Below are 55,444 nucleotides of genomic sequence, written 5' to 3' on the forward strand. Positions count from 1 at the left end.
CGGCTCGGTCACCATCGGCAATCCGCTGGAAAGCGGCACGCTTGTCGGCCCGCTGATCGACAAGGCGGCCTTCGACAAGATGCAGGCGGCCCTTTCCGAAGCCAAGTCGGAGGGCGGCAAGGTCACCGGTGGCGAGCGCGTCGAGAACGGCGCCGGCGAAGCCTTCTACGTTCGCCCGGCTCTGGTTGAGATGCCGTCGCAGACGGGTCCCGTTGTCGACGAGACCTTCGCGCCGATCCTCTACGTCATGAAGTACAGCGATTTCGACGATGTACTTGAGCTGCACAATGCCGTGCCGCAGGGCCTCTCCTCGTCGATCTTCACCAACGACATGCGCGAAGCGGAAACCTTCGTCTCCGCCCGCGGTTCGGATTGCGGCATCGCCAACGTCAATCTCGGCCCATCCGGTGCCGAAATCGGCGGTGCTTTCGGTGGAGAGAAGGAAACCGGCGGCGGCCGTGAATCCGGTTCGGATGCGTGGAGGGCCTATATGCGCCGCGCGACCAACACCATCAATTACGGCAAGACGCTGCCGCTCGCACAGGGCGTCAAGTTCGACGTCGAATAAGGGCGCTTGCATTGCAGCATCGGGGGCGATGACGTAACACCGTCGTCGCCCTTTTCTTTGTTCCAAGGTCCTTCCCATGCATCTGACGCTCGCCGCCGCCGAAACGCTCGTTCTCGACGCGTTGAAACGCAACGGCGTCGAGGAGGGGAATGCGCTCTCGGTATCTCGTGCGCTCGTCGCCGCAGAAGCTGCCGGGCAGAGCGGGCACGGGCTTCGCCGCGCCGTGGCCTATGCCCTTCAGGCGAAATCCGGGAAGGTCGATGGCGTCGCCAAGCCGATCCTCTATCAGCCCTATCCTTCCGTGATCCAGATCGATGCCTGCCATGGATATGCCTATCCGGCGCTTGATCTCGCCGTTCCTGCCCTGACCGAAATGGCCCGGTCGCAGGGTATCGCCATGGCAGCGATCCGCCGCTCGCACCATGCCGGCGTTCTGGCGCTGACGGTCGAGCGTTTCGCCGAGGCTGGCCTCGTTGCGATCATGGTTGCCAATGCCACCGCGGCAATGGCGGCCTGGGGCGGGCGCAAGCCGCTGTTCGGCACCAACCCGATTGCCTTTGCTGCGCCCGTAACGGGACAGGACCCTGTGGTTATCGACCTCGCACTTTCGCGCGTGGCGCGCGGCAAGATCATGGCGGCGCGGCAGAAGGGCGTGCCGATCCCTGCCGACTGGGCCTTCGACCGCGATGGCCAGCCGACGACGGATGCGGTTGCGGCACTCGATGGCACGATGGTGCCTTCGGGCGAGGCTAAGGGTGCTGCCCTTGCGATGATGGTCGAGATCCTGGCTGCGCCGCTGACGGGCGCCAACTTCTCCTATGAATCGACTTCGCTGTTCGACGATAAGGGTGCTGCTCCCGGCCTCGGGCAGATGATCATCGTCATCAATCCGGAAGCGGGCGGCGGCGCGTTTGCGGCGGCCCGGCTGACCGAGCTTGCCAATGAAATTTCCTCGGATCCAGGGGTGCGGTTGCCCGGCAGGCGCGGGCTGACGGCGCGGCGCGCCGCGATCGAAAACGGCATCGATGTCGAGGATGATGTCGTCGATGCGATCCTCGCGGTATAGAATCGTTCTAAACTTGATAAATAATTTCAAGTATTTGTGATCATCCCACGGTGAAGCAAACTTGAAAATTGAAGTCAGGAAAAATATAGGGGGCGCGCATCACCCCACCCCCAGGGGAGATATTGCCATGGAGGGCATCATGAAGAATTCCATTACGCGCCGTTCCGCGCTCGCGCTGGCTGCGTCTCTTCTCGCTGCAACATCGCTCGCATCAGGCGCCAGCGCGCAGGACGAAGGCATCGTCGTCTATAACGCCCAGCACGAAAGCCTCGGCCGCGAATGGATCGATGCCTTCACCAAGGAGACCGGCATCAAGGTCACCATTCGTCAGGGCAGCGACATGCAGTTCGCCAACCAGATCATCCAGGAAGGCGACGCCTCCCCGGCAGACGTATTCCTGACGGAAAATTCCCCGGCCATGACGCTGGTCGACGGCGCAGGCCTTTTCGCACCCGTCGATAAGGAAACGCTCGATCAGGTTCCGGCCGAATACCGCCCGTCCGACGGCATGTGGACCGGCATTGCTGCCCGTTCGACCGTCTTTGCCTATGACAAGCGCAAGCTGACCGAAGACAAGCTGCCGAAGTCGATGCTCGATCTCGCCGATCCGGCCTGGAAGGGCCGTTGGGGCGCTGCTCCTGCCGGTGCCGACTTCCAGGCCATCGTCAGCGCGCTGCTGCAGCTGAAGGGCGAGGAAGCGACTGCCGCATGGCTCAAGGGCCTCAAGGACAATGCGACGCCCTACAAGGGCAACAGCGTTGCAATGAAGGCGGTCAATGCCGGCGAAGTCGAAGGCGCGATCATTTACCACTACTACTGGTTCGGCGATCAGGCGAAGACGGCTGAAAACAGCGCCAATGTCGGCCTGCACTATTTCAAGAACCAGGATCCGGGCGCATTCGTCTCGATCTCCGGCGGCGGCGTTCTGAAGTCGACGCAGCACATGAAGGAAGCCCAGGCGTTCCTGAAGTTCATCGCCGGCAAGGCGGGTCAGGCAATCCTGAAGAACGGCACGTCCTATGAATATGCCGTCAGCGGCGATTCCAACGACAAGCTCGTTCCGCTCAAGGATCTGAACGCGCCGAAGGTCGAAGCCTCGGAGCTGAACAGCAAGAAGGTCGTCGAAATGATGACCGCTGCAGGCCTGATCTAAGCCCATCTGCCGCAGGCGGGCGGAGTCAAAACTATTGCTTTTGGCTCAAGAAAACCTTACGGCATGACCAATCATGGCAACCGCTTCCTGACGAGGCGGTTGCCTTCCTTTTTCAGCGTCACAAAGGCGTCGGCCTTGCTGCAAGACAACAGATCGCTCGTGACCGGCCTAGCCGGCAATGAAGCGCCGGTCAGCACAATCGGTTCCCTGCGCGGGCGCATGCCGCACGCTTCCGTCGTCGTCTTCGCAACCATCGTCGCGCTCTTCAGCCTCGTGCCGCTCGGCTTCATCGCCTGGATCACCTACGATGTCGGCTGGGAAACCGTGAAGGCGCTCGTCTTCCGCCCGCGCGTCGGCGAGCTGATGATCAACACGGTGTTCCTGGAAGCGCTGACGGTTCCGCTGTCGATCGCGCTTGCGGTGACGCTCGCGTGGCTGACGGAGCGGACCGACATTCCTTTTGCGCGGCTCTGGTCGTGGCTTGCGGTCGCGCCGCTCGCCGTTCCCGCTTTCGTTCACAGCTATGCCTGGATCAGCCTCGTGCCCGGTATGCGCGGGCTGCAGAGCGGCGTCTTCGTCTCTGTGCTTGCTTATTATCCCTTTCTCTACCTGCCGGTTGCCGCGGCACTTCGCCGTCTCGATCCGGCGATCGAGGATGCTGCGGCCTCGCTCGGGCTCGGCCCCTGGCGGGTGTTCTTCCGCACGATCCTGCCGCAGCTCAGGCTGGCGATCTGCGGCGGTTCGCTGCTGATTGCGCTGCATCTGCTGTCGGAATACGGGCTCTATGTGATGATCCGCTTCGACACGTTTGCGACGGCGATTGTCGACCAGTTCCAGTCCGCCTATAACAGCCCGGCCGCCAATATGCTCGGCGGCGTGCTCGTCGCCTGCTGCCTGTTCCTGCTCGGGCTCGAAATCCTCGTTCGCGGCAATGAGCGCTATGCCCGCGTCGGCTCCGGTTCGGCGCGCCCGGCAGACCGGCGCAGGCTCGGATGGTTCACCATTCCGGCGGTGCTGTTGCCGATCGCAGTCGCGGTGCTGACGCTTGGCGTTCCCCTCGTGACGCTGGGACGCTGGCTCTATCTCGGCGGCGCCGAGATCTGGCGGCTGGATACGGTTGGCAATGCGTTCATTCAGACCATCATTCTTGCCGTCGCAGGCGGTGTGCTGACGACGATTGCCGCGGTGCCGATGGCCTGGCTCTCGGTGCGTGCGCCGGGCCGCTTCCAGCGCTTCCTCGAAGCCTGCCATTACTATGTCGGCTCGCTGCCTGGCGTCGTCGTGGCGCTAGCGTTGGTGACGATCACCGTGCGGTTGGTGCTGCCGCTCTACCAGACCTTCGCGACGCTGACCGTCGCCTATGTGCTGCTGTTCCTGCCGCGTGCCATGGTCGGCCTGCGCGCCAGCATTGCGCAGGCGCCGGTCGAGCTCGAACGTGCCGCCATGGGCCTTGGCCGCACGCCGTCGCAGGCCGTGCGCCAGATCACCATGCGGCTTGCAGCACCCGGTTTTGCCGCCAGCGTGGCGCTTGTGGCGCTCGGGATCACCAACGAGCTGACGGCAACGCTGATGCTTTCGCCGAATGGCGTCGAGACGCTGTCGACGAAATTCTGGTCGCTGACGAGCGAGATCGATTACGTCTCGGCGGCGCCCTACGCGGTGATGATGATCATCCTGTCGCTGCCGCTGACGCTGCTTCTCTATTCCCAATCGAAACGGACTGCCGGACAATGACGCTGCTCACGATCCAATCCGCAAGCAAGCGCTATGGTCCGGTCACCGCGCTGGATAACGTTTCGCTGGATGTTCCTGCCGGCAGCCGCACCGCAGTCGTCGGCCCGTCGGGTTCCGGCAAGACGACGCTGCTGCGGCTGATCGCTGGTTTCGAGCGGCCGGATCAGGGCAGGGTGGTGCTGAACGGCGAGACACTCGCCGATGGGCCGGCAATCGTTCCCGCCCACAAGCGCGGCATCGGCATCGTCTCGCAGGATGGAGCGCTGTTTCCGCATCTGAGCGTCGCCGAGAATATCGGCTTCGGCTTCGAGCGCGGGGCAATGGACCGCGAGAAGCGGATCGTCGAGCTTCTCGATATGGTCGAGCTCGATCGCAACATGCTGACGCGCCGTCCGCATCAGCTCTCCGGCGGTCAGCAGCAGCGCGTGGCGCTTGCCCGGGCGCTTGGCCGCAAGCCGCGGCTGATGCTGCTCGACGAGCCGTTCTCGGCGCTCGACACGGGTCTTCGCGAAAACATGCGCAAGGCCGTATCGCGCGTTCTGCAGGCGGCCGGTATTACCACGATCCTCGTGACCCACGATCAGGGCGAGGCATTGTCTTTCGCCGATCAGGTCGCAGTGTTGCGGGATGGGAAGCTGGTGCAATCAGGCTCGCCGCAGAAGCTCTATCTGCAGCCGAAGGACCGTGAGACTGCGCTGTTCCTTGGCGATGCCGTGATGCTGCCTGCGGTCATCCGCAACGGTTTTGCGGATTGTGCGCTTGGCCGGGTTGCCGTCGATGGCGATCATCAGGGCAAGGCCGAGATCATGCTGCGGCCCGAACAGATCCGCGTCGTTCCTGACGACAGCAAGCCGGCCTATCACGGCCGGGTGGTCGAAGTGGAATTCGGGGGCGCGACCTGCACCGTTGCCGTCTCGCTGGAAGGTGTGCAGCTGCCGCCGATCCTGATCAAGACGTCGAGCGTCGCGCTGCCGGAAACCGGCGACCGTGTCCGTCTGGACATCGCCGGCCGCGCACATGTTTTCTCGGCGCGCTAAGCCGTCTTGCGATCGGCTTCTTCGCCCTGCTCCAGCCAGCCGCCGGTGAAGCCGGCGCGCTCGAGGCCAAGGCGAATGACCGGTGATTGCCGCATCAGGCTCCAGATGAAATCCGAACGGTCGTTCTCGATCGTCATCACCAGCAGACCCTGATCGATGCCAACGCAGCGGTCATCCACCCAGCCTTCCGGACGTCGGGTCTTCACCGTCGGATTGAAGCCGCCGGGGAAGCGTCCCTCGTAGGTGAGGTCAGGATAGGTTTCGAGCAACGCCTTCGTGCCGTCGAGTGCTGCCTGCCGGTCATAGGGGAGCGATGCCAGGGCTGCCCAGGGCGCGATCGTTCCATCATCGGGGCCGAGCGGGGCGCCGCGAGCTGCATAGCCCAGCACCTTCGGATGACGTCCGCCGCGCATATGGCGGCTCGGCGGCGGGCCGTCGGAGGCGGAAAGGCCCCAGACATCCTTGTTATAGCCGACGAAATGGCCGGGATTGCGCACGGCATAGTCGCGCTGGACGGCGATCGAGATTTGCGTATTGCGGAAATAGTCCCAATCGCGGGCCGCCATCGGGCGGTCCTGGATGCCACGGAAATCGATCCAGGCATGCGAGAAGAAATGGATGAAGAGCGGGCCGGCATAGAGATAGGCCTGTTCCCCAAAGAGCATCCAGGAATAGCTCGAGGTAAAGGCGTCATAGCTCGACTGCGGGATCGGGTGCGTCGGCGAGGCGAGCGCCAGCGTATAGAGCAGCACCGCCTCGTCGTAACCCTGCCAGCGCCAGTGCAGGAAGCCGCTGGCGGGCTTCCAGCCCATGCAGATGGTCTCGCCCTTGTTGAGAGCCCAGTGCCAGTCGATACGCTCGTAAATGACCTTAACGAGGTCGCGGATTTCCTGCTCGTCGCCATCGGCGCGATCGAAATAGGCCGAAGCCGTCAGCATGCCGGCGACAAGCAGCGTCGTATCGATGGTCGAGAGCTCGCTGTTCCAGGCGCGGTGGCCGGTGTCCATGTGCAGGAAGTGATAATAGAAGCCGCGATAGCCGCTTGCGTGGCGCTCCCGGCCCTGATGGCTTCCGGCAAAGAAGCGAAGCGTCGTCAGCGTGCGTTCGATGGCGCCCGTCCGAGTCATCCAGCCGCGCTCGACGCCGACGGTATAGGATGACAGCGCAAAGCCGACGGCGGCGATGCTGCAGGGTACGCCCTCGATCGAGGTGTCGGCAACAAGCCCGTTATCGGGATTGGTATGTTTCAGGAAGTAGTTAAAGGCGGATTCTTGCAGCCTGTCGATCAGCGCAGCATCCGTGTCGTCGAGTCGTTGCAGCATACTCAAACCATTTGTTTTCGCCCCTGCTTCAACATGGCGATGCGTTGCGTGCAAATCAAACCTTTTTGAAAAGCGCGCAAATTCGATGGATGCTGCGGCCGGAAAGGCGGAAACGACAAAGCACACGCCGGAGCGTGCTGTCTGTATTCTAGATCTCTAAGGAGAAACTGGAGCGGGCGAAGGGGTTCGAACCCTCGACCCCAACCTTGGCAAGGTTGTGCTCTACCACTGAGCTACACCCGCTCATAATCCCGTCGGCCTGTGGTAGTTGTGAGGACCGTGGGCGCCACCTTGCGGCGACGGGCGCTATATCGCCCAAACGATTTTCAAATGCAACAGGGAAATGACGGAAAGCCGAAGAAAAATTCCAAGCTGTTGAAATGATTTCCGAAAACGCCGCAAATCTGCGCGAAAGCGTCGATCATGCGCATTGCCAAAGCCGGCCCCTGGACTTAATCAAAGCGCCTGCCCGCAATTTTCATCAGATGGGTGCCGCGATGACCGATACCAAACCGAAGACCCGCGACGAACTTTTCGCCTTTCTGGACAGCCTCGGCATCAAACATTCCACCAAGGATCATGCACCCGTCTTTACGGTCGCCGAATCGGTGGCGCTGCGTGATGAAATTCCGGGCGGGCACACGAAGAACCTTTTCGTGAAGGACAAGAAGGACCAGTTTTTCCTGCTGACTGTCGAGGAGCATGCTTCCGTCGATCTCAAGACGGTGCACACGCTGATCGGTGCGGCGAGCAAGGTCTCCTTTGGCAAGCCCGAGAAGCTGATGGAATATCTCGGTGTCATTCCCGGCTCGGTCACGGCCTTCGGCGCGATCAACGATACCGGCCACAACGTGACCTTCGTTCTCGATGCGGATCTGATGAAGGACGAGATCATCAACTGCCATCCGCTGTCGAACGACGCGACGACCTCCATATCAAGTGCCGATCTCGTCCGTTTCATGGAAGCGACGGGCCACAAGCCGCTTGTCTTGAAAGTCACGGCCTGACATACGATTTTAACGCTAGAAAAAAGGCCGGGCACGACCGGCGTGGCGGGAGATACCTATGAGCGGCAACGACAACCCCTACAGCACGTCCTACGGCACGATGTCGGCAACGGCGACCTATGGCGGCGCGCAGCAGCCTGCGGCGGCTCCGGCAGCAGCCGGTAGCTATATCAAGGACACGACGACGGCGAATTTCACCAAGGATGTCATCGAGGATTCGCGCAACCAGCCGGTTCTCGTCGATTTCTGGGCGCCCTGGTGCGGTCCGTGCAAGCAGCTGACGCCGGTGCTCGAAAAGGTCGTCAACGAGGCCCAGGGCCGCGTCAAGCTCGTCAAGATGAACATCGACGATCATCCGTCGATCGCCGGCCAGCTCGGCATCCAGTCTATCCCGGCCGTCATCGCTTTTGTCGGCGGCCGTCCGGCTGACGGCTTCATGGGCGCGGTTCCGGAAAGCCAGGTTCGCCAGTTCATCGATCGGCTCGCCGGTCCGGCAGGCGCCGATCAGGCAGCCGAGATTGAAGCCATTCTCGAAGAGGCCGCCGGGCTTCTGGCGTCGGGCGACGTCAATGGCGCCGCGCAGCTCTATGGCGCCGTCATGCAGGCCGATCCGGAAAATGCCAAGGCACTCGCCGGCATGGTCGAATGCATGATCGCCGCCAATCAGCACGAGCGTGCCCGCGAAGCGCTGACCGATCTGCCGGAAGAGCTTTCGAAGGATGCCGCCATCCAGGCCGTTCTCAAGAAGCTCGACCAGATCGAAGAGGCCCGCAAGCTTGGCGATCCCTTTGCGCTGGAACAGCAGCTTTCGGGCAATCCTGACGACCACGAAGCGCGAATGAAGCTTGCCAAGATCCGCAATGTCGAGGGACGCCGCGACGAAGCTGCGGAACATCTCCTGACCATCATGCGCAAGGACCGCACCTTCGACGACGACGGCGCTCGCCGCCAGTTGCTGCAGTTCTTTGAGGTCTGGGGCTTCAAGGATCCGGCCACCGTTTCCGCCCGGCGCAAGCTTTCGGCGATGCTGTTCTCGTAACTTGATGCGGGTGCCCTTGCGTTTTTGAGCGGGGGCACCACATTCAGTTGAATGGCAGGGGCTCCGATTTTTCCTGCTTGAAGAATGCGGGACGAAATTTCATGCAAGTCGGGAATGCGAGATATTTGAAACCCGGTGATCTGCCGGACACGATCGCTGTTTTCCCCCTGACCGGCGCTCTCCTCCTGCCGACCGGGCAGCTTCCCTTAAACATTTTCGAGCCGCGTTATCTGGCGATGTTCGATGCCGCCATGGCCGGAAACCGGCTGATCGGCATGGTGCAGCCGGCACTTGGCGATAGCGACGAAAAGATGCCGGATTGCAATCTGGCGCCTGTCGGCTGCCTCGGCCGCATCACCTCTTTCGCCGAAACCGGCGATGGCCGCTATATCGTATCGCTGACCGGCATCTGCCGGTTCAGGCTGATCGGCGAGAAGGTGAGCCACGACCCGTTCCGCACCTTTCGTATCGCTCCGTTCATTTCCGATCTCTCGGCACGTGACGAGGAGGATGCAGTCGATCGCGCCGCCCTGCTCTCTGCCTTCCGTGCTTATCTCGATGCCAACAAGCTGGAAGCGGATTGGGAGAGCGTCGAGCGGGCAAGCAACCTGACGCTCGTCAATTCGCTCGCCATGATGTCGCCCTTCGGCCCTGCGGAAAAGCAGGCTCTGCTGGAAGCGCCCGATCTCAAGACACGCGCTGAGACGCTGATCGCCATTACCGAAATCGTGCTGGCGCGCGTCTTCGGTGACTCCGATACGGTTTTGCAGTAAGTCCTGAGAGATGGACGAAAAACTCAGCCGCGTTGATCCAAAGCTCCTCGAGCTCCTCGTCTGCCCCCTGACCAAGGGGCGGCTGACCTATGACCGCGACCATAACGAGCTCGTCTCCGAGAAAGGGCGGCTCGCCTACCCGATCCGTGACGGTATTCCGATCATGCTGGTGTCTGAGGCTAGGCGGCTGGACGACTAGATCGCCTCGCCCGCCAATAGCCGCGGATTATCCTTTGCCGTCGTTCCGGCGGCCTGGCCGATGAAGAAGGACTTCAGGCCCGGCAGGCGATCGACGATGCCGAGGCCGACGTCGCGGGCGATGCGGATCGCCGTCACGTCGTTCGAAAACAGACGGTTCAGCACGTCGGTCGTAACACCCATGCGGAACGTGTCGAAACGGCGCCATGTCTGGTAGCGCTCCAGGATATTGATCGAGCCGATATCGAGGCCGAGACGGTCGGCTTCGACGATGGTTTCGGCGAGCGCCGCCACATCCTTGAAGCCGAGATTGAGGCCCTGGCCGGAGATCGGGTGAATGCCGTGTGCTGCGTCTCCTGCCAGCGCAAAGCGCGGGGCGACGAAAGAGCGCGCCAGCGTCAGGCCGAGCGGGAAGGCGCGCTTTGCGCCGATCACCTTGAGAGCACCGAGCTTGTGGCCGAAGCGGCGTTCCAGTTCTTCTTCGAAAATCAGATCGTCACCGGCAACCAGCCGGTTCGCATCGCTGGTGCGTTCGGTCCAGACGAGCGAGGAGCGGCTGTTGGTCAGCGGCAGGATGGCGAAGGGGCCGGAGGGCAGGAAATGCTCCTCGGCGCAGCCATTATGCGGCCGCTCGTGCTCGACGGTGGCGACAATGCCGGACTGGCCGTAATCCCAGCTGACCGTCTTGATACCGGCAAAGTCGCGCAGCTTGGAGCGCACGCCGTCGCAGGCGACCACGAGACGCGCCTCGATCGCGCTGCCATCGGAGAGTTCGACGGTCGCGTGGTTTTCACCGCTGCTCAGTCCCGTTGCGCTCAGGCCATGGCGGATTTCGATGCCGAGCCGCTCGCAGACGCCGCGCAATTCGCGCACCATGACGGCGTTCGGGATCATGTGGGCGAAAGGCCGACCTTCCTCGATCTCACCGTCGAAGGTCAGGAAAACGGGGCGTACCGGATCCGATGTCTTGGAATCGGTGACGATCATCTTGGTGATCGGCTGCGCCTCGGCGCGGATATTCTCCCAGATGCCGAAGACCTCCAGCATCTTGGCTGCGGCGGCGATGATGGCGGAGGCGCGCATGTCCTTCTGCCAGACGTGCTCGGGCGCGGCCTCGACAACGGCGACATCAAGATGCGGTGCGGCCTGCTTGACCGCCACCGCCGCGGAGAGGCCCACATAGCCTCCGCCAACAACCAGCATATCAAGCATCGCTTACTCCTCAGCCTTGTGAATACAATCGTGATCTATATAGATCATCGCTCCCTTACTTCCTACTGCCGGGGGCAAGCAAATGACCGCAGCTGCGGCAAAACCGACTGCCATGGAAACCCTTCTCGCGACGCTTGATCTCGAGCCGATCGAGATCGACATTTTTCGCGGTCGCAGCCCCCAAGTCGGCTGGCAGCGTGTGTTCGGCGGCCAGGTGATCGGGCAGGCGCTGATGGCGGCGCAGCGGACGATCGAGGCGGGGCGGATCGTGCACTCGCTGCATGCCTATTTCATGCGTCCCGGCGATCCCTCAGTGCCGATCATCTATCAGGTCGAGCGTATCCGCGACGGATCCAGCTTCAATACGCGGCGCGTCGTTGCCATCCAACATGGCAAGGCGATCTTTGCGCTATCCTGCTCGTTCCAGATCGAAGAGCCGGGGTTCGATCATCAGATAGCAATGCCGGATGTGCCGCCACCGGAGAAGCTTCTCGGTGAGCAGCAGATCAAGGACCAGTATCTGGCCCACGCACCAGCCGCGATCCGCAAATACTGGGAGCGTGAACGGCCGATCGAAATTCGTCCGGTATCGCTGAAGCATTATTTCTCCAACGAGAAGCTGGAGCCGCGCCAGGATGTCTGGGTGCGCGCCACGGGTCCCGTTCCCGATGACCGGCTTTATCAGGCGGCGGTGCTTGCCTACCTCTCGGATATGACGTTGCTCGACACATCGCTCTATGCGCATGGCACGTCGATTTTCGATCAGACCCTGCAGGTCGCCAGCCTCGACCATTCGATGTGGTTCCACAGGCCCGACAAACTGGACGATTGGCTGCTCTATACCCAGGATAGCCCGTCTGCTTCGGGTGCTCGCGGGCTGACGCGCGGTAGCCTGTTTACGCGCTCGGGTGTTCTGATTGCGTCGGTCGCCCAGGAGGGTTTGATTCGGAAAAAGGCAGATGAATAAATAATGTGCATATTTGTGTTTTTGCGCATTTTTTAAGCTGTGATTGCTTCGTCAGATGCCTCATAATTGGCATCCTCTGATATCATCTTTACTTTTCAATAACTTATAACGCGCCTCGAATCTGGCACGCCCCTTGAATGTATATCCTCGGTCGCTGCTCGCAAACGTCAGCGGCAAGGAGAGTCGGCTCCGTGCCGAGGATAACGAAGGATGGGAAACCAGATGAAAATTGTGATGGCCATTATCAAGCCGTTCAAGCTCGATGAGGTGCGCGAAGCCCTCACCGCGATCGGCATCCAGGGCCTGACCGTGACCGAAGTTAAGGGCTACGGGCGCCAAAAGGGACATACCGAAATCTATCGCGGCACTGAATATGCGGTCAGCTTCCTGCCGAAGCTCAAGATCGAAATCGCTGTTGCCACCGAGATCGTCGACAAGGCGGTCGAAGCCATCGCGTCGTCGGCCAAGACCGGCCAGATCGGCGACGGCAAGATCTTTGTCTACTCGATCGACCATGCCGTCCGCATCCGCACCGGCGAAACCGATACCGAAGCGCTCTAAGAACCGCTGAGCAAGGAGCTTTATACCAATGTCAATTTCGAAGTTTTCCTCCACTTTTGCGCGGCTCGGCGCTGCGTCGGCTGCGCTTCTCGCGCCAGTCGCCGCTTTCGCACAGGATGCGGCAGCGACGGCCGCTCCGGCAGCTGCCGCTGCAGCACCGGTTGCTGACAAGGGCGATACCGCCTTCATGTTCATTTCTACGCTGCTGGTTCTCTTCATGATCCTGCCGGGTCTCGCCCTGTTCTACGGCGGTCTCGTTCGCGCCAAGAACATGCTCTCGGTTCTCATGCAGTGCACGATGGTCGCTGCAGTTCTGATGCTCATCTGGGTCATCTACGGCTATTCCTTCGCCTTCGGCGGCTCGGACAGCCCGTATTGGGGCGGCACGGCGAAGATGTTCTTTGCCGGCGTCACCAAGGATTCGACGGCTGCGACCTTCTCGCAGGGCGTTGTCATTCCTGAGTTCATCTTCGCGATGTTCCAGATGACCTTCGCAGCCATCACGCCTGCCCTGATCGTCGGCGCCTTCGCCGAACGCATCAAGTTCTCGGCAGTCGTTCTCTTCTGCGCACTCTGGGCAACCTTCGTCTACTTCCCGATCGCTCACATGGTCTGGGATGCCAACGGCATGCTCTTCAAGATGGGCGCGCTCGACTTCGCAGGCGGCACGGTCGTTCACATCAACGCCGGCGTTGCCGGTCTGATCGGCGCGATCATGGTCGGCAAGCGTACCGGCTACGGCAAGGACATGATGGCTCCGCATTCGATGACGCTGACCATGGTCGGTGCATCCATGCTCTGGTTCGGCTGGTTCGGCTTCAACGCCGGCTCCAACCTGGAAGCTTCCGGTGGCGCCATGCTCGCAACGGTCAACACCTTCGTTGCAACCGCTGCTGCCGTCATCTCCTGGGCGATCGTTGAAAGCCTGACGCGCGGCAAGGCATCCATGCTCGGCGGCGCTTCCGGTATGGTCGCTGGTCTCGTTGCCATCACGCCTGCTGCCGGCATCGTCGGCCCGATGGGCGCGATCGTCATGGGTCTGATCGTTTCTCCGCTTTGCTACTTCTTCGTCTCCGTCGTGAAGAACAAGTTCGGCTACGACGATACGGCTGACGTGTTCGGCGTTCACGGCGTCGGCGGCATGTTCGGTGCCGTTGCTACCGGCATCTTCGCCAGCGCTTCGCTCGGCGGCGTCGGTTACGCAGAAGGCGTGACGATGGGCGGTCAGGTCATGACCCAGATCACGGCTATCGCCACCACCATCGTATGGTGCGGCGTCGGCTCGGCGATCCTCTACAAGGTCGTCGACCTCATCGTCGGCCTGCGTGTTGCAGTCGAAGCCGAACGCGAAGGTCTCGACCTCGCAACCCACGGCGAAGCTGCCTACCACTCGTAATCAAGGGATTGCAGCGCCCGGAAACAAAGGGCGCCGCTGAACGGCCCGTCGCGGCCTAGCGAAACGCCTAGACCGCATTTTGGCCCGGACCTTCCAAGGTTCGGGCCCTTTTATTTTGAAGCTGCTAATCCTGCCTGTCATGGTTAACACCGCTTTAACCGTCCTCTGATTAGGTGGAGCGGACGCATTCTGCGTGGATGGCGCGAGGGCGATTCGCGCCGCAGCAAATGGACGGGTAGGTTACATGGCAAGAAGCACGTCGCCGGCGATCGATAGCCGGCCGGACCGTTTCTCCCTTTCGGGGTTCCTGTTCAGGCAGGCGCAGGCTCTTCTGGGCTTTGCGATCTTCCTGATGCTGGCGCTTGCCGTCGCAGCGCTGGCAACCTGGAATGTCGCCGATCCGAGCTATTCCTATGCCACCGGCAATGCCCCCACCAACGTACTCGGCTATAGCGGCGCCGCCTTCGCCGATATCGCCATGCAGTTCTTCGGCCTCGCCAGCGTCATCGCCCTGCTGCCGGTCGTCGCCTGGGCGCTCTCCCTGATCTCCGGCCGCCATATCAGCCGCATTCCGGCCCGTGGTGGCGCATGGGCCCTGGGCTCCGTGCTGTCCTCGGCCGTCGTCGGCTGCTTCCCGCCGCCGCTCACCTGGCCGATCCCGAACGGTATCGGCGGCGTCGTCGGCGACATGATCCTCCGTTTCCCGGCGCTCTTCGTCGGCGCCTACCCGACCGGCACCTTCGCAACTGCCGTCGGCTGCGTCTTTGCCATTCCGACCGTTTGGATGATGCTGTTTGCTGCCGGTCTCGTCGGCCGTACCGAGGAGGACGAGGATTTCGCCGAAGACTACGCTGCCGCGACGCCTTCCAAGGCGCGTTCGGTCGGCGAAGCCGATGATGACGATGGTGAAGACGAGGGTGGCTGGCTTGCCTTTGGCGCGTTGACGCACGCCTGGTACATGAGCCAGGCGCGCATGCGCCGCATCTTCGGCATGGGTCCGCGCAAGCGCCGCCAGAGCGATTTCGAATCGCCTTACGACTTCAACGACGACGAGTTCGGCAAGCTCAACGAACCGGTTCGCGCCAAGACGCCGGCCGGCCGCGGCGACCGCATGGATCCGTCGATGGAGATGGGTGCGGGCTCGCAGCGCCGCGTCGTTTCCGCACCGTCGATCTCGCTCAACGATGACGATGATGACGCGCCGTTCGATACGGACATGCCGCCGCGTCCTGCCGACATCCTGCCTGATGACGATGAAGACGCCTGGATGATGCGCGCTCCGGCGCGCTCCAACGGCGGCAAGCCGGAACCGCGGGTCATTCCCGCTGCATCTCGTCCCAAGCCCGGTGCCCGCGTCGATCGTGAATCGCAGGGCAGCTTCATTCGCCCCGAAGGCTTCCAGCTGCCGCCCATGCATCTTCTGGCGGAGCCGAAGAATGTCGTGCGCGATTCCTCGCTCTCGGCCGACGCGCTGGAGCAGAATGCCCGCATGCTGGAAGGCGTTCTCGAAGATTTCGGTGTCAAGGGCGAGATCATCCATGTCCGCCCCGGCCCGGTCGTCACGCTGTACGAGCTGGAGCCCGCACCGGGCATCAAGTCGTCGCGCGTCATCGGCCTTGCCGACGATATCGCCCGCTCGATGAGCGCGATCGCCGCCCGCGTCGCCGTCGTTCCCGGCCGCAACGCGATCGGCATCGAACTGCCGAACTCGACCCGCGAAACCGTTTACCTGCGCGAGCTCATCGCATCGCGCGACTTCGAGGGATCCAAGGCGAAGCTCGCTATGGCGCTCGGCAAGACGATCGGCGGCGAAGCCGTCATCGCTGACCTCGCGAAGATGCCGCATCTGCTTGTTGCCGGTACCACCGGTTCGGGTAAGTCGGTCGCCATCAATACGATGATCCTGTCGCTGCTCTATCGGATGACGCCGGAGCAGTGCCGCCTGATCATGATCGACCCGAAGATGCTCGAACTCTCCGTCTATGACGGCATTCCGCATCTGCTCTCGCCTGTCGTGACCGATCCGAAGAAGGCCGTCGTGGCGCTCAAGTGGACCGTCCGCGAGATGGAAGAGCGCTACAAGAAGATGTCGAAGATCGGCGTGCGCAACATCGACGGCTTCAACGCCCGCGTCGAGCAGGCGCTTGCCAAGGGCGAGCAGATTTCGCGCACCGTCCAGACCGGCTTCGATCGCCACACCGGCGAGGCGATGTACGAGACGGAAGAATTCGATCTGCAGCCGATGCCGTATATCGTCGTGATCATCGACGAAATGGCCGACCTGATGATGGTTGCCGGCAAGGATATCGAAGGCGCCGTTCAGCGTCTGGCGCAGATGGCGCGTGCCGCTGGTATCCATGTCATCATGGCAACGCAGCGTCCGTCGGTAGACGTCATCACCGGCACGATCAAGGCAAACTTCCCGACCCGTATCTCGTTCCAGGTCACCTCAAAGATCGACAGCCGCACGATCCTTGGCGAACAGGGCGCCGAGCAGCTGCTCGGTATGGGCGACATGCTCTACATGGCCGGTGGCGGCCGTATCCAGCGCGTCCACGGTCCGTTCGTCGCCGATATGGAAGTCGAAGAGATCGTCTCGTTCCTGAAGACCCAGGGCGCGCCGCAATATCTCGACGCGATTACTGCTGACGATGATGAAGACGACGATTACGGCGGCGGCCCGGCCGGCACCTCCAATCTCGCCGATTCCGACGATCCCTATGATCAGGCGGTCGCCGTCGTGCTTCGTGACGGCAAGGCCTCGACCTCCTATATCCAGCGCCGTCTCGGCATCGGCTATAACCGTGCCGCATCGCTGATCGAGCGCATGGAGAAGGAAGGGGTTGTCGGTCCGGCGAACCATGCCGGTAAACGCGAGATTCTCGTTCCGACCGAAGGTGATATACTCGATCGCTAGAGGCCGAAAAAAATCTTTCGAGGCAACAACTTCACGGAAACCTGATCGCCTCGAAAACGTTACCTGCTTCAGCCATGCTTCTGCGCCATGAAGACGCCGCCTTTCGGCAGCAAGCAGGTCGCATAAAGGAGACTTAGATGAACAACTCCGATTCCTTCCTCGAAGGCTTTTCGCTGACGCGCCGCCATATGCTGGGCGCGATGGCGCTGGTGGCTGCGTCTGCGGCCCTGCCGGTCAATGTCTTCGCTCAGGCTGCTGCCGGAGGTTCGGCGACGGCTCAGGCGATTGCCGACCACTTCTCGAGCGTCGGCACCATGCAGGGCGAGTTCGTGCAGTTCGGACCGCGCGGTGAACAGACCGGCGGCAAGTTCTTCATCCAGCGCCCGGGCAAGCTGCGCTTCAACTACGACGACCCGTCGCCGATCCGCGTGATCGCTGATGGAAAGAACGTTGCCGTGGGCAACCTGAAGCTCAAGACCTGGAACCTCTATCCGCTGTCGAAGACGCCGCTCAGCCTGCTGCTGGCACAGAAGATCAATCTGAACGACGGCTCGGTAAAGAGCGTCAAGGAAGAGTCCGACCTGACGACGATCGCGCTCGGCAACAACACGGTGTTCGGCAATTCGACGATCACCATGATGTTCGATCCGAAGACCTACGATCTGCGTCAGTGGACGATCACCGACAATCAGGGCAAGGACACCTCCGTCATGGTGTTCAACGTCAAGACCGGCGTGCAGTTCGACGACAAGGTCTTCAAGGTGCCCTACGAGAGCATCCCGGGCACTGCCGCCTATCGCGACTGATCCTGCCTTCCGCGGTTTCTGGAAACGCCCGGCTTTGTCCGGGCGTTTTTGTTTGCGGCCCGTTTCCTATGGCGCCGCTTTGCTCTAAAGCCTCTGCGACCCCTGATGAAAGGCATTGGCATGAGCTTCTCGATCACGACCTGGAACATCAATTCCGTGCGGCTGCGCATGCCGATCGTCGAGAAGTTTCTGATGAAGCATCAGCCGGATATTCTCTGCCTGCAGGAAACCAAGGTTCCGAACGAGCTCTTCCCGCTCGCGCCTCTGCGTGCGATGGGCTACGAGCACATCATCATCCACGGGCAGAAGGGCTATCATGGGGTGGCGATCGCCTCGCGCATTCCGCTGACCGAGGATCACAGTTTCGATTACGGCAGCGTCGGCCATGCCCGCCATATCTCGGCGATCTTCGAGCGCGGCGGACGGCGTGTGCGCCTGCATAACTTCTACGTTCCGGCAGGTGGCGACGAGCCGGATCCGGCGATCAATCCGAAATTCGAGCACAAGCTGAACTTCATCGAGGAGATGAAGCTCCTGAAGGCGGGAGCCGAGGTCAATACTTCAGCCATCCTCGTCGGCGATCTCAATATCGCGCCGCTGGAGCACGATGTCTGGTCGCACAAGCAGCTCCTGAAGATCGTCAGTCATACGCCCGTTGAAACAGAGGGGCTGCTCGAAGTCATCAAGCGGGGCGCCTGGCTCGATCTCATGCGCCAGCACGTGCCTGCCAACGAGAAGCTCTATACGTGGTGGAGCTACCGCGCCAAGGATTGGGAAGCGGCCGACAAGGGGCGCCGCCTCGACCATATCTGGTCGTCCTCCGATCTCGGCCCGCTGCTTCAGCGTGTCGATATCCTCAAGGAAGCGCGCGGCTGGGAGAAGCCGTCGGATCACGTGCCCGTCACGGCCCACTTCAATCTCTGATCAGGAGAAGCGGTGCAGCTGCGCCGTCGCCCGGGCGGCGAGCGCGGCGATGTTGTCGCGGATGCGGTTTTCGATCAGCTTTGCGGCTTCCGGATATTCCTCGATGAGGCGATGGAAGAGTGCGCGGGTGATGCGGATGATGCCGGTGTCCTCGCGCGCGACAGCCGTATATTTGCGCTCGACGAGCGTCACAAGCGCAAGTTCGGACAAGAGCGTGCCCGGTCCGGCGACACGCTGCACCCGGTGGTGCCCATCCTTGTCCATCACCGTCAGCTCAAGCGCACCGCTGGTGACGACATAGGCGCTCTCCGCCGGAGAGCCCTCGCGGAACAGCATCTGGCCGGTCGAGATGATGCGGCGGTCGGCGCCGAAGGCCACCAACCGCAGCTGGTCGTCGGACATGCCGTTGAACAGCGGCAGCTGCGAGAGCGTGTGAATGTCGTCGGTCAGCGCCATCTGCGCATCTGCCTCACGGTATGATCTTGTAGCCGCCGTTCTCGGTGACGAGGATTTCGGCGTTGGAGGGGTCGCGCTCGATCTTCTGGCGCAGACGGTAGACGTGGGTTTCGAGCGTATGCGTCGTCACGCCGGAATTGTAGCCCCAGACCTCCTCGAGCAGCACGTCGCGGGTCACGACCTTCTGTTCGGCGCGGTAGAGATAGCGGATGATCGCCGCTTCCTTTTCCGTCAGGCGGATCTTCTGGCCGTTTTCGGCAGTCAGCAGCTTCTGGCTCGGCTTGAAGAGATAGGGGCCGACCGTGAAGGTCGCGTCTTCGCTCTGCTCGTGCTGACGCAGCTGCACGCGGATGCGGGCGAGCAGGACGGCGAAGCGGAAGGGCTTGGTGACATAGTCGTTGGCGCCGGCCTCAAGGCCGAGGATCGTATCGGAATCCGTATCGTGACCGGTCAGCATGATGATCGGCGCCTTGAAGCCGCCCTTGCGGAGCAGCTTGACGGCCTCGCGGCCATCCATGTCGGGCAGGCCCACGTCCATGATCAGGAGGTCCACAGGCGCGCTGCGCGCCGCCTGCACACCCTTGCCAGCGGTCGATTCCTGGAGAACCGTGAACTCCTCATAGAGCGACAGCTGCTCCGTCAGGGTTTCGCGGAGGTCGTCATCGTCATCCACCAGTAGAATGGTGCGTGCGGTCATGCGGGTCTGTTCCTCAGGTTCCGTCTTACAAGTCCTACGCCAAATTCGACGATTGGCAAAGAGCACAAGACGCGCGGTTGCGGGGCTCGGATCGATATGATTTCATCGAACATCCAAGCAAAACAAAAACATGTGAGAATAATGGAAAAAACAAGGCAGAGAGCGCCGAAGCGCATCTCCACCATCCTTGTAAGGCCTCAACCGGGAAAAAAGAGCCGGGCGCTGGTGCAATGCGGGCCTATCGTCGTGCCTGCGGCGATCGGCCGGACGGGCCGCAGCATCCTCAAGCGCGAGGGCGATGGGGCAACACCTGTCGCGGCGATGAAGCTACTTTACGGCTTCCGGCGAGGCGAGCGCCCGCAGCGGCTCACAACGCCGCTTGCGCTTTCGCGGATCCGTAGCGGTATGCTCTGGTGCGACCAGGCTGAGAACGCCAACTATAACCGGCTGGTCAAGGCGCCCTTCAAGCCGAGCCACGAGGAGCTGAAGCGCAAGGACGGGCTCTACGATGTCTGCCTGGTCATGGACTGGAATGTCTCGTCCCGGGCGCGTCATCGCGGCTCGGCGATCTTCCTCCACCTGATCCGCCCGGGCTACCAGCCGACGGATGGCTGTGTCGCCGTCAAACCGCAGGACATGCGCCGGATGCTTCCCCACATGCGCAAGGGGACGGTCGTCCGGGTTCTCTGAATCTCAAGGGGTGATAATTTTTCGCCGCCGTCCTATATGGCTTGTCGACGTCGCGCTGCCTGGCGCGCCGGCTTTCAAACTGACGGAGACATATTGTGGCCAATCAACCCATCATTACTTTCCATGACGGACATTCCATCCCGCAGGTCGGCCTCGGCGTCTGGCAGACGCCGCAGGACATTGCCGCGCCGACAGTGCTGAAGGCGCTGGAAGCCGGCTACCGCCACATCGATACGGCATCCGGATACGACAACGAGCAGGGTGTCGGCGAAGGCTTCCGTTCCTCCGGTCTCGACCGCAAGGACGTGTTCATCACCACCAAGCTGCGCAACACCGATCAGGGCTACGACAATACGCTGCGCGCCTTCGACGGCAGCCTGAAGAAGCTCGGCATGGACTATGTCGATCTCTACCTCGTCCACTGGCCCTCGCCGCATCGCGGCCTCTACCGCGAGACCTGGAAGGCTTTCGTGAAGATCAAGGAAGAGGGCCGGGCGCGCTCGATCGGCGTTTCGAACTTCTATCCCGATCATCTGGAGCACATCATCGGCGATACCGGCGTCGTACCGGTGATCAACCAGATCGAGCTGCATCCCGACTTCCAGCAGAAGGCGGCGCAGGAAGCGCACCAGAAGCTCAATATCGTCACCGAATCCTGGAGCCCGCTCGGCCAGGGCAAGTTCATCGCCAACCCGGTGATCGGCACCATTGCCAAGAAGCACGGCAAGACGCCGGCGCAGGTGATCATCCGCTGGCATATCGATACCGGCCTCGTGGTCATCCCGAAGTCGGTAACGCCGTCGCGCATCGAAGAAAACTTCAAGGTTTTCGATTTCAAGCTGGATGCCGAGGATATGGCTGCGATCGCCAAGCTCGACGACAAGGGTGCGCGAATGGGGCCTGATCCGTATACGGCGACTTTCTAATATCCCGCGGTCAAGACCCCTCCCCAACCCCTCCCCACAAGGGGGAGGGGCCTGCGGCGAGCGCGAGGTTTGCGCACCGGCTCCCTATTTGATGGTCAGTTGGGTCACAGCGGCGCAGCAAGCTAAGCCCCTCCCCTTGTGGGGAGGGGTTTGGGGCGGGGGTCCTCACAAACGAAAAAGGGCGGCTCAAGGCCGCCCTTTTCATCTCTTGAACCTAAAGGCTCAGTTCCATTCGCGAATATCGACGAAGTGGCCGGCAATCGCCGCCGCAGCAGCCATTGCGGGCGACACGAGGTGCGTGCGGCCCTTGAAGCCCTGGCGGCCCTCGAAGTTGCGGTTCGAGGTCGAGGCGCAGCGCTCGCCCGGCTTCAGGCGGTCGTCGTTCATCGCGAGGCACATCGAGCAGCCCGGCTCGCGCCAGTCGAAGCCGGCAGCCTTGAAGATCTTGTCCAGGCCTTCCTTCTCGGCCTGTTCCTTCACGAGGCCGGAGCCCGGAACGATCATGGCGTTGACGGTGGAAGCAACGGTCTTGCCTTCGACGACCTTGGCGACTTCACGCAGGTCTTCGATGCGGCCGTTGGTGCAGGAGCCGATGAAGACACGATCGATGCTGATATCGGTGATCGGCGTACCGGGCTTCAGGCCCATATAGTCGAGCGCGCGCCACTTGGAGGTGCGCTTGGTCTCGTCCTGGATATCATCAGGGTTCGGAACGATACCCTGAACCGAGATGACGTCCTCGGGCGAGGAGCCCCAGGAGACGATCGGCGGCAGTTCGGCGGCGTTGAGCTTGACGATGCGGTCGTAATGCGCGCCTTCGTCGGTCTTCAGCGTCTTCCAGTAGGCGATCGCCTGTTCCAGCGCTTCGCCCTTCGGCGCGCGCGGCTTGTCCTTCAGATATTCGAAGGTGATCTCGTCAGGCGCGATCAGGCCGGCACGGGCACCGCCTTCGATCGACATGTTGCAGATCGTCATGCGGCCTTCCATCGACAGCGCGCGGATCGCTTCGCCGGCATATTCGATGACGTAGCCGGTACCGCCTGCGGTGCCGATTTCGCCGATGATGGCAAGAACGATGTCCTTGGCGGTGACGCCTGCCGGCAGCTGGCCGTCGACCTGCACCAGCATGTTCTTCGCCTTCTTCTGGATCAGCGTCTGGGTGGCGAGAACGTGCTCGACTTCAGACGTGCCGATACCATGGGCGAGCGAACCGAAGGCGCCATGCGTCGAGGTATGGCTGTCGCCGCAGACGATCGTCATGCCCGGCAGGGTGAAGCCCTGTTCCGGTCCGATGATGTGGACGATGCCCTGACGCTTGTCGTTCTCGGAGTAATATTCGACGCCGAATTCGGCAGCGTTGATGGCGAGCTGCTCGACCTGGATGCGGCTTTCCTCGTTCTTGATGCCGAGGTGGCGATCCGGCGAGGTCGGAACGTTGTGGTCGACCACCGCCAGCGTCTTCTCCGGCGCGCGAACCTTGCGGTTCGTCATGCGCAGGCCTTCGAAAGCCTGCGGGGAGGTGACTTCGTGGACCAGGTGGCGGTCGATGTAGAGAAGACAGGTGCCGTCAGCCTGTTCGTCAACCAGGTGATCGTCCCAGATCTTGTCGTAAAGGGTACGCGGTGCGCTCATGGCAGTTCAATCCGTGTTTGGATGCGATGAAAATGGAAAAATGGCGGCAAGGCCCGCCGGCCGTCATTCGATCAACGAAGTCGGCTGTTGAGCGCACCGCAAACCGACGCAAAGAAACGTGCGGGCAGGCGGTAATGGTCCTGCAGCACGAAGATATGCGCGCCAATGCACTTGAACTTGCTTTCCATGGCGCTGGATATAGCGATTTTTCCGCGTGTCGGCAATTCGAATCGTGAGGCGGCCTAGCGGCCTCTTGTCCGGCGCATGCGCATCTCCACCCGCCGCAGCGCCAGAGACAGGCCTATCGTCAGGATCAAGTAGATGTAGGTGACGATCGAATAGGTCTCGAAGAAGCGGAATGAGCCTGACGCATAGACCTTGCCCATCTGCGTGATGTCGGAGACTCCGAGCACGGAAACCAGCGAACTGTCCTTCACCATCGACACGAAATCGTTGGAGAGCGGCGGGAAGATCACCTTGATCGCCTGCGGGAAGACGACCAGCCGGAAGCGGTGGTAGCGCGACAGGCCGAGCGCCTTGGCGGCTTCGATCTGGCCGTGATCGACCGACTGGATGCCTGCCCTGAAGACCTCGGCGATGAACGAGGAATAGCCGATCATCAGCGCGATGATCGCCCGCCACATCAGCGACAGGTCACGCACGAGAATAGGCTCGGCGGCGCCGGCTTTGACGAGCGGCGTGATCAGGAAATTATAGGCGGCAACGATCCCAGGCGCGCCGACGAAGGCGACGTAGAAGAGCAGCACCAGCATCGGGATGCCGCGGATGACCTCGATATAAAAGCGCGAGATCTGCCTGAGGACGACGCTGTCCGACAGCCCGAGGAGGGCGATGCCGAGGCCGAGGACCGTTGCCAGCACGAAGGCGACGATGGTGACGAAGACCGTCACCCACACGCCGTTGACGACGGTCTGGAAGACCTGCGCATAGATACCGTTGGTGACGATGACGATGGCGAGAATGATGCCGATAATGGCAAGGGCGACCAGCCACCAGGGATAGTCGCCCTTCTCGGATCGCGGGGATGGGTGTGGCGCCATCTGCGATGATCCGGAATTACTGGCCCATCTTGTAGTCGAGGAACCACTTCTTGTTCAGGGCGTCGAGCGTACCGTCGGCCTTCAGGCTGGCGATCGCCGCATTGACGGGCGCGACAAGGTCCGAACCCTTCGGGAAGATGAAGCCGAAATCCTCGGTGCCGAGCGGGCCGCCGATGACCTTCAGCGCGCCGTTCGAGGCATCGACATAGCCCTTGGCGGCCACGCCGTCGGTCAGCACGGTATCGACGTCGCCGGTCTTCAGCGCCTGAACGGTGGCGCCGAAGGTTTCGAAGAGCTTGATGCGCGGGTTCTGCTCGTTGCCGTCGAGGATCTCGTAGACGGCGGTGTAGAAGGGCGAGGTGCCAGGCTGAGCGCCGACCAGGCCGTCCTTGAAGGCGCCAAAGGTCTTGCCGTCGGTGAAGCGGCTCTCATCGGCGCGGACCAGCATGAACTGCTGCGAGCGCATATAGGGGTCGGAGAAATCAACCTTCGCCTTGCGGTCGTCCTTGATGGTGATGCCGGTCATGCCGATGTTGTACTGATTGTCGGAGACGGCCTGGATCATCGCGTCCCAGCTGGTGTTCTGGTACTCGACCTTGAAGTTCAGCCGCTTGGCGATCTCGTTCATCGCATCATATTCCCAGCCGATCTGCTTGCCGGACTTCGGGTCGACGAACTGCAACGGCGGATAGGCGTTCTCGGTGACCACGACGACCGTCTTGCCGCCGAGATCGGGCAGGGTGTCGGCGACGGCCGCGAGCGGCGAGAGCGTGAGAGCGGCAAGGCCTGCGAGAATGGTGCGGCGGAAAAGCATGCTGAAAAGTCCCCGGAAAAATGTAGCTGGCGAAAACTGTCATAGAAGAGAAGGCGATGGCAAGAGCGGTGAACTTGCAGTTGCTGCCTTAAAACAGAAAAGGCGGCCGAAGACCGCCTTTTCATGCAATGATTTTGCTTCGCAGAACTTATTCTGCTGCCGGCTCAGCGGCGGCTGCTGCTTCTGCGGCTGCCTTTGCTTCAGCGGCTTCTGCTGCTGCCTTTTCGGCGGCGAGAGCCTGTGCTGCTGCAATCTTTTCAGCTTCGATGCGTGCCTTTTCCTCGGCAACTGCAGCGCGCTCGGCTTCGTTCAGCTTGCGGGCGCGGGTGCCGGTGTTCTCGACGATACGAGCCGACTTACCGCGACGATCGCGCAGGTAGTAAAGCTTGGCGCGACGGACCTTACCGCGGCGAACGATTTCAACGCTTTCGACAGCCGGGGAGTAAACCGGGAATACGCGCTCGACGCCTTCGCCGTAGGAGATCTTGCGAACCGTGAAGTTCTCCTGGAGGCCGCCGCCGGAGCGAGCGATGCAAACGCCTTCGTAGGCCTGTACGCGGGTACGGTTGCCTTCCTTGACGCGGACGTTAACGCGGACGGTGTCGCCCGGGGAAAATTCCGGGAGCGTGCGCTGGGCTTCGATCTTGGCGACCTGTTCGGCCTCAAGCTGCTGGATGATGTTCATGACTCAACCTCATTGTTGGTTCAACAGCCAGAGCGCTCTGAACGATCTATCCTTGGTCGAGCCTCAGATATATGCCGGTGAAGGCAGGAGCGAATTCGTCTGTTTTTCTTTGCTTGGCTGATGGGAGTTTTCCCATTCCGGGCGTGCGCATACCCTATTACGCAGACCTTGTCACCCCTCTCCGCCGGAAAATCCGCAATGCCGGGCGGTTCGCTGCGCTTCTCCGCGCGATCATGGCTGCGACTTCAGTGATTAATTATTTGTCGAATGCCTAATTTAGGAGCAGATTCTGATTCGGGCCAAATCATGACCCGTGGGAATTTGGAGGGGAATGAATGTCGATAAGCAATCCATCGCCTTCGTTGTATAACGAGGACCTGGCGCCTGCAGAGGAGAGGAAGTGGGGCGCCTTCAGTATCTTCAATGTCTGGACGTCCGACGTCCATAGTCTTTGGGGTTATTATCTCGCCGCCAGTCTGTTCCTGCTCTGCGGCAGTTTCATCAACTTCGTGATTGCGATCGGCATCGGCTCGCTGGTCATCTTCTTCCTCATGAGCCTCGTCGGCAATGCCGGCGTCAAGACGGGCGTGCCTTTCCCGGTTCTCGCGCGCGCCTCCTTCGGCACGTTCGGCGCCAACCTCCCGGCGCTGGTGCGCGCGGTCGTCGCCTGCTTCTGGTACGGCGCGCAGACGGCGGCGGCATCCGGCGCCATCGTTGCGCTTCTCATCCGCAACGACAGCATCCTCGCCTTCCACCAGAACAGTCATATGCTCGGCCACTCGACGCTCGAGGTGATCTGCTACGTCATCATCTGGGGGCTGCAGCTGCTGATCATCCAGCGCGGCATGGAAACCGTGCGCAAATTCCAGGATTGGGCAGGCCCTGCCGTCTGGATCATGATGCTCATTCTTGCCGTCTATCTCGTCACCAAGGCCGGCACCTTCTCCTTCGGCAGCGAAATCCCGCGCGACGTGCTGATCGAAAAGACCAAGGACGCAGGCATTTCCTATGAGCCCGGATCCTTCCCGGCACTTGCGGCCGTGGCTGCGACCTGGATCACCTATTTCGCAGCGCTCTACCTGAACTTCTGCGACTTCTCGCGCTATGCCAAGGACACGAAGACCTTGCGCAAGGGCAATCTCTGGGGGCTGCCGATCAACCTTCTCGCCTTCTGCCTTGTTGCCGGTGTCACAACTACGGCCGCCTTCACCGTTTACGGCGAGGTGCTGCTGCATCCGGAAGCGATCTCAGCGAAATTCGACAGCTGGTTCCTGGCGCTGCTTGCGGCTCTGACCTTCGCCGTCGCCACGCTCGGCATCAATGTCGTCGCCAACTTCGTCTCGCCGGCCTTCGATTTCTCGAACGTCTTTCCGCGGCAGATCAGCTTCAAGCGGGGCGGCTATATCGCGGCTCTGATCGCGCTGGTGCTCTATCCGTTCGCTCCGTGGGAAACGGGTGCGGCGCATTTCGTCAACTTCATCGGCTCGACGATGGGGCCGATCTTCGGGATCATGATGGTCGACTACTATCTGATCCGGAAGGGCGAGCTTGATGTTGCCGCGCTCTACCAGGAGAACGGCGAATTCCGCTTCCAGAACGGCTGGCACACGAACGCCTTCATCGCCTTCATTGTCGGTATGGTGTTCTCGTCGATCCTGCCGACCTTCACCTCGATCCTGCCGGATTGGTGGGGAACCTATGGCTGGTTCTTCGGCGTCGGCATCGGCGGCCTGGTTTATTATGTGCTGCGCATGAGCACGCGCGGCTCGGCCGTCGGCGCCGCCACCTGACATGTGATGCGCCCGGTTCTCCGGGCGTCTACTCTTCCAAGAGGTCGGGCCGTCGTTTCCTGGTCAGGGCGACGGCCTGTTCATGCCGCCACTTCTCGATGGCGCCGTGATTGCCTGAGGTCAGAACCGCGGGGATTTCCCGGCCTTCCCATTCCTGCGGACGGGTATAATGCGGATGCTCCAGCAGGCCGCCCTCGAAGCTTTCATGCAGGCCGGAGAGATCGTTACCCATGACGCCGGGCAGGATGCGGACGATCGCGTCCAGGACGGTCAGCGCAGCGGGTTCGCCGCCTGATAGCACGTAATCGCCGATCGAGACCTCTTCCAGCTCACGCGCATCGATGACGCGCTGGTCGACACCTTCGAAGCGGCCGCAGACGATGATGACGCCTTCACCCCCAGCGAGTTCGCGAACGCGCTTCTGCGTCAGCGGTTTGCCGCGGGGGCTCATCAGCAGGCGGGGGCGATTGTCGTTTTCCGAGACCGTATCGATGGCACGCGCGAGAACATCGGGCTTCAGCACCATGCCTGCGCCGCCACCGGCCGGGGTATCGTCGACGGTGCGATGCTTGTCGGTGGTGAAATCACGGATCTGCACTGGTTCCAGCGACCACTGCCCGCGCTCCATCGCCTTGCCTGACAGCGAGAAGCCGAGATGGCCCGGAAACATCTCCGGATAGAGGGTGAGCACGGTTGCCCGGAAGGCCATGACTTACTTCTTTTTCTTCGGCTTGCCGGAGGCGAGCTTGGAGATGTCCTCGGGATCGTCGACGAGACCGGCAGCCATCGGATCGATACGGATCGTGCCGCCTTCAAGATCGATCTCAAGTACCGATGCCTCGGAGAACGGAATCAGCACGGGACGCTTGCCCGGACCCTTGAGCTCCAGAAGATCGCCGGCACCGAAATCGAAGACGCCGGTGATCGTGCCATAGCTGACGCCCTTGTCGTCGAGCGCTTCCAGCCCCTCGAGATCGGCATAGAAGAATTCGTCTTCCTCAAGCTCGTCGTCGGGGAGATTGTCGCGCTCGATATAGAGTTCGAGGCCATTCAGCGCTTCGGCGGCATTGCGGTCGTTGACGCCGCGGAAGCGGACGACGACCATGTTCTTCATTTCGCGCAATTCGAGGACCTCGAAGACGCGGCCATCGAGGCTGTGCAGGTGGCCGTAATCGCCGAGCGCGGTCGCATCAGCGGTATAGGGCTTGACGCGGACTTCGCCGCGGATGCCCTGCGCGCCGCCGATCGTGCCCATCAGCACCGGGTTTTCAAGCTTTGTCATGGTGTCCTTCGTCCGAATGCCGGCATCGATCCGAGTTCACGCTTCTCATAAACGAAGTGCACCGGATTGAAAACGAAAACGGGCGGCATGTCGCCATGCCGCCCGCCCCATAAGGAAATCCTTCTGGGATTATTCTGCGGAAGCTGCAGCTTCAGCGGCGTCAGCAGCCTTCTGAGCCTTTTCAGCAGCGCGCTCCTGAGCCTTCTTGCCCGGCTTTGCCTTTTCCGGGTTGCTCTTGGCGTCGCGCTTTGCGAGGCCGGCTTCGTTGAGGAAGCGGAGAACGCGGTCGGTCGGCTGTGCGCCCTGCTCAAGCCAATGCTTGATACGGTCGTTGTTCAGCTTGATGCGGCCGTCGTTGTCCTTGGCCAGCATCGGGTTCCAGGAACCGAGGTTCTCGAGGAAACGGCCATCGCGCGGCGAACGGGCGTCGGCGAGAACGATGTGGTAGTACGGGCGCTTCTTGGAACCACCGCGTGCGAGACGAATTTTCAGTGCCATGTTCTTTACTCCTTAGGCTTTCTTGGACCGCTTCGTGAGGCGGTTTGTTCACTTTGCTGCGGCGTGGTCCGCAGCGATCTGCTCATGATGCCGGATGACTTCCGTGATGACGAAGTTCAGGAACTTCTCGGCGAAATCCGGATCCAGATTGGCATCCTTCGCCAGGCGGCGAAGGCGTTCGATCTGGTATTCTTCGCGCGCCGGATCGGCCGGCGGCAGCTGGTACTTGGCCTTGAGCACGCCGACCTCTTTGGTGCAGCGGAAGCGTTCGGCCAGGATATGGACGAGTGCCGCGTCGATATTGTCGATCGACTGGCGGTAACCCGAAAGCTGGGCTTTGACGTCTGGATCAATCATGGGGCAGGCGATCCTCTCACTTCTTCTTCGGCAAACCGGGAAGACCCGGGAAACCACCGCCGAGACCCGGCAGCTTGGCGCCACCGAGCCCGGGCAAGCCACCCGGCATTCCGCCGAGACCGGGCATGCCCCCGCCCGGCTTTCCAAGACCCGCAGCTTCGGCCTGCTTCTGGAGCGCTTCCAGCTGCTTGGGGTCGATATTCGAGAGATCGGGCATGCCGCCCATTCCACCCATGCCGCCAAGACCCATCTTGCCGGCAAGGCCGCCCATCATCTGCTTCATCAGGCCGCCCTTACCCTTGCCGCCCATCATCTTCATCATGTCCGCCATCTGGCGGTGCATCTTCAGAAGCTTGTTGATGTCGGAGGCGTCGGTGCCGGAGCCGGCGGCGATGCGCTTCTTGCGCGAATGCTTCAGCATATCGGGGTTGGCGCGCTCGGCCTTGGTCATCGAGGAGATGATCGCCAGCTGGCGGCCGAACAGGCTGTCGTTCAGACCGGCGGACGCCATCTTGTCCTTCATGCCGGCCATGCCGGGCATCATGCTCATGATGCCGCCCATGCCGCCCATCTTCTGCATCTGGCGCAGCTGATCGGCGAGGTCGTTCAGGTCGAACTTGCCCTTGGCCATCTTGGCGGCCATGGCAGCCGCCTTCTCGGCGTCGATGTTTTCGGCGGCTCGCTCGACCAGCGAAACGATGTCGCCCATGCCGAGGATGCGGTCGGCGATACGGCGGGGATGGAATTCCTCCAGCTCGCCCATGCGCTCGCCGACGCCGATGAGCTTGATCGGCTTGCCGGTGACGGCGCGCATCGACAGCGCTGCACCGCCGCGGCCATCGCCGTCCATACGGGTCAGAACGAGGCCGGTGATGCCGACGCGTTCGTCGAAGTTGCGCGCCAGATTGACGGCGTCCTGACCGGTCAAACTATCGGCGACCAGGAGGATTTCATGCGGGTTCGACTTCTTCTTGATGTCGGCCATTTCGACCATCAAGGGCTCGTCGATATGCGTACGGCCGGCGGTGTCGAGAATGACGACGTCGTGGCCACCGAGCTTCGCAGCCTGGACGGCGCGTGCGGCGATATCGGTCGGCGACTGGCCAGCGATCACCGGCAGCGTATCGACGCCGGTCTGGACGCCGAGCTGGCGCAACTGTTCCTGGGCGGCCGGACGGCGCGTATCGAGCGACGCCATCAGCACCTTCTTCTTTTCGCGGTCGGTGAGCCGCTTGGCAATCTTTGCCGAAGTCGTCGTCTTACCGGAGCCCTGCAGACCGACCATCATGATGACGACGGGCGCTACGGCATGAAGATCGACGCCCACGCCCTCGCCGCCGAGCATCTCGATCAGCTCGTCATGGACGATCTTGACGACCATCTGGCCGGGCTTGATCGACTTCAGGATCTCGGCGCCGACGGCCTTTTCGCGAACACGGTCGGTGAAGCCACGAACGACTTCCAGCGAGACGTCGGCTTCCAGAAGCGCACGGCGAACCTCGCGCAGCGCTGCGGAAACATCGGCTTCCGAAAGCGCGCCACGGCCTGTCAGTCCATTGAGAATGGATCCAAGACGGTCCTGGAGGTTTTCAAACATCGGCTCTTCCTTGTGATTTCCGGGATGACGGAAACCTTGTGCTTTTCCTTGACGAAAACAAGACGCAAAGCCAAAAAGCACCCGAGGGCGCATCGCGCTGTCGGGTGTGGACCTCCGGGATCAGGGTCCCGGTCGGCGGCTCGGAGTCATGTCGCTCGTCGCAGAATTGAGGCGCGGTAAACAGGAAAGCGGCCGGAAAGTCAAGCCGAAGCAGCCAAATTAGCGCTTCCGGTTCTTCTCAAACCACGCTTCCGATCCCAAATGCATCATCCCGCCACGAGAGTCCATTCGCTCATGCCCGACGCCAAGATGCGCAATTCCTATTATCAGGGGCCGGTTTCAGACCACTTCGATGGCGTTCAGTTTTTCAATCCTGAAGGGATCGAGCCGCTCGGCTTTCGCGCGCTGATGCGCTGGCAGTTCGGCGGCGGGCGCTTCCGCTGGCCGAAGGCAGTCGACAGCCCATTTCCTCCGGCGAAACCTGCTCAACGCATCGATGGCGAGGATCTGCGGGTGACGATGGTCGGCCATGCGAGCCTGCTGATACAGGTTGCCGGGCTCAATATTCTGACGGACCCCGTCTGGTCGGATCGCGCCAGCCCCTTTTCCTTCGCCGGGCCGCGGCGGGTGTCGCCGCCCGGCATCCGCTTCGAGGACCTGCCGCCGATCGATATCGTACTCGTCTCGCACAATCACTACGACCATCTCGATATCAGGACGCTGAAGAGGCTGTTCGAAGAGCATGGCCCGCATTTCATCACCCCGCTCGGCAACGACACGATCATCCACCGTGCCATTCCCGACGCGAAGATCTCGGACATGGATTGGGGCGACCAGCTTTCCTACTGGGACGGCGTGACGATCGATGCCGAGCCCTGCCATCACTGGTCGGCCCGCGGCACGCGCGACCGGCGCATGGCACTCTGGGCCGCCTTCGTCATCTCGACGCCTGCGGGCAAGATCTACCATGTCGGCGATACCGGCTTTCACGAGGGCATCAATTACAAGGCGACACGCGAGAAGCATGGCGGCTTCCGCCTCGCCATCCTGCCGTTCGGCGCCTACGAGCCGCGCTGGTTCATGAAGGGGCAGCACCAGAACCCGGAAGAGGCGGTGGTTGGCATGGAACTCTGCAACGCCGCCCATGTCGCCGGGCACCATTTCGCCACCTTCCAGCTGACCAACGAGGCGATCGACGCGCCGGTTGCAGCGCTGCAGCAGGCGCTTTCAGCCCGCGGTATCGAACCCGGCCGCTTCCGGCCGCTGCGCGCAGGTGAAGTGTTTGACGTGCCGGTTGCGTGAGCGCCCGGTAAACCACTGGTAATTCGCCCGCGTTTCCGCCATATACAGCCCGAAAGCAATGGAAGTGGCAGCAATGAGCGCAACGGTCGAATTCGCGAAGATGAACGGGCTTGGAAACAAGATCCTGGTTGTCGACATGCGCGGCCGCGGCGACAAGGTGACGCCCGATGCCGCGATCGCGCTGAATGCCGATCCGGATACCGCCTTCGACCAGATCATGGCGATCCATGATCCCCGGGCCGACGGCACCGATGCGTGGATCGACATCCTCAATTCCGACGGCTCGAAGGCGCAGGCCTGCGGCAACGGCACACGCTGCGTCGTGCAGGCACTGTCTGCCGAAACCGGCAAGAAGATCTTCACCTTCCAGACGGTCGCCGGCATTCTGAACGCCGTCGAGCATGAGGACGGGACGATCTCCGTCGACATGGGCAAGCCGGTCTTTGCCTGGGACAAGATCCCGCTCGCCGAAGAATTCTATGACACGAGCCGCATCGAGCTGCAGATCGGGCCGATCGACAATCCGGTGCTTCATTCGCCGTCGGCCATGTCGATGGGCAATCCGCATGCGATCTTCTGGGTCGATAAGGATGTGATGTCCTTCGACCTCGCCCGCTTCGGACCGCTGCTCGAAAACCATCCGATGTTTCCGGAGCGCGCCAATATCACGCTGGCGCAGGTCACCTCGCCCACCTCGATCACGACGCGCACATGGGAGCGCGGCGCCGGCCTGACGCTCGCCTGCGGTTCTGCTGCCTGTGCCACCGCCGTTTCGGCAGCGCGCACCGGCCGCACCGGCCGCAAGGTCGAAATCAAGGTGGCGAGCAGCCCGAATGCCGGTTCGCTCTCTATCGAATGGCGTGAGCGCGACGATCACGTCATCATGACCGGGCCTGCCGAATGGGAATGGTCCGGCATGGTCGATCCGACGACCGGCAGCTGGTCGCGCGATGCGGAGCAGGGAGCCGAGGCGCGGTGAGCGGCGTCGAGGTCATTACCTTCGGCTGCCGTCTCAATACCTACGAATCCGAAGTGATGCGGGCGGAGGCCGAGAAGGCCGGGCTCAACAATGCCATCCTCGTCAATACCTGCGCCGTAACGGGCGAGGCCGTGCGCCAGGCGCGCCAGGCGATCCGCCGCGCGCGACGGGAAAATCCGCATGCCCGCATCATCGTCACCGGCTGTGCGGCGCAGACCGAGACGCAGGTTTTTGCCGAGATGGCCGAGGTCGATGCTGTGCTCGGCAACGAGGAGAAGCTGAAGAGCGCCTCCTATCGCGCGCTTCCCGATTTCGGTGTGTCCGCCGAAGAGAAGCTGCGCGTAAACGACATCATGAGCGTCAAGGCGACGGCGCCGCAGATGGTCAAGCATATCGACGGTCATGTGCGCGCCTTCATCCAGGTGCAGAACGGTTGCGACCACCGCTGCACCTTTTGCATCATCCCCTATGGCCGCGGCAATTCGCGGTCGGTGCCGATGGGCGCCGTGGTCGATCAGGCCCGAAATCTGGTCGAGGGCGGCTATAGCGAGATCGTGCTGACGGGTGTCGATGCCACCAGCTACGGCGCCGATCTGCCGGGCCAGCCGACGCTCGGGCTGCTTGCCAAGACGCTGCTGAAGCAGATCCCCGAAATCCGGCGCCTCCGCCTTTCCTCAATCGACAGCATCGAGGCCGACCAGCATCTCTTCGACCTGATCGGCGACGAGCCGCGCTTCATGCCGCATCTGCATCTGTCGCTGCAGCATGGCGACGACATGATCCTGAAGCGCATGAAGCGGCGGCATAGCCGCGCCGATGCGCTCGATTTCGTCGCGCAGGTGCGCCGTTTGCGGCCCGAGATCAGCCTCGGCGCTGATATGATTGCCGGCTTTCCGACCGAGACCGAGGAGATGTTTGCCAATGCCGTCAGCCTCGCCGAAGAGGCCGGCATCGCACATCTGCACGTCTTCCCCTACAGCCCACGCCCGGGCACGCCGGCCGCCCGAATGCCGCAGCTCGACCGCTCGCTGATCAAGGATCGCGCCGCCAGGCTGCGGGCCACTGGACAGACGCTCTACCAGTCCCATCTCGACAGGATGGTTGGAACGCGGCAATCGCTGCTGGTCGAAAACAACGGCCTGGCGCATACCGAAAACTTCACGCTCGTTGCCGCCCCCGGCCTTCGCCCGCGCTCCATGCTGCAGGCCGAAATCACCGGTCACAACGGCAAGCACCTCGACATGCAATTGACGGCCGCAGAGGCCGCCTGACTTTCACGGAATTCTCATGGCCCTCAGTTTCATCAAAAAGGTCTTCACCTTCGGCAAGCCGCTCGAAGAGGCAAAGCCGCAAGAGGCTGCGCCCGCCATCGAGCCGGTGAAGGAAGAACTGCCGGTTGCTGCCGATCCGGTGCTGCCGGAAGAGGTGGAGACGGCTGGCGGGCCTGTTGCTGATGTTGCCGAGCCTGAGGTGGCTGAGGAAGCGGAAGAGCCGGCGATCCTGCCTGATGTCGCGCAGATGAGCGATGTGGGTGTGGTGCCGTTGTCTTTGCTGGAGGCGGAAGCCGAGGCTGAGATTGAGGATTCTACTGCGATCCCTGCGGAAACACCCCCCTCTGTCCCTACGGGACATCTCCCCCACACGGGGGGAGATCAGGTCGAGGATGCTGTTCCCGATCGCGAAGAAGGCCGCGTAGAGCCGACTGAAACTTTCCCGGAAGAAATCCTCTCGAAGGAAGACGAAAGCCTTCTCGACGCCGAAGTGGCGCAAGACCTCCCCGCTCAGCCAATCTCCCCCCCTGTGGGGGAGATGCCCGGCAGGGCAGAGGGGGGTATCGCACCCGCGGACATCGAAGAAGCGCAGGCTGAACAAGTATCGGACGCCGAAGACGCGCCGTCCGAACAGTCACCCATCCTCCCGAAAGGTTTCGCCACAGGCGCCGCCGCACCAGAACCCGAACCCGTCGTCATCCAGCCGAAGCTCAGCTGGTTCCAGCGTCTCCGTGCCGGTCTCGCGCGCACCTCCTCGCAGCTGACCGGCCAGATCACCGCGCTCTTCACCAAGCGCAAGCTCGATGACGAAACGCTGCAGGATCTGGAAGACCTGCTGATCCAGGCTGATCTCGGCGTCGAGACTGCGATGCGGGTCACCGATACGCTGGCCTCGGAGCGCTACGGCAAGGATGTGACGGGCGAAGACGTCACGCGCATCATGGCAACCGAGATCGTCAAGGTCCTGAAGCCGGTCGCCAAGCCGCTGCAGCTCGATCTCAGCCACAAGCCGCATGTCATTCTCGTCGTCGGTGTCAACGGCACCGGCAAGACGACGACGATCGGCAAGCTGGCCGCCAAGCTCTCGGGCGCCGGGCTGAAGGTGATGGTCGCCGCCGGTGACACCTTCCGCGCCGCCGCGATCGAGCAGCTGAAGATCTGGGCCGACCGCACCAAATCCGAATTCATCGGCACCAAGCTCGGCGCCGATGCCGCCGGTCTCGCCTATGACGCCTTCGAGCAGGCGAAGGCGAAGAAATGCGATGTACTGATCATCGATACCGCCGGGCGCCTGCAGAACAAGGCGGAGCTGATGGCCGAGCTCGAGAAGATCGTGCGCGTGCTCGGCAAGCTCGATCCTGACGCGCCCCATACCGTGCTGCAGACGCTCGATGCGACGACCGGCCAGAATGCCATGAACCAGGTGGAGATCTTCCGCAACGTCGCCGGCGTCAACGGGTTGATCATGACCAAGCTCGACGGCACGGCGCGCGGCGGTATCCTCGTTGCCATCTCCGCCAAGCACAAACTGCCGGTCTATTTCATCGGCGTCGGCGAAGGCGTGGACGATCTGGAGCCCTTCGAGGCCGAGGATTTCGCACATGCCATTGCCGGTATCGGTCAATGATGCCACAGATAAGCCGCCAAGAGCGCGCAAGCCGCGGCCGGTTGAGACCGGCCCGAAACTGACAGGTTTTACGAAAGCATGACCACCGAAAGCGATATCACGCCCTCCGCCGCAGACCGGCATCATCCGCTGCTGAAGCTGGCGCTGGAGCTCGGACCGCTGCTGATCTTCTTCTTCGCCAACCTGCGTGGCCAGTGGCTCGTCGATCGCTTCCCGGCTCTTGCCGAGCTCGGCGGTCCGCTCTTCGTCGCTACCGGCCTGTTCATGGCGGCGACCGTGATTTCTCTGGTTGCCTCGAAGATCATCCTTGGCCATCTGCCGATCATGCCCTTCGTCTCGGGCATTGTGGTGCTGATCTTCGGCTCGCTGTCGATTTATCTCCAGAACGAGACCTTCATCAAGATGAAGCCGACGATCGTCAATGCGCTGTTCGGCGTGGCGCTGCTCGGCGGCCTCGCCTTCGGCAAGTCGCTGCTCGGCTATGTCTTCAATGCCGCCTTCCAGCTCGATGCCGAGGGATGGCGGAAGCTGACGCTGCGCTGGGGCATCTTTTTCCTGTTCCTCGCCGTGCTCAACGAAGTCATCTGGCGGAATTTCTCCGATGATTTCTGGGTCGCCTTCAAGGTCTGGGGGACGATGCCGATCACCATCCTGTTCACGATGGCGCAGATGCCGCTGATCCTGAAGCACACGATCCAGCCTGCGGGAGAAACCGAGAAGTGAGCTTCGACAGTACGGCCGAGCGCACGAAACATCAGACCTTCTGGGTTCTCGCCTGCTTTGCCGTGCTCCTTGCGCAGGTCGTGGCTGAATATTTCATGGGCCGCACGATCATCTGCACCTGCGGATATGTGAAACTCTGGGAAGGTACCGTCAATTCCAGCGGCAATTCCCAGCACCTCTCGGACTGGTACACGCCCTCGCATATCATCCACGGCTTCCTGTTCTATGGGCTGGCGCATCTCGTGCTGCGCGGCAAGCCGTTTGCGGCTCGCCTGCTCCTGGCGCTGGTGATCGAATCCGGCTGGGAGCTGCTCGAGAATTCGCCCATCATCATCGATCGCTACCGCGCGGCGACGATCTCCCTCGACTATTACGGCGACAGCATCATCAATTCGGCAATGGATGCCGTGTTCATGGTGATCGGCTTCTTCTTCGCGGCCCGGGCACCGGTAGCGCTGACCGTCGCGATCGCCATCTTCTTCGAGCTGTTCACCGGCTACATGATCCGGGACAATCTGACGCTCAATGTGCTGATGTTGATCTGGCCGGTCGAGGCGATCAAGACCTGGCAGGGTGCGATTTAGCGGACGTTTTGCCGTGCAGCCCCCTCATCCGCCTGCCGGCACCTTCTCCCCGCCGGGGAGAAGGGAAGATGCCGCGACGTCGCCGATCCCTTCTACCCAGCGGGGAGAAGGTGGCCCGATAGGGCCGGATGAGGGGGCTGCACGGTCAAGCGTCAGTCATATAATGCGACGTTTTAGGACGCCGGCTTCCCCAGCACTTTCTCCATCGCCGGGAAGAGCCCTTCCTTCATGCTGATCTCGTCGAAGGGGCCGACGCGCTTGTAGATGATCGTTCCATCAGGGGCGACGAGATAGCTTTCGGGAACGCCATAGACGCCCCAGTCGATCGCCGCTTTGCCGTTCGGATCGACGCCGATTGCCTTGAACGGGTTGCCGAGTTCGCTCAGGAACTGCAGCGCGTTCTCGCTCTTGTCCTTGTAGTTGATGGCAACGATGTTGAGCCTGCCGTCGGCGGCGAGCTGCTTTAGGATCGGATGTTCCTGCCGGCATGGGATGCACCAGGAGGCGAAGACGTTGACGAGCGTCAGCTTACCCTTGACCGCAGCGTCCGTCAGTGCCGGCAGGTTGGAGCCTTCGAGCGGTGCGAGGTTCAGCGAGGGCGCCTTGGTGCCGAGCAGCGCGGAGGGGATTTCCGAGATGTCCTTGCCGTGGAAGTCCTGGTCGTAGAGCATCTTGGCCGCAGTCGCAGCGATGCCGCCGAAGACGAGGAGCGGGATCAGGGCGACGGCATAGCGGCTGAGGCCACGCGCCTTGGTCTCTTGCGTCTCGGGCGCGCTCATTCGTCATCCTTCTTTCGGGCCGACCGGCGGCGGATGCCGGAGGCTTCGAGGGCAGCGAGCTCCTTCTGGCGGGCGCGGCCGTCGGCCCAGATCCAGAGTGTGACGGCAACCGTCACGAAAGCCGCGAAGCCATAGGCGCTGTAGACGTAGAAAGCATGCGTCATCGATCAGTCCTCGCGGCTTGCCATGCGCGCAGCAAGGCGGCGCTGAGCGGCGACGCGGCGGCGCCAGATCTCGTTGCGCATCGCCATGATGTGCAGCGTGAAGAATAGCAGCGTGAAGCCGACAGCCATGACGAGGAGTGGACGCAGGAATTCGGGATCGATTGTCGGGCCGTCGAGGCGCATGACGCTTGCCGGCTGGTGCAGTGTGTTCCACCACTCGACGGAAAACTTGATGATCGGGATGTTGACGAAGCCGACGAGGATCAGGACGGCGACGACGCGGGCGGCTTTCGACGGATCGTCGATGGCGCGATTGAGGGCGATCAGGCCGAGATACATCAGGAAGAGCACGAAAACCGACGTCAGGCGCGCATCCCAGACCCACCAGGTGCCCCACATCGGCTTGCCCCAGAGCGAGCCAGTGACGAGAGCGAGAAGCGTGAAGGCGGCGCCGAGCGGCGCGGCGGCCTTGGCGGACACATCGGCCAGCGGATGGCGCCAGACCAGCGTGCCGATCGCCGAGATGCTCATGACCGTGTAGCACATCATCGCCAGCCAGGCCGAGGGCACATGGATATACATGATGCGGACGGTCTCGCCCTGCTGGTAGTCGCCTTCTGTCGCGAAGCTCAGATAGAGCCCTACGGCGAGACAGAGGGCAGTGATGCCTGCCATCCAGGGAATGACACGGCTTGCGAGCGCCAGAAACCGGGTCGGGTTTGCAAGGTCGCTGAATTTGCTGATGGCCAGGCTGGTTTCGCTCATGAGCGGTTCTTTACCTTGAACGCGGTTCTCCCGCAATTGATGCCGGTCAACGGCGCGATCAATCCGACGTGTTTCTGAGCGCCAGAGCCGCCGCTGCCGGGCCGATGACGGCGAAGAACAGCGTCAGCGCGATCAGCACGAGGAAGGGCGGCATGAATGGCGCCGGGTCCTCGACGGCCGCGTAGGTGGCGCTGACGCCGAAGATCAGCACCGGGATCGTCAGCGGCAGGACGAGGATCGAGACGAGCAGGCCGCCGCGCGGCAGGGCGACAGCAACGGCCGCGCCGACAGCGCCGATGAAGGTGATCGCGGGCGAGCCGACCAGCAGCGTCAGCATCGTCGCGCCGATCGCCGTTTCGTTCATGTTCATGAAGAGACCGAGCAGCGGCGAGGCGATGACGAGCGGCAGGCTGGTTGCCGTCCAGTGCGCTAGGCATTTCATGAAGACCGTTAGCACCAGCGGCGCTTCCTGCATCAGCAGGATATCAAGCGATCCATCGTCGCGCTCCGCCTGGAAGAGGCGGTCGAGGCCGAGGAGGGCGGCAAGCAGGGCACCGATCCAGACGATCGCCGGGCCGATGCGCGAGAGCAGGTTGAGATCGGGGCCGACGCCGAAGGGGATGACGGCGACGACGGTGAGGAAGAACAGGACGCCGATGAGCGCGCCGCCGCCGGAGCGGATGGAGAGCCTGAGGTCTCGGAGGAAGAGGGCTTTCATGGGGTTTGGCCCTCTATGAATGAAAACCCCTCCCCAACCCCTCCCCACAGGGGGGAGGGATTTAGCCCGCTGCCCTCGTAGTGGAGAATGGCCAACATCTGCTTGGGGGATCGCAAACGTTGGGGAGGGGCCTTTGATGCAGCGGAAAATGAATACTTCATCCCCACACCCCCTGATCCACACCCGCAAATCCCGTCATCCGCAATTCCCGCGCATTCTCCAACCCCAGCGGCTGATGCGTCGCCGCCAGCACGATGCCGCCCTTTCTCTGATGCGCGCCGATCAGCTCCGCAAACAGCCTGTCGGCGCTGGCATCAAGCGCCGCCGTCGGCTCGTCGAGGATCCAGATCGGGCGATAGGCGACGAGCAGCTTGGCGAAGGCGAAGCGGCGTTGCTGGCCGGCAGAGAGATAGCCGAAGGGGAGGTGGGTAATGCCGGAGAGGCCGACAGCGTCGGCGGCATCGGCGATCGACATGCCGGAGACGCCGAGAACGTCGCCCAGAAAGTCCTGCCAGAAGGCGAGATTTTCCTCGACCGTGAGCTCGCTTTTCATCGCGTTCCGATGGCCGAGATAATGGCTGACTTCGCTGGCGCGATGCTCGTCCGAACCGTGCGAATCAGTGAAGCGCACGGCACCCCTTTCGGGGCGAAGAAGACCGGCAACGACACGCAGTAAAGTGGACTTTCCCGATCCATTTTTGCCAGTCAAAACCAATGCTTCGCCGCTTTCGAGGTTGAAGGACACGTCCTCGAAAATCAGGTCTTCGCCCCGGCGCGCAGCGAGTTTCTCGGCAGTCAGGTGCACGGCATTTCCGTTGTTTAAGATTTTAGTCATTGCGTCGCAAAAAATGTCCGAAATGGGCCACGCACTATCTGGCACCCTTCTTAGAAATTATCTATAAGACCCGCAACCACGCCAGCGGTCGGCGTGAACTTCATCCTTGCGCCGAACATGGAATATTCTTTCCACGTGCGGACAGCGGAAATGGCCGTACCCGCATCCTGATGTGCATTAAGTGCATAGGCGTTCGCACGACTGTGTTGGCTATCAGAAACGGGGTATCTCGTGTCTAAATCTCTTGACAGCTTCAATTGTCGCTCCACCCTCACCGTCAACGGTAAGGACTACGTCTATTACAGCCTTCCGAAGGCTGAGGCGAATGGCCTGGCTGGCGTCTCGAAGCTTCCCTATTCGATGAAGGTCCTGCTCGAAAACCTGCTGCGCTTCGAAGACGGCCAGTCGGTTACGAAGGAGCACATCCAGGCTGTTGCCGAATGGCTCGTCAACAAGGGCTCGGTCGAAAACGAAATCGCATACCGCCCGGCTCGCGTGCTGATGCAGGACTTCACCGGCGTTCCGGCTGTCGTCGATCTGGCCGCAATGCGCGATGCGATGGTTTCGCTCGGTGGCGACCCCGAGAAGATCAACCCGCTGGTTCCCGTCGATCTGGTCATCGACCACTCGGTCATCGTCGATGAATTCGGCACGCCGCAGGCCTTCGCCAAGAACGTCGAGCTGGAATACCAGCGCAACGGCGAGCGCTACCGCTTCCTGAAGTGGGGCCAGCAGGCATTCCAGAACTTCCGCGTCGTTCCTCCGGGCACCGGCATCTGTCACCAGGTCAACCTCGAATATCTCGGCCAGACCGTATGGACGAAGGAAGAGGACGGCGAGACGATCGCCTATCCTGATACCTGCGTCGGCACCGACTCGCATACGACGATGATCAACGGTCTCGGCGTTCTCGGCTGGGGCGTTGGCGGTATCGAAGCCGAAGCTGCGATGCTCGGTCAGCCGGTTTCCATGCTGCTGCCTGAAGTCATCGGCTTCAAGCTCACCGGCAAGCTGAAGGAAGGCGTCACCGCGACCGACCTCGTGCTCATGGTCGTTCAGATGCTGCGCAAGAAGGGCGTCGTTTCGAAGTTCGTCGAATTCTTCGGCTCGGGCCTCGACAACATGCCGCTCGCCGACCGCGCCACCATCGGCAACATGGGTCCGGAATACGGCGCGACCTGCGGCTTCTTCCCGGTCGATGGCGAAACCGTCAACTACCTCAACATGTCGGGCCGCACCAAGGACCGCATCGCCCTCGTCGAAGCCTATTCCAAGGCTCAGGGCATGTGGCGTGAAGGCGATGGTTCCGACCTCGTATTCACCGATACGCTCGAACTCGACCTCGGCGACGTCGTGCCTGCCATGGCCGGCCCGAAGCGTCCGGAAGGCCGCATCCCGCTCGAGAACATCGCGTCCGGCTTTGCCGGCTCGCTCGAAGGCGAATACAAGAAGCCCGGCCAGCTTTCGAACCGCTATGCGGTTGAAGGCACCGACTTCGATCTCGGCCATGGCGACGTTGCCATCGCTGCCATCACCTCCTGCACCAACACGTCCAACCCGTCGGTTCTGATCGCTGCCGGCCTTCTCGCCCGCAACGCCGTTGCCAAGGGCCTGAAGACCAAGCCGTGGGTCAAGACCTCGCTGGCTCCGGGATCGCAGGTCGTCGGCGAATATCTGGCCAAGTCCGGCCTGCAGGCCGATCTCGACAAGCTCGGCTTCAACCTCGTCGGCTTCGGCTGCACGACCTGCATCGGTAACTCCGGCCCGCTGCCGGCGCCGATCTCGAAGACGATCAACGACAAGGGCCTGATCGTTTCGGGCGTGCTCTCGGGCAACCGTAACTTCGAAGGCCGCATCTCGCCAGACGTTCAGGCGAATTACCTCGCCTCCCCGCCGCTCGTCGTCGCCTACGCGCTTGCCGGTACGGTCCAGAAGGACCTGACCAAGGAGCCGATCGGCGAAGACCAGAACGGCAACCCTGTCTACCTCAAGGACATCTGGCCGACCTCGCACGAAGTGCAGGAATTCATCCAGAAGTACGTCACGCGCGAACTCTATGAGTCCAAGTATGCCGACGTCTTCAAGGGCGATGAAAACTGGCAGGCCGTTCAGGTTCCTCCGGGCCAGACCTACGCCTGGGACGACCAGTCGACCTACGTCCAGAACCCGCCTTACTTCGTCGGCATGGGCAAGACCGGTAGCGGCATTTCCGATATCAAGGGTGCTCGCGTCCTCGGTCTCTTCGGCGACAAGATCACCACCGACCACATTTCCCCGGCCGGTTCGATCAAGGCGGCTTCGCCGGCTGGTGCATATCTCACCGGTCACGGCGTCGGCGTTGCCGACTTCAACCAGTACGGCACGCGCCGCGGCAACCATGAAGTCATGATGCGCGGCACCTTCGCCAACATCCGTATCCGCAACCACATGCTGGGTGCGAACGGCAAGGAAGGCGGCTTCACGATCCACTATCCGTCGAAGGAAGAGGAATCGATCTACGACGCGGCCATGCAGTATAAGGCCGAGGGCGTTCCGCTGGTCATCTTCGCCGGTGTCGAATACGGCAACGGCTCTTCGCGTGACTGGGCTGCAAAGGGCACCAACCTGCTCGGCGTCAAGGCTGTCGTCGCGCAGAGCTTCGAGCGTATCCACCGCTCGAACCTGGTCGGCATGGGCGTCATCCCCTTCGTCTTCGAAGAGGGCACGACCTGGCAGAGCCTCGGCCTGAAGGGCGACGAAATCGTCACCATCGAAGGTCTCGAGAACATCAAGCCGCGTGAGAAGAAGATTGCCAAGATCACCTACGGCGACGGCACCGTGAAGGAAGTTCCGCTTCTGTCGCGCGTCGACACGCTGGATGAGGTCATCTACCTCAACAACGGCGGCATCCTGCAGACGGTTCTGCGTGATCTCGCTGCTTAATTCTTAAGACAAGCGCATGATAATCGCCGCCGGAGAGCAATCTCCGGCGGTTTTTCTTTGCGGGACGGGGCTCACGGCGATGTGTTCCGGCTGCGATGGCGGGTGGGCCTGTCTCACCCGTTCGTTACTTCCCGTTTTGAGCCGGAAGGATTATCTCTACGGTCGTAATCGGGGCCTGCGGTATCGGTCCGCCGCATGTTCTGGAAAAGAGGTTGCAATGTCGCCGCGTTTTTTGATTTCGATGATTGCCGGTCTGGTGCTCGCGGCACCGCTTCATGCCGAAGACGGCAAGCCGAAAGGCGTCGTCGAACTCTTTACCTCCCAGGGCTGCGGCTCCTGTCCGCCGGCTGATGCGGCATTCCGCAAGATCGTCGGCCAGGGCGACGTCATCGCGCTCGCTTATCACGTCGATTACTGGAATTATCTCGGCTGGACCGACACGCTGAGCTCCAAGCAGAATACCGACCGGCAGTATGGCTATGCCCGGATGCTCGGCCGCAGCAACGTCTATACGCCGCAGGTGGTGGTCAATGGCCGCGACCATATGGCAGGATCCGACATCTCGGCGATCAACGGTAAGATCAATGGCTTCTCCACGGAGGGCAAGGGTCTCTCCGTGCCCGTCGATGCGCAGATGCGCGGCGACGAGCTGGAGATCAAGATCGGCGCCGGGCAGGGCAAGGCCAGTGTCGTCATGGTCTATTTCGACAAGGAAAAGACCATCGACGTCGAAAAGGGCGAGAACAGCGGCCAGAAGATTTCCTACATCAACAGCGTCAGCGACATTGAAACCGTGGGCATGTGGGACGGAAAGGCAACAAGCCTGACCTTACCTGCAACGGTGCTCCAGAAGGCCGACCTCGAGGGCTGTGCAATTCTGCTGCAGGCTGCTACGGCTGATGGTGACCCGGCCGCGATCCTGGGCGCAACCGTCATCATGGCGGGCAAGAATATCTGAGTGTTTCATCTGCTCCGGCAGATGGAAAACGGGGCGGCCCGGCTGATCGTATTCGGGGCTGGGGTTAAGGTCGATACGCTCAGCCGGGCCCTTTGGCGCGCTGGCGCCAAATCGGTGAGCGGAATTTCCCCTGCAAATGAGGCGCTGTTTTGACTGAATTGCGGCGCTCAGGAGATTGCATAGCATATGATTAATGTGATGACTGGCCGCACTTGCAATTTGGCGCGGCTCGGGCAAACTGTCACTCTCCTGTCACAAGCGGAGGCACAGGGAGACTGATGACAGATCAGCCGGATTTGCGGCATGGCGATCACCGTTCCGCCGACAATAGTTCCTCAGTCGTCGTCGATCTTAAAGAATACAAGCAGAGCAAGGATCCGTTGCCGGTGACGTTTCACCGGCGAGAGCTGGACGCAATCCTGTGGATTTACGGCCGCATGGTCGGCGAGGGCGAGTGGAAAGACTACGCCATCGACCACATGAAGGACAAGGCGGTGTTCTCCGTCTTCAAGCGCTCCGGCGAAATGCCCCTCTTCACCATCGAGAAAGATCCCAAGCTTGCCAACAAGCAGGGCGCCTATTCCGTGGTGAATACCAACGGCATGATCCTGAAGCGTGGCCACGAGCTGCCGCAGGTGTTGAAGGTTTTCGACAAGGTGCTGAAGCTCGTCGACAAATAGGCGCTCAGCCCTTGTAGAGGCTGCCTGGATAAGCAGAGAGATCCGGGTCTGTATCCTTGCCCTCGCCGAGCACACGCTGCATCAGCATCGTGTCTAGCCAGCGGCCGTGCTTGTAGCCGGTGCCCTTCAGCAGGCCGGTTTCCTCGAAACCCGATGAACGATGCAGCGCGATCGAGGCTGGATGGGCGCCGCCGATGACGGCCACCATTTGCCGGAAGCCGAGCGCGGTGCAGCGTGATATCAGTTCCGCCAGCAGCGCCTTGCCGACGCCCTTTCCACGGGCGGCGGGGGCAAGATAGATCGAATCCTCGACCATCCATCTATAGGCCGGCCGCGTGCGGAACGCCGACGCATAGGCATAGCCCAGAAGCTCGCCGTTTTCGTCAACGGCGGCAATATAGGGGTAGCCCTGGCCGGTTATGGCGGAGAGGCGGGTTGCCATCTCCTGGCGCTCCGGCGGTGCTATCTCGTAGCTGGCGACGCCCGACAGTACGGATTCACGGTAGATCGCGGTGATGGCGTCGAGGTCGGAGGTGGAGATATCGCGGAGGTTAACGGTCATTCGGCGGCCGATGTCTGGAGTGTGGTTCAGGCTGAAAACCATTCGCCGCGAGATTTGGCAACAGGAAAAGCGAATGGGGTATCGGGGCCGGTGCATTCAGACTGATCATGCTTGCGGCCGTTGTTGCCGTCGTTCCGCTCTGGTTTTGGCACGGCGTAGGGTGACATCGAGCCCGGCAGCAGAGCCAGCGAGTTGACCGAAGCCGCCGGAGCTTCTAGAGAACGGCATTCGCTGAACGGGCCCGTTGCCTCAGGCGGCACAGTCGCCGCATGCGTCAGCCATGGAGAAACGCAATTATCAAGATCCTGGTTTTGCTGCATGCCGCCGTCGGCATCGATTGGCAGTCTCCTCCCGAGGGCACCAGCCTGAAGACCTTGAACGAGGCCGAGGAGAAGGGCTTTATCGAGATTCGCGGAGAATTCCAGAAGCGGCAATTCCGTCTGACGAAGCGCGGCTCCGACCATGTTGCGCTCGATCGGCGGCGTCTGGCGGCGCGCAAGCTCTGAGACAAAGGGCCGGCTTTCGTATGCCGGCCGCATGTCGATCGTCATGATGCGCCACGCGAAGCGCCGCATCCTCATTCCGCAAAATAAAACCGCCCGTAACATCTCTGCTGCAGGCGGCTTGTGTCTTTGATCCGGTCGAGGTTGCCCTCGCCGGCAGTCGTTCCGTGTTACTTGCGGTTACCCATGAACTGCAGAAGGAACATGAACAGGTTGATGAAGTCGAGGTAGAGCGTCAGGGCGCCCATGATCGCCTTGCGGCCCATGACTTCAGCACCGTCTGCTTCATAGTACAGTTCCTTGATGCGCTGGGTATCGTAGGCCGTGAGGCCTGCGAAGATCAGGACGCCGATCACCGAGATCGCGAACTGGAGGGCAGACGAGCCCAGGAAGATGTTCACGATCGACGCGATGATCAGGCCGAAGAGACCCATGATCAGGAACGAGCCCATGGCCGAGAGATCACGCTTGGTCGTGTAGCCGTAGAGCGACAGGGCGCCAAACGAAGCGGCTGTCACGAAGAAGGTCTGCGTGATGCTCGACTGCGTGTAGACCAGGAAGATCGACGAGAGCGACAGGCCGACCAGCGCGGCATAGACCCAGAAGGTCGTCTGCGCGGCGGCAACGCTCATGCGGTTAATCCGGAAGCTCAGGAAGAAGACCGCAGCCAACGGAGCAAGGATCACGACCCAGCGAAGCGGCGACTGGAAAAGCAGTACGCCGAACTGCGTCAGCTGATTGTCCTGGACCGCGAAATTGAAGCCGAGATAGGCCGCAACACCCGTGATCGCCAGACCCAGCGCCATCAGGTTGTAGACCTTGAGCATATAGGAGCGCAGCCCCTGGTCGATCATCTCGCCAGTCTGTGCCCGGCTTTGGTAGTTACGAAGGTCAGCCATTGTTTCCTCTATACAAGCTCCGATGTGAATACGGTGTCGGGCTTTACGACCCGGGCGCCGCTGCGGAGCTCCAGCATGCCTGCAGACAATATGAGGCTTTCGCCCCTAGCAAACAAGGCCCTTGCAACCAGCGGCGGGGTTAAATCGCCGTAAGGTGAAGCTATTTCGTCAAACGCTCATTCTAGAGCTCGCGCAGAACGGGTGCTGCCTTCTGGCCGAGAATGCGCCATGTGCCGATCAGGCCGATACCGACGGTCAGCACAAGTGCCGTCACCAGCGTCAGCCCGGCGACATCCGGCAGGAAGGCCGAGGGCAGCTTCATGATGAGGCTGACGACGAACCACGCGGCCGTTCCGCCGGCAAGCAGCGCGAAGATCGCGGTAGCGACGCCGAGGATGAGATATTCGTAGCTGAAGGCGCGGATCAGCATGGAGCGGGTGGCACCTAGCGTCTTCAAGACGACGGCATCATGCGTGCGCGCCCTGTTTCCGGCGGCGAGGGCACCCGCGAGGACGAGGATCGAGGCGATCAGGGCGACGGAGGCTGCGGCGCGGATGGCGGTCGCAAGCTGGCCGACCAGCTCGTTGACGATATCGAGCGCGTCCTTCACGCGGACGCTGGTGATCGTCGGATAGGTGTTGGTGACGGTCTTCAGGAGCGCCGCTTCCTCGGCCGGTGTGGCGGACGGATCGGTCAGTGTGGCGAGCCAGGCATGCGGGGCGCCGCGGAAGGTGTTGGGCGAGAAGACCATCACGAAGTTGATCGACAGCGACTCCCATTCGACCTTGCGCAGGTTGGCGATGCGCGCGGTTATGTTGCGGCCCAGCACGTTGACGGTGACGGTATCGCCGACCTTGAGGCCGAGCTCTCCCGCCTCTTCGGCGGAGAAGGAGACCTGCGGTTCGCCGCTGTAATCCTTCGGCCACCAGCTGCCTTCGGTCAGCGAGGCATTTTCCGGCATGTTTTCGGAGTAGGTGATGCCGCGGTCGCCGCGCAGCACCCATTGGCCGGCGGGCGGCACCTTGCGCTTGGTGACGTCCTCGCCGTTAAAGGCGAGGATCCGGCCGCGCAGCATCGGCACTTCGACGAGCTTGCCTTCCGGCGCCTGCTCTCTGACGAGACTGCGGAAGTCTTCGACCTGGGCGCTCTGGATATCGACGAAGAAGAAGTTCGGCGCTCCTTCGGCCATCCGTCCGGTCAGCTGCTGGCGCAGATTGCCGTCGATCAACGTCAGGGTCACCAGCAGAGCGAGGCCGAGGCCGAGCGAGAGGACGACCGAGGGGGTCAGGGCGCCGGGGCGGTGGATATTGCCGATTGCGAGGCGCAGCGCCGGGGAATTAACGCGCGGACTGCGCTTCGCAAGCCAGGCGATGACAGCCGCGACGACGCGCAGAATGACGAAGGCGAAGATGATGGCGCCGACGAAGACGACGGCGATGAAGCGGTCATAGGCGGTGACGATCGCCAGGCCCGCGAGCGCGGCCATGAAGAGGGCGGCGAGCAGGATATAGGGCCAGGAGGGGAGCTTGCGGGCTTCGAAGCCCTGCTCGCGGAACAGTGCCGTTGCCGGAACCTCGCGGGCATGGCCGAGCGGCAGGATGGCGAAGGCGAGCGTCGTCAGGATGCCGAAGAGCGTGGCGAGCAGCAAGGCGCCCGGGTAGAGCGCCGGCTCGGTGGAGACCGGCAGGAACTGCGCCAGGAACTGCGCGGCGATGACGGGCGATATGGCGCCCAGGACGAGGCCGATCAGGATGCCGGCGAAGGCGATGATGGCGATCTGGAAGAGATAGATCAGCACGACGACCGAGGCAGGTGCACCCAGGCACTTGAACGTGGCGATTGTCGTGCGCTTGGAATCGAGGAAGGCACGCACCGCATTGGCAACGCCGACGCCGCCGACGATCAGCGCGGTCAGACCGACCAGCGTCAGGAACTGCGAGAAGCGGGTGATGTTTTCGGTGAGCGAGGGGCTGCGCGGTCGCTGGTGCGGATCGACCAGCCGGCGGAGGGGAATTCCTTGGCGGCGCGATCGCGGACGGTGCCGATTTCTCGGGGATCATCGAGCTTGATCTTGTAGGCATGTTCGACAAGGCTGCCGGTCTGGATCAGGCCGGATGCCTGCAGCGCCTCGCGGCTGACGATCAGGCGCGGGGCAAAGCCGAAGCCTTCAGAGAGGGCGTCCGGCTCGGTCTTCACGGTGCCTGTTATGTTGAGCGTCGCATTGCCGAGCAGGATTTCGTCACCGATCGACAGCCCGAGACGCTCAAGTAGCAGCGGGGCGGCGACGGCGCCGTAGGTGCCGCTCTGGGTGGAGAGCAGCGCGGCAAGCGGATAGTCCGGTTCGGACTGGAAGGTGCCGTACAGCGGATAGGCGTCGTCGACGGCCTTGACCTCGACCAGTGCCTGATCGGTACCGTCGGGCTTGCGTGCCATGGAGCGCAGGCCGGTGGAGGTCGAGACCTTGCCGAGGCCGCGCAGGAAATTCATCTCGTCCTGCGTTGCCTCGCGATTGTTCAGCTCGAAGCGCACGTCGCCGGCCAGCAGTTCCTGCCCCTGTGAGGCGATCGTATCGGTGATCGAGGTCGAGACCGAATTGACGGCGGCAATGGCGCCGGTGCCGAGCGCGATACAGGCGAGGAATATGTAGAAGCCTCTGAGGCCGCCGCGCAGTTCGCGAAGGGCAAGGCGGAAGGCGAGCGAAGCGCGCGGGGTGATCAGCGTCATGCGATGGCTGCCGCAGACTGGCGGACGGCGCTGTCGCCTTCGATCTTGCCGGAGCGCACGCGGATCTGCCGCGAGCAGCGGTTCGCGAGCGCATTGTCGTGGGTGACGAGCAGCAGCGTCATGCCGCGCTCGGTCTGTTTGGAGAACAGCAGGTCGGCGATCTGGCGGCCGGTATCGGTATCGAGATTGCCGGTCGGTTCGTCGGCGATCAGCAGGGCAGGCGATGGGGCGAGAGCGCGGGCAATGGCGACACGCTGCTGTTCTCCACCGGAGAGCTGACCGGGATAGTGGTTGAGGCGTTCGCCGAGGCCGACGGAGCGCAGCTCGCGCTGGGCGATCTCGAAGGGGTTCGGAACATTCGCGAGCTCGAGGGGAACGGCGACGTTTTCGAGTGCCGTCATGTTGGCGATCAGATGGAAGGACTGGAAGACGATGCCGATATTGCGGCCGCGGAAATCGGCGACCTGATCCTCGCTCATCGCGTGGAGCGGCGTTTCGTTGATGTGGATCTCACCGCTATCGAGCCTTTCAAGACCAGCCAGCACCATCAGCAGCGTCGACTTGCCGGATCCGGAGGGGCCGACGATGCCGACCGATTCGCCGGCGGCGATTGTCAGGTCGATGCCCTTTAGCACATGCACGGATGCGGCGGCATTGCCCAAGGTCAAATCCGCGTGCTTCAGCTCGATGATGGTTTTTGCCAAAGAAAATAGCCCTATATAAATCTTAAAGACTTCGACAATTTAGGGAAAGCGGAATGAGATTTAAAGTTGGCCTGCTTCACATCGCTGTCATTGCAGGCTCTCTGCTCGCAAGTTCCATGGCTCAGGCGGCGACGCTCAATCTCGTCGGCTTCGGCGACAGTCTGATGGCGGGCTACCAGCTGCCACCCGGCGACGGCTTTCCGGAAAAGCTGCAGGCGGCGCTTAAGGCCAAGGGCGAAGACGTTGCGATCACAAATGCAGGGGTTTCCGGCGACACGTCGACGGGCGGTCTGGCGCGAATCGACTGGTCGGTTCCCGACGGCACGAATGGTGTGATTCTCGAACTCGGCGCCAATGATGCGCTGCGGGGAATTCCGCCCGAAGAAACCGAGAAGAATCTCGACGCCATGATTACCCGGCTAAAGGAGCGGGGCATTCCGGTACTGCTTGCCGGCATGATGGCGCCGCCGAACATGGGTGCGGACTATGCGGCGCGCTTCAATCCGATCTACGAGAAACTGGCGCAAAAACATCAGGTTCCGCTCTACGCCTTCTTTCTCGACGGCGTCGTCATGGATGCCAGCCTGAAGCTGGAGGATGGGATGCATCCCAATTCGAAGGGTGTAGATGTCATGGTCCAGAAGATGGAGCCGGCTGTCACAAATTTCATCCGGACGATTTCTACTGTGAAGAAATAGGGGCTTGCGCGGCTCACCAATGCGTGATTCCGTGTTAGCACCTGCAAAAGATTCGGGGAGTGCTCGTTATGCCGAGACTATTTACCGCCCTCGAAATTCCGCGCAATGCGGCGATGAGCCTCTCTTTGCTGCGCGGTGGTCTTCCCGGTGCCAGATGGATCGATGTGGAGAACTACCACATCACGCTTCGCTTCATAGGCGATGTCGATGGCCGCACGGCAGACGAGATCGTCGACCGGCTCGATCGAATCGACAGGCCCGAATTCCAGATCAGGCTTGATGGCATCGGGGCCTTTGGTTCCAAGAAGCCGCATTCGGTCTGGGCCGGTGTCACGCCATCGCCGGAGATGTATGCGCTTCAGGCCGAAATCGAACGGATCTGCCAGCGCATCGGCCTGCCGCCGGATCCCCGCAAGTTTACCCCGCATGTCACGCTCGCCCGCCTCAAGTCGTCGCGGGTTGACGATGTGGTGCACTACCTCTCGGGCCGCGGCAATTTCCAGACCTCGGCCTTCACCGTACCCCGCTTCGTATTGCTGTCATCGCGGGAATCGGTCGGCGGCGGTCCTTACCTGACCGAGGAAGTGTTCCCGCTCCACGAAGCGCTTTCGGCGCCGAGCATGCCTGCGAGCTTCATGCAGCCGGTGTGAAGCCTGGCATAGACCGCTTCGAAACCTTCCGGGCCGCCGTAATAGGGGTCCGGAATGTCTTCGCCGGTGCCGAGCGCGATGTCTCCGAACAGGTGGATGTTTCTGGCATCCGGCGCCTTGCGCCTCAGCTCCGCCACGTTGCTGCGATCCATTGCGACAATCAGGTCGAATGCTGCAAAATCCGACGAGCGGATGCGGCGCGCCCTCTGGCCGGTAATGTCGATGCCGTGGCTTCCCGCCGTTGCGATCGAGCGAGGGTCGGGCTGATCGCCTTCATGCCAGCCGCCGATGCCGGCTGAATCGATCGAGACGATTTCGGCAAGCCCGCTTTCGGCCGCGACATGGCGAAAGATACCTTCCGCAAGTGGCGACCGGCAGATATTGCCCATGCAAACAAACAGGATGCTGACGCGTTTCATGAAAAGCCTGTTCTGAAAAACGATGGGAGAACCATGACATGAAGATGGAGAAACTGGAACGCCGGGCGATCGACGAGCAGCTTGCTGGTGTGAGCGGCTGGGCGCTTGCCGATGACGGACAATCGATCTCAAAGACTTTCAAGTTCGCGAGTTTCGTCGAGGCTTTCGGCTTCATGACGAAGGCGGCGCTGACGGCGGAGAAGCTTAACCACCATCCGGAATGGTTCAATGTCTATTCCAAGGTGGAGGTGAAACTGAACACGCATGATGCGGGCGGACTTACCGAGCTGGACTTCAAGCTCGCCAAGGCGATGGACAAGGCGGCGGGTTCGAACACGAACAATTGAATCGGCGTGTTCAATCCCCATATCAGCGCATGCCTTTTGAGGAGATCGGAATGGACGACGTCAAATATGGTGAGATCCTGCTGCCCGGCGATGAGGAAACCCAGAGCCGCCGGGAGAAAGCCGTGCGCAAGAAGTTCTGGCCGACCTTCAAGCGGGCCGTCCGGCAGATCCCGTTCTCGCGCGACGTCGTTGCCGCTTTCTACTGCGCGCTCGACCCGCAGACGCCGACGCGCGTGCGCGGCATCCTGCTTGCTGCGCTCGCCTATTTCGTCCTGCCCTTCGACCTGATCCCCGATGTCTTCGCGGTCATCGGCTTTTCCGACGACGTCGCCGTCTTGTCGGCGGCCTTTGCCATGGTCAGCGGCCATATGAAGCCGAAGCATTACGAAGCGGCTGATCGGGCGCTTGCGGACCAGCCCGAGGGCATGAAGACGATCTAGGCCGGTCGCGCCTAGGCGGTCTGCGCCTCCAGAACCTTCTTGAGCTTGCCGAAGGCGAGCCTGATGCGCGACTTCACTGTGCCGAGCGGAAGTCCTGTGGCTTCGGCGATCTCCGAATGCGACTGCCCCAGGAAGAAGGCGGCCTTCAGCATTTCGCGCTGTTCCTCCGGCAATTGGCTGACGGCGGCGCGCACATGCGCATCGCGGTCATCGTTGGCGACGGCCTCGTCGGCGCCGATCTCGGCGGGCGGCTGCAGCGTCGGATCGTCCTCGTCGAGAACCCGCGCACGGGCGCGGCGCTGCAGGTCGATGCGGCGGTTTCTGGCGATGCGGAAGAGCCAGGTCGAAAGCGACGAGCGCGCGGGATCATAGAGATCGGCCTTGTGCCAGAGCACGATCATCACTTCCTGAACCAGCTCTTCGGCTTCGGTTGCAGGCATGCGCTGACGTAGCAGCCAGGATTTCAGCCTCGGCGCGAAATAATCGAACAGGACGGAGAAGGCCTGCTGATCGCGCCGTTCTGCGACTGCTTTTGCGAGGGCAGCGAAACGCTGTTTTTCCTCAGCATCCATGTCCGGTTACGGGCCCCCTGGCTCAGGCAATTCTTCGACGGATTTCCAATACCTTAATGAGGTACAACGGATTTTCGAAAGGTCAAACTCTTGCCTGAATCTTTATGTCTTAAATTGCCCTCGAAGGGATGACGCGCCGTCATCAATGCAAGGACATCACACAGGCATCCGCACCAAGCCGAACGTTGACACTCGGGCCTAAATGACACAGGTGGAGACATATCACGGTCTCCGTTGACGCTTTGGTAACCTGAATTAAGTCAAAATAAAGCAGATCGTGACGAAAGCGCAGCCCGCTCGAACGGGCGCTGAATCGCAAGAACCGGCAGGAAATCAATGTTTGTAAAAAGTATCGCACCCGCTCTCGCTCTCGTTCTCATCACGGCCGGAGTCGCAGGAGCACAGCAGGGCGGAGCTTCGGCGCCGACCCGCATCCAGCAGTTCCAGGCTTGGGGCGCTTATTCCTACAAGCAGGGTAACAGCACCGTTTGCTACGTTCTGTCCGTTCCGACGACGAAGCAGCCGGCAAGCGTCGATCACGGCGACAACTTCTTCATCGTGTCGCAGCGCCCGGGCCAGAACATCTCCTACGAGCCGCAGGCGATGATGGGCTACACGGTCAAGGAAAACTCCAAGATCAATGTTGTCATCGACAACAAGACCTTCGTCATGTTCACCAAGGACAAGGCTGGCTGGGTCGAGAATGCCGCTCAGGAGCCGGCGCTGGTCGCCGCCATGAAGGGCGGGCACTCGATGACGGTTACCGCCGTTTCCCGCAAGGGCACCGGTACCTCCTACGCCTATTCGCTGTCGGGCATTTCGGCCGCGCTGAAGCAGATCGAAAGCTGCAAGTAAGCTTCTCCGCTTCCTCTTAGAATTCAAAGGCCGGCCTTGCGCCGGCCTTTGCCGTTTCCATCTATAGTGACGTGCGGGGAAAATGATGATAAAGCCCGGCGCAACAGCGGAACGAATGCGGCCTTGATCGCAGCTCCGCATTCAACTTTCTGCGAACTGCCGATGCCGCCCGCCAAGTCTTCCGGCTTTCCGGGACGCGTCCAGTTTTGATTTCGGGATCGAAGAACTATGTCCGTCATGGATGCTATGGCCGTTACCAAGCCGCAGGCGCCGCGCGCTCCGATCGGCGATGAGAAGCCCTCGCTGATCGGCCTTTCGCGCGAACAGATGGCCGAGGCGCTGCGCGAAAAGGGCGTGCCGGAAAAGCAGATCAAGATGCGCGTTAGCCAGTTGTGGAACTGGATCTATGTGCGCGGTGTCTCCGATTTCGATCACATGGCGAATATCTCCAAGGATATGCGCGAGACGCTGAAGCAGCATTTCACCATCGCGCGTCCGGAGATCGTCGAAGAGCAGGTTTCCAACGACGGTACCCGCAAGTGGCTGCTGCGCTTTCCGCCGCGTGGCGCCGGCCGCCCCGTCGAGATCGAGGCCGTCTA

General features: G+C 61.7%; 57 protein-coding genes, 1 tRNA gene and 1 pseudogene (2 of these 59 cut by a window edge). 34 read left to right on the top strand and 25 right to left on the bottom strand.

Translation table 11 applies throughout. The features are described 5' to 3' along the window. The 5 genes from F2982_RS10160 to F2982_RS10180 form a co-directional block, all read left to right on the top strand. Positions 1-568 carry the end of an aldehyde dehydrogenase family protein gene (locus F2982_RS10160; RefSeq protein WP_203429973.1) on the top strand. Its footprint begins 971 nt before the window's first position, so only the last 568 of its 1,539 coding nucleotides appear in the window; its start codon lies beyond the left edge, outside the window; the stop codon is at positions 566-568. A gap of 76 nt (positions 569-644) precedes the next feature. Continuing rightward, complete coding sequence (locus tag F2982_RS10165) at positions 645-1,634, top strand: Ldh family oxidoreductase (protein WP_203429974.1); 990 nt, start codon at positions 645-647, stop codon at positions 1,632-1,634. 139 nt (positions 1,635-1,773) lie between these two features. After that, positions 1,774-2,787: an iron ABC transporter substrate-binding protein gene (locus F2982_RS10170; protein WP_112718497.1), complete on the top strand. Its 1,014-nt coding sequence runs from the start codon at positions 1,774-1,776 to the stop codon at positions 2,785-2,787. 63 nt (positions 2,788-2,850) lie between these two features. Next, positions 2,851-4,521: an iron ABC transporter permease gene (locus F2982_RS10175; RefSeq protein WP_203429975.1), complete on the top strand. Its 1,671-nt coding sequence runs from the start codon at positions 2,851-2,853 to the stop codon at positions 4,519-4,521. After that, a complete protein-coding gene (locus F2982_RS10180; RefSeq protein WP_130283164.1) occupies positions 4,518-5,558 on the top strand; it encodes an ABC transporter ATP-binding protein in 1,041 nt (346 codons plus the stop codon). Before F2982_RS10175 ends, F2982_RS10180 begins: the two co-directional genes overlap by 4 nt. Here the strand turns inward: F2982_RS10180 and F2982_RS10185 are convergent. Together F2982_RS10185 and F2982_RS10190 are read right to left on the bottom strand one after the other, a co-directional pair. Further along, positions 5,555-6,880 (bottom strand): glucoamylase family protein, encoded by a 1,326-nt coding sequence (locus F2982_RS10185; RefSeq protein ID WP_203429976.1) that lies wholly within the window; start codon positions 6,878-6,880, stop codon positions 5,555-5,557. The genes F2982_RS10180 and F2982_RS10185 overlap by 4 nt on opposite strands. 168 nt (positions 6,881-7,048) lie before the next feature. Next, positions 7,049-7,123, bottom strand: a tRNA-Gly gene (locus tag F2982_RS10190). A 254-nt stretch (positions 7,124-7,377) separates the two neighbouring features. Here F2982_RS10190 and F2982_RS10195 point away from each other — a divergent pair. The 4 genes from F2982_RS10195 to F2982_RS10210 all read left to right on the top strand — a co-directional run bounded on the left by F2982_RS10195 (position 7,378) and on the right by F2982_RS10210 (position 9,898). After that, positions 7,378-7,887, top strand: coding sequence for a prolyl-tRNA synthetase associated domain-containing protein (locus tag F2982_RS10195; RefSeq protein WP_112718499.1), 510 nt, complete (start codon positions 7,378-7,380; stop codon positions 7,885-7,887). Positions 7,888-7,945: 58 nt separating this feature from the next. Then, entirely contained in the window at positions 7,946-8,926 is a 981-nt protein-coding gene (trxA, locus tag F2982_RS10200) for a thioredoxin (RefSeq protein WP_203429977.1), read from the top strand. Between the two features lie 101 nt (positions 8,927-9,027). After that, the gene (locus tag F2982_RS10205) at positions 9,028-9,699 is read left to right on the top strand and encodes an LON peptidase substrate-binding domain-containing protein (protein WP_112718319.1); all 672 of its coding nucleotides are present in this window, start codon (positions 9,028-9,030) and stop codon (positions 9,697-9,699) included. 10 nt (positions 9,700-9,709) lie between these two features. Beyond that, the gene (locus F2982_RS10210; RefSeq protein WP_112718321.1) at positions 9,710-9,898 is read left to right on the top strand and encodes a Trm112 family protein; all 189 of its coding nucleotides are present in this window, start codon (positions 9,710-9,712) and stop codon (positions 9,896-9,898) included. Here the strand turns inward: F2982_RS10210 and F2982_RS10215 are convergent. Next, the gene (locus F2982_RS10215) at positions 9,895-11,109 is read right to left on the bottom strand and encodes a ubiquinone biosynthesis hydroxylase (RefSeq protein ID WP_203429978.1); all 1,215 of its coding nucleotides are present in this window, start codon (positions 11,107-11,109) and stop codon (positions 9,895-9,897) included. The two genes, F2982_RS10210 and F2982_RS10215, sit on opposite strands and share 4 nt — an antisense overlap. An 82-nt stretch (positions 11,110-11,191) precedes the next feature. Here F2982_RS10215 and tesB point away from each other — a divergent pair, with 82 nt between their 5' ends. The 6 genes from tesB (at position 11,192) to xth (ending at position 18,680) form a co-directional block, all read left to right on the top strand. After that, a complete protein-coding gene (gene tesB / locus F2982_RS10220) occupies positions 11,192-12,076 on the top strand; it encodes an acyl-CoA thioesterase II (RefSeq protein ID WP_112718325.1) in 885 nt (294 codons plus the stop codon). A 210-nt stretch (positions 12,077-12,286) separates the two neighbouring features. Further along, the gene (locus F2982_RS10225) at positions 12,287-12,637 is read left to right on the top strand and encodes a P-II family nitrogen regulator (RefSeq protein ID WP_162698828.1); all 351 of its coding nucleotides are present in this window, start codon (positions 12,287-12,289) and stop codon (positions 12,635-12,637) included. A gap of 28 nt (positions 12,638-12,665) precedes the next feature. Continuing rightward, positions 12,666-14,033 carry an ammonium transporter gene (locus F2982_RS10230; RefSeq protein ID WP_203429979.1) on the top strand — a complete coding sequence of 456 codons (1,368 nt, stop codon included), beginning with the start codon at positions 12,666-12,668 and terminating at the stop codon, positions 14,031-14,033. A gap of 244 nt (positions 14,034-14,277) precedes the next feature. Further along, entirely contained in the window at positions 14,278-16,950 is a 2,673-nt protein-coding gene (locus F2982_RS10235) for a DNA translocase FtsK (RefSeq protein ID WP_203429980.1), read from the top strand. Positions 16,951-17,087: 137 nt separating this feature from the next. Next, a complete protein-coding gene (locus F2982_RS10240) occupies positions 17,088-17,756 on the top strand; it encodes an outer membrane lipoprotein carrier protein LolA (protein ID WP_112718331.1) in 669 nt (222 codons plus the stop codon). A 120-nt stretch (positions 17,757-17,876) separates the two neighbouring features. Then, positions 17,877-18,680 carry an exodeoxyribonuclease III gene (gene xth / locus F2982_RS10245; RefSeq protein ID WP_203430049.1) on the top strand — a complete coding sequence of 268 codons (804 nt, stop codon included), beginning with the start codon at positions 17,877-17,879 and terminating at the stop codon, positions 18,678-18,680. Here xth and F2982_RS10250 read toward each other — a convergent pair whose 3' ends face one another. Then, positions 18,681-19,136, bottom strand: coding sequence for a cyclic nucleotide-binding domain-containing protein (locus F2982_RS10250; RefSeq protein WP_203429981.1), 456 nt, complete (start codon positions 19,134-19,136; stop codon positions 18,681-18,683). It lies immediately after the preceding gene. Between the two features lie 13 nt (positions 19,137-19,149). Then, on the bottom strand, positions 19,150-19,833 hold the full coding sequence (locus F2982_RS10255) for a response regulator transcription factor (protein WP_112718335.1): 684 nt from the start codon (positions 19,831-19,833) through the stop codon (positions 19,150-19,152). A 141-nt stretch (positions 19,834-19,974) separates the two neighbouring features. Here F2982_RS10255 and F2982_RS10260 point away from each other — a divergent pair, with 141 nt between their 5' ends. Both F2982_RS10260 and F2982_RS10265 read left to right on the top strand, forming a co-directional pair. Further along, positions 19,975-20,523, top strand: a complete 549-nt coding sequence (locus tag F2982_RS10260) for a L,D-transpeptidase family protein (RefSeq protein WP_203429982.1) — start codon at positions 19,975-19,977, stop codon at positions 20,521-20,523. A gap of 95 nt (positions 20,524-20,618) precedes the next feature. After that, the gene (locus F2982_RS10265; protein ID WP_203427752.1) at positions 20,619-21,449 is read left to right on the top strand and encodes an aldo/keto reductase; all 831 of its coding nucleotides are present in this window, start codon (positions 20,619-20,621) and stop codon (positions 21,447-21,449) included. A gap of 222 nt (positions 21,450-21,671) precedes the next feature. On the opposite strand, the gene leuC is transcribed toward F2982_RS10265, so the two are convergent. From leuC to rplS, 4 genes are all read right to left on the bottom strand, one after another. Further along, positions 21,672-23,081: a 3-isopropylmalate dehydratase large subunit gene (gene leuC / locus F2982_RS10270; protein ID WP_112718341.1), complete on the bottom strand. Its 1,410-nt coding sequence runs from the start codon at positions 23,079-23,081 to the stop codon at positions 21,672-21,674. Positions 23,082-23,323: 242 nt separating this feature from the next. Continuing rightward, a complete protein-coding gene (locus F2982_RS10275; protein ID WP_203427753.1) occupies positions 23,324-24,142 on the bottom strand; it encodes an amino acid ABC transporter permease in 819 nt (272 codons plus the stop codon). Between the two features lie 16 nt (positions 24,143-24,158). Then, positions 24,159-24,956 carry a transporter substrate-binding domain-containing protein gene (locus tag F2982_RS10280; protein ID WP_203427754.1) on the bottom strand — a complete coding sequence of 266 codons (798 nt, stop codon included), beginning with the start codon at positions 24,954-24,956 and terminating at the stop codon, positions 24,159-24,161. Between the two features lie 148 nt (positions 24,957-25,104). Then, entirely contained in the window at positions 25,105-25,641 is a 537-nt protein-coding gene (gene rplS / locus F2982_RS10285) for a 50S ribosomal protein L19 (protein ID WP_112718353.1), read from the bottom strand. Positions 25,642-25,976: 335 nt separating this feature from the next. On the opposite strand from rplS, the gene F2982_RS10290 reads away from it, so the two are divergent. Further along, a complete protein-coding gene (locus tag F2982_RS10290) occupies positions 25,977-27,431 on the top strand; it encodes an NCS1 family nucleobase:cation symporter-1 (protein ID WP_112718355.1) in 1,455 nt (484 codons plus the stop codon). Positions 27,432-27,459: 28 nt separating this feature from the next. On the opposite strand, the gene trmD is transcribed toward F2982_RS10290, so the two are convergent. From trmD to ffh, 5 genes are all read right to left on the bottom strand, one after another. Beyond that, a complete protein-coding gene (trmD, locus tag F2982_RS10295) occupies positions 27,460-28,140 on the bottom strand; it encodes a tRNA (guanosine(37)-N1)-methyltransferase TrmD (RefSeq protein ID WP_203427755.1) in 681 nt (226 codons plus the stop codon). 3 nt (positions 28,141-28,143) lie between these two features. Next, entirely contained in the window at positions 28,144-28,713 is a 570-nt protein-coding gene (rimM, locus tag F2982_RS10300) for a ribosome maturation factor RimM (RefSeq protein ID WP_112718359.1), read from the bottom strand. A gap of 129 nt (positions 28,714-28,842) precedes the next feature. Continuing rightward, positions 28,843-29,211 (bottom strand): 30S ribosomal protein S16, encoded by a 369-nt coding sequence (gene rpsP, locus F2982_RS10305; protein WP_112718361.1) that lies wholly within the window; start codon positions 29,209-29,211, stop codon positions 28,843-28,845. Between the two features lie 48 nt (positions 29,212-29,259). Further along, complete coding sequence (locus F2982_RS10310) at positions 29,260-29,568, bottom strand: chorismate mutase (RefSeq protein WP_112718363.1); 309 nt, start codon at positions 29,566-29,568, stop codon at positions 29,260-29,262. Between the two features lie 16 nt (positions 29,569-29,584). Beyond that, the gene (gene ffh / locus F2982_RS10315) at positions 29,585-31,165 is read right to left on the bottom strand and encodes a signal recognition particle protein (protein ID WP_199627911.1); all 1,581 of its coding nucleotides are present in this window, start codon (positions 31,163-31,165) and stop codon (positions 29,585-29,587) included. A 294-nt stretch (positions 31,166-31,459) separates the two neighbouring features. On the opposite strand from ffh, the gene F2982_RS10320 reads away from it, so the two are divergent. From F2982_RS10320 to F2982_RS10345, 6 genes are all read left to right on the top strand, one after another. Continuing rightward, positions 31,460-32,467 (top strand): MBL fold metallo-hydrolase, encoded by a 1,008-nt coding sequence (locus F2982_RS10320; protein WP_203427756.1) that lies wholly within the window; start codon positions 31,460-31,462, stop codon positions 32,465-32,467. 73 nt (positions 32,468-32,540) lie between these two features. After that, the gene (gene dapF / locus F2982_RS10325) at positions 32,541-33,446 is read left to right on the top strand and encodes a diaminopimelate epimerase (protein WP_203427757.1); all 906 of its coding nucleotides are present in this window, start codon (positions 32,541-32,543) and stop codon (positions 33,444-33,446) included. Further along, positions 33,443-34,717, top strand: a complete 1,275-nt coding sequence (mtaB, locus tag F2982_RS10330; RefSeq protein WP_203427758.1) for a tRNA (N(6)-L-threonylcarbamoyladenosine(37)-C(2))-methylthiotransferase MtaB — start codon at positions 33,443-33,445, stop codon at positions 34,715-34,717. The genes dapF and mtaB overlap by 4 nt, the downstream gene beginning before the upstream one ends. A 16-nt stretch (positions 34,718-34,733) precedes the next feature. Then, positions 34,734-36,344 carry a signal recognition particle-docking protein FtsY gene (ftsY, locus tag F2982_RS10335; protein ID WP_203427759.1) on the top strand — a complete coding sequence of 537 codons (1,611 nt, stop codon included), beginning with the start codon at positions 34,734-34,736 and terminating at the stop codon, positions 36,342-36,344. Positions 36,345-36,422: 78 nt separating this feature from the next. Next, on the top strand, positions 36,423-37,067 hold the full coding sequence (locus tag F2982_RS10340) for a septation protein A (protein WP_130283199.1): 645 nt from the start codon (positions 36,423-36,425) through the stop codon (positions 37,065-37,067). Further along, entirely contained in the window at positions 37,064-37,651 is a 588-nt protein-coding gene (locus F2982_RS10345; protein ID WP_130283201.1) for a DUF2585 domain-containing protein, read from the top strand. Before F2982_RS10340 ends, F2982_RS10345 begins: the two co-directional genes overlap by 4 nt. Positions 37,652-37,824: 173 nt before the next feature. On the opposite strand, the gene F2982_RS10350 is transcribed toward F2982_RS10345, so the two are convergent. The 5 genes from F2982_RS10350 to ccmA form a co-directional block, all read right to left on the bottom strand. After that, positions 37,825-38,430, bottom strand: coding sequence for a DsbE family thiol:disulfide interchange protein (locus F2982_RS10350; protein WP_203427760.1), 606 nt, complete (start codon positions 38,428-38,430; stop codon positions 37,825-37,827). Then, complete coding sequence (ccmD, locus tag F2982_RS10355; RefSeq protein ID WP_203427761.1) at positions 38,427-38,594, bottom strand: heme exporter protein CcmD; 168 nt, start codon at positions 38,592-38,594, stop codon at positions 38,427-38,429. Before ccmD ends, F2982_RS10350 begins: the two co-directional genes overlap by 4 nt. Before the next feature lie 3 nt (positions 38,595-38,597). Then, the gene (locus F2982_RS10360) at positions 38,598-39,359 is read right to left on the bottom strand and encodes a heme ABC transporter permease (protein ID WP_203427762.1); all 762 of its coding nucleotides are present in this window, start codon (positions 39,357-39,359) and stop codon (positions 38,598-38,600) included. 58 nt (positions 39,360-39,417) lie between these two features. Beyond that, positions 39,418-40,077: a heme exporter protein CcmB gene (gene ccmB / locus F2982_RS10365; RefSeq protein WP_203427763.1), complete on the bottom strand. Its 660-nt coding sequence runs from the start codon at positions 40,075-40,077 to the stop codon at positions 39,418-39,420. 157 nt (positions 40,078-40,234) lie between these two features. Further along, positions 40,235-40,882 (bottom strand): heme ABC exporter ATP-binding protein CcmA, encoded by a 648-nt coding sequence (ccmA, locus tag F2982_RS10370; RefSeq protein WP_203427764.1) that lies wholly within the window; start codon positions 40,880-40,882, stop codon positions 40,235-40,237. A 261-nt stretch (positions 40,883-41,143) separates the two neighbouring features. On the opposite strand from ccmA, the gene acnA reads away from it, so the two are divergent. From acnA to F2982_RS10385, 3 genes are all read left to right on the top strand, one after another. Then, a complete protein-coding gene (acnA, locus tag F2982_RS10375; RefSeq protein WP_112718389.1) occupies positions 41,144-43,834 on the top strand; it encodes an aconitate hydratase AcnA in 2,691 nt (896 codons plus the stop codon). 217 nt (positions 43,835-44,051) lie between these two features. Beyond that, entirely contained in the window at positions 44,052-44,792 is a 741-nt protein-coding gene (locus tag F2982_RS10380; RefSeq protein ID WP_112718391.1) for a thioredoxin family protein, read from the top strand. A 278-nt stretch (positions 44,793-45,070) separates the two neighbouring features. Continuing rightward, positions 45,071-45,472, top strand: coding sequence for a DUF2794 domain-containing protein (locus F2982_RS10385; protein ID WP_203427765.1), 402 nt, complete (start codon positions 45,071-45,073; stop codon positions 45,470-45,472). A gap of 4 nt (positions 45,473-45,476) precedes the next feature. Here the strand turns inward: F2982_RS10385 and F2982_RS10390 are convergent, their stop codons facing one another. Then, entirely contained in the window at positions 45,477-46,034 is a 558-nt protein-coding gene (locus F2982_RS10390; protein ID WP_112718503.1) for a GNAT family N-acetyltransferase, read from the bottom strand. 269 nt (positions 46,035-46,303) lie between these two features. Between F2982_RS10390 and F2982_RS31515 the strand changes: the two genes are divergently transcribed. Next, entirely contained in the window at positions 46,304-46,540 is a 237-nt protein-coding gene (locus F2982_RS31515; RefSeq protein WP_207225207.1) for a hypothetical protein, read from the top strand. Positions 46,541-46,707: 167 nt separating this feature from the next. On the opposite strand, the gene F2982_RS10400 is transcribed toward F2982_RS31515, so the two are convergent. The 3 genes and pseudogenes from F2982_RS10400 to F2982_RS10410 all read right to left on the bottom strand — a co-directional run bounded on the left by F2982_RS10400 (position 46,708) and on the right by F2982_RS10410 (position 50,864). Next, on the bottom strand, positions 46,708-47,436 hold the full coding sequence (locus F2982_RS10400) for a Bax inhibitor-1/YccA family protein (protein WP_112718395.1): 729 nt from the start codon (positions 47,434-47,436) through the stop codon (positions 46,708-46,710). Between the two features lie 181 nt (positions 47,437-47,617). Then, positions 47,618-50,160: pseudogene (locus F2982_RS10405) on the bottom strand (ABC transporter permease). Continuing rightward, positions 50,157-50,864, bottom strand: a complete 708-nt coding sequence (locus F2982_RS10410; RefSeq protein WP_112718399.1) for an ABC transporter ATP-binding protein — start codon at positions 50,862-50,864, stop codon at positions 50,157-50,159. The pseudogene F2982_RS10405 and the gene F2982_RS10410 overlap by 4 nt, the downstream one beginning before the upstream one ends. A gap of 53 nt (positions 50,865-50,917) precedes the next feature. On the opposite strand from F2982_RS10410, the gene F2982_RS10415 reads away from it, so the two are divergent. Further along, the gene (locus tag F2982_RS10415; RefSeq protein WP_112718401.1) at positions 50,918-51,562 is read left to right on the top strand and encodes an arylesterase; all 645 of its coding nucleotides are present in this window, start codon (positions 50,918-50,920) and stop codon (positions 51,560-51,562) included. Positions 51,563-51,630: 68 nt separating this feature from the next. After that, positions 51,631-52,212, top strand: a complete 582-nt coding sequence (gene thpR, locus F2982_RS10420; RefSeq protein WP_130283220.1) for an RNA 2',3'-cyclic phosphodiesterase — start codon at positions 51,631-51,633, stop codon at positions 52,210-52,212. On the opposite strand, the gene F2982_RS10425 is transcribed toward thpR, so the two are convergent. Beyond that, positions 52,131-52,631 carry a low molecular weight protein-tyrosine-phosphatase gene (locus F2982_RS10425; protein WP_203427767.1) on the bottom strand — a complete coding sequence of 167 codons (501 nt, stop codon included), beginning with the start codon at positions 52,629-52,631 and terminating at the stop codon, positions 52,131-52,133. The two genes, thpR and F2982_RS10425, sit on opposite strands and share 82 nt — an antisense overlap. A gap of 38 nt (positions 52,632-52,669) precedes the next feature. Between F2982_RS10425 and F2982_RS10430 the strand changes: the two genes are divergently transcribed. Both F2982_RS10430 and F2982_RS10435 read left to right on the top strand, forming a co-directional pair. Continuing rightward, positions 52,670-52,978, top strand: coding sequence for a 4a-hydroxytetrahydrobiopterin dehydratase (locus F2982_RS10430; protein WP_203427768.1), 309 nt, complete (start codon positions 52,670-52,672; stop codon positions 52,976-52,978). Between the two features lie 50 nt (positions 52,979-53,028). Next, positions 53,029-53,418 carry a YkvA family protein gene (locus F2982_RS10435; protein ID WP_130283226.1) on the top strand — a complete coding sequence of 130 codons (390 nt, stop codon included), beginning with the start codon at positions 53,029-53,031 and terminating at the stop codon, positions 53,416-53,418. A gap of 11 nt (positions 53,419-53,429) precedes the next feature. Here the strand turns inward: F2982_RS10435 and F2982_RS10440 are convergent, their stop codons facing one another. Beyond that, positions 53,430-53,990: a sigma-70 family RNA polymerase sigma factor gene (locus F2982_RS10440; protein ID WP_112718411.1), complete on the bottom strand. Its 561-nt coding sequence runs from the start codon at positions 53,988-53,990 to the stop codon at positions 53,430-53,432. Positions 53,991-54,326: 336 nt separating this feature from the next. Here F2982_RS10440 and F2982_RS10445 point away from each other — a divergent pair, with 336 nt between their 5' ends. Continuing rightward, positions 54,327-54,845 carry an invasion associated locus B family protein gene (locus F2982_RS10445; RefSeq protein WP_112385816.1) on the top strand — a complete coding sequence of 173 codons (519 nt, stop codon included), beginning with the start codon at positions 54,327-54,329 and terminating at the stop codon, positions 54,843-54,845. 228 nt (positions 54,846-55,073) lie between these two features. Beyond that, positions 55,074-55,444 carry the beginning of a 23S rRNA (adenine(2503)-C(2))-methyltransferase RlmN gene (gene rlmN, locus F2982_RS10450; RefSeq protein WP_203427769.1) on the top strand. Its footprint extends 859 nt past the window's final position, so only the first 371 of its 1,230 coding nucleotides appear in the window; it begins with the start codon at positions 55,074-55,076; its stop codon lies off the right edge, out of view.

It is taken from the genome of Rhizobium sp. BG4 (genome assembly GCF_016864575.1).
Classification (GTDB): domain Bacteria; phylum Pseudomonadota; class Alphaproteobacteria; order Rhizobiales; family Rhizobiaceae; genus Rhizobium.

What these genes read in the sequence shown, in the direction of transcription:
- xth (WP_203430049.1), top strand. Translation starts at nt 17,877, where the DNA reads ATGAGCTTCTCGATCACGACCTGGAACATCAATTCCGTGCGGCTGCGC.
- dapF (WP_203427757.1), top strand. Translation starts at nt 32,541, where the DNA reads ATGAGCGCAACGGTCGAATTCGCGAAGATGAACGGGCTTGGAAACAAG.
- F2982_RS10280 (WP_203427754.1), bottom strand. Translation starts at nt 24,956, where the DNA reads ATGCTTTTCCGCCGCACCATTCTCGCAGGCCTTGCCGCTCTCACGCTC.
- rpsP (WP_112718361.1), bottom strand. Translation starts at nt 29,211, where the DNA reads ATGGCACTGAAAATTCGTCTCGCACGCGGTGGTTCCAAGAAGCGCCCG.
- F2982_RS10180 (WP_130283164.1), top strand. Translation starts at nt 4,518, where the DNA reads ATGACGCTGCTCACGATCCAATCCGCAAGCAAGCGCTATGGTCCGGTC.
- F2982_RS10165 (WP_203429974.1), top strand. Translation starts at nt 645, where the DNA reads ATGCATCTGACGCTCGCCGCCGCCGAAACGCTCGTTCTCGACGCGTTG.
- F2982_RS10290 (WP_112718355.1), top strand. Translation starts at nt 25,977, where the DNA reads ATGTCGATAAGCAATCCATCGCCTTCGTTGTATAACGAGGACCTGGCG.
- F2982_RS10175 (WP_203429975.1), top strand. Translation starts at nt 2,851, where the DNA reads ATGACCAATCATGGCAACCGCTTCCTGACGAGGCGGTTGCCTTCCTTT.
- F2982_RS10225 (WP_162698828.1), top strand. Translation starts at nt 12,287, where the DNA reads ATGGGAAACCAGATGAAAATTGTGATGGCCATTATCAAGCCGTTCAAG.
- F2982_RS10425 (WP_203427767.1), bottom strand. Translation starts at nt 52,631, where the DNA reads ATGAAACGCGTCAGCATCCTGTTTGTTTGCATGGGCAATATCTGCCGG.
- F2982_RS10360 (WP_203427762.1), bottom strand. Translation starts at nt 39,359, where the DNA reads ATGAGCGAAACCAGCCTGGCCATCAGCAAATTCAGCGACCTTGCAAAC.
- F2982_RS10240 (WP_112718331.1), top strand. Translation starts at nt 17,088, where the DNA reads ATGAACAACTCCGATTCCTTCCTCGAAGGCTTTTCGCTGACGCGCCGC.
- thpR (WP_130283220.1), top strand. Translation starts at nt 51,631, where the DNA reads ATGCCGAGACTATTTACCGCCCTCGAAATTCCGCGCAATGCGGCGATG.
- F2982_RS10380 (WP_112718391.1), top strand. Translation starts at nt 44,052, where the DNA reads ATGTCGCCGCGTTTTTTGATTTCGATGATTGCCGGTCTGGTGCTCGCG.
- F2982_RS10390 (WP_112718503.1), bottom strand. Translation starts at nt 46,034, where the DNA reads ATGACCGTTAACCTCCGCGATATCTCCACCTCCGACCTCGACGCCATC.
- F2982_RS10205 (WP_112718319.1), top strand. Translation starts at nt 9,028, where the DNA reads ATGCAAGTCGGGAATGCGAGATATTTGAAACCCGGTGATCTGCCGGAC.
- F2982_RS10275 (WP_203427753.1), bottom strand. Translation starts at nt 24,142, where the DNA reads ATGGCGCCACACCCATCCCCGCGATCCGAGAAGGGCGACTATCCCTGG.
- F2982_RS10350 (WP_203427760.1), bottom strand. Translation starts at nt 38,430, where the DNA reads ATGAGCGCGCCCGAGACGCAAGAGACCAAGGCGCGTGGCCTCAGCCGC.
- F2982_RS10195 (WP_112718499.1), top strand. Translation starts at nt 7,378, where the DNA reads ATGACCGATACCAAACCGAAGACCCGCGACGAACTTTTCGCCTTTCTG.
- F2982_RS10310 (WP_112718363.1), bottom strand. Translation starts at nt 29,568, where the DNA reads ATGATTGATCCAGACGTCAAAGCCCAGCTTTCGGGTTACCGCCAGTCG.
- F2982_RS10215 (WP_203429978.1), bottom strand. Translation starts at nt 11,109, where the DNA reads ATGCTTGATATGCTGGTTGTTGGCGGAGGCTATGTGGGCCTCTCCGCG.
- F2982_RS10230 (WP_203429979.1), top strand. Translation starts at nt 12,666, where the DNA reads ATGTCAATTTCGAAGTTTTCCTCCACTTTTGCGCGGCTCGGCGCTGCG.
- F2982_RS10210 (WP_112718321.1), top strand. Translation starts at nt 9,710, where the DNA reads ATGGACGAAAAACTCAGCCGCGTTGATCCAAAGCTCCTCGAGCTCCTC.
- leuC (WP_112718341.1), bottom strand. Translation starts at nt 23,081, where the DNA reads ATGAGCGCACCGCGTACCCTTTACGACAAGATCTGGGACGATCACCTG.
- F2982_RS31515 (WP_207225207.1), top strand. Translation starts at nt 46,304, where the DNA reads ATGCGTCAGCCATGGAGAAACGCAATTATCAAGATCCTGGTTTTGCTG.
- F2982_RS10185 (WP_203429976.1), bottom strand. Translation starts at nt 6,880, where the DNA reads ATGCTGCAACGACTCGACGACACGGATGCTGCGCTGATCGACAGGCTG.
- F2982_RS10320 (WP_203427756.1), top strand. Translation starts at nt 31,460, where the DNA reads ATGCCCGACGCCAAGATGCGCAATTCCTATTATCAGGGGCCGGTTTCA.
- F2982_RS10440 (WP_112718411.1), bottom strand. Translation starts at nt 53,990, where the DNA reads ATGGATGCTGAGGAAAAACAGCGTTTCGCTGCCCTCGCAAAAGCAGTC.
- F2982_RS10340 (WP_130283199.1), top strand. Translation starts at nt 36,423, where the DNA reads ATGACCACCGAAAGCGATATCACGCCCTCCGCCGCAGACCGGCATCAT.
- ccmD (WP_203427761.1), bottom strand. Translation starts at nt 38,594, where the DNA reads ATGACGCATGCTTTCTACGTCTACAGCGCCTATGGCTTCGCGGCTTTC.
- F2982_RS10445 (WP_112385816.1), top strand. Translation starts at nt 54,327, where the DNA reads ATGTTTGTAAAAAGTATCGCACCCGCTCTCGCTCTCGTTCTCATCACG.
- trmD (WP_203427755.1), bottom strand. Translation starts at nt 28,140, where the DNA reads ATGGCCTTCCGGGCAACCGTGCTCACCCTCTATCCGGAGATGTTTCCG.
- tesB (WP_112718325.1), top strand. Translation starts at nt 11,192, where the DNA reads ATGACCGCAGCTGCGGCAAAACCGACTGCCATGGAAACCCTTCTCGCG.
- F2982_RS10170 (WP_112718497.1), top strand. Translation starts at nt 1,774, where the DNA reads ATGAAGAATTCCATTACGCGCCGTTCCGCGCTCGCGCTGGCTGCGTCT.
- ccmB (WP_203427763.1), bottom strand. Translation starts at nt 40,077, where the DNA reads ATGAAAGCCCTCTTCCTCCGAGACCTCAGGCTCTCCATCCGCTCCGGC.
- F2982_RS10385 (WP_203427765.1), top strand. Translation starts at nt 45,071, where the DNA reads ATGACAGATCAGCCGGATTTGCGGCATGGCGATCACCGTTCCGCCGAC.
- F2982_RS10400 (WP_112718395.1), bottom strand. Translation starts at nt 47,436, where the DNA reads ATGGCTGACCTTCGTAACTACCAAAGCCGGGCACAGACTGGCGAGATG.
- F2982_RS10435 (WP_130283226.1), top strand. Translation starts at nt 53,029, where the DNA reads ATGGACGACGTCAAATATGGTGAGATCCTGCTGCCCGGCGATGAGGAA.
- F2982_RS10255 (WP_112718335.1), bottom strand. Translation starts at nt 19,833, where the DNA reads ATGACCGCACGCACCATTCTACTGGTGGATGACGATGACGACCTCCGC.
- F2982_RS10235 (WP_203429980.1), top strand. Translation starts at nt 14,278, where the DNA reads ATGGCAAGAAGCACGTCGCCGGCGATCGATAGCCGGCCGGACCGTTTC.
- ffh (WP_199627911.1), bottom strand. Translation starts at nt 31,165, where the DNA reads ATGTTTGAAAACCTCCAGGACCGTCTTGGATCCATTCTCAATGGACTG.
- F2982_RS10415 (WP_112718401.1), top strand. Translation starts at nt 50,918, where the DNA reads ATGAGATTTAAAGTTGGCCTGCTTCACATCGCTGTCATTGCAGGCTCT.
- trxA (WP_203429977.1), top strand. Translation starts at nt 7,946, where the DNA reads ATGAGCGGCAACGACAACCCCTACAGCACGTCCTACGGCACGATGTCG.
- rimM (WP_112718359.1), bottom strand. Translation starts at nt 28,713, where the DNA reads ATGACAAAGCTTGAAAACCCGGTGCTGATGGGCACGATCGGCGGCGCG.
- ftsY (WP_203427759.1), top strand. Translation starts at nt 34,734, where the DNA reads ATGGCCCTCAGTTTCATCAAAAAGGTCTTCACCTTCGGCAAGCCGCTC.
- F2982_RS10430 (WP_203427768.1), top strand. Translation starts at nt 52,670, where the DNA reads ATGAAGATGGAGAAACTGGAACGCCGGGCGATCGACGAGCAGCTTGCT.
- F2982_RS10250 (WP_203429981.1), bottom strand. Translation starts at nt 19,136, where the DNA reads ATGGCGCTGACCGACGACATTCACACGCTCTCGCAGCTGCCGCTGTTC.
- rplS (WP_112718353.1), bottom strand. Translation starts at nt 25,641, where the DNA reads ATGAACATCATCCAGCAGCTTGAGGCCGAACAGGTCGCCAAGATCGAA.
- F2982_RS10260 (WP_203429982.1), top strand. Translation starts at nt 19,975, where the DNA reads ATGGAAAAAACAAGGCAGAGAGCGCCGAAGCGCATCTCCACCATCCTT.